The organism is Pseudomonas fluorescens, assembly GCF_001648775.1.
Classification (GTDB): Bacteria; Pseudomonadota; Gammaproteobacteria; order Pseudomonadales; family Pseudomonadaceae; genus Aquipseudomonas; species Aquipseudomonas fluorescens_M.
Genome location: NZ_LVEJ01000036.1, coordinates 113,367 through 155,972, shown reverse-complemented (window position 1 = coordinate 155,972; position 42,606 = coordinate 113,367). Strand labels below are relative to the sequence as shown.

41 protein-coding genes and 2 tRNA genes (1 of these 43 cut by a window edge) are annotated in these 42,606 nt (G+C 57.2%); 26 read left to right on the top strand and 17 right to left on the bottom strand.

The genetic code is table 11. From position 1 onward, the window contains the following. Positions 1 to 124: 124 nt before the first annotated feature. From A8O26_RS27995 to A8O26_RS27980, 4 genes are all read right to left on the bottom strand, one after another. Entirely contained in the window at positions 125 to 883 is a 759-nt protein-coding gene (locus A8O26_RS27995) for a collagen-like protein (RefSeq protein ID WP_064120835.1), read from the bottom strand. Beyond that, positions 876 to 1,157, bottom strand: coding sequence for a DUF1145 domain-containing protein (locus A8O26_RS27990; RefSeq protein ID WP_064120834.1), 282 nt, complete (start codon positions 1,155 to 1,157; stop codon positions 876 to 878). The genes A8O26_RS27995 and A8O26_RS27990 overlap by 8 nt, the downstream gene beginning before the upstream one ends. 163 nt (positions 1,158 to 1,320) lie before the next feature. After that, positions 1,321 to 2,043, bottom strand: a complete 723-nt coding sequence (locus A8O26_RS27985; protein WP_007918595.1) for an OmpA family protein — start codon at positions 2,041 to 2,043, stop codon at positions 1,321 to 1,323. An 89-nt stretch (positions 2,044 to 2,132) separates the two neighbouring features. Next, positions 2,133 to 2,828, bottom strand: a complete 696-nt coding sequence (locus A8O26_RS27980; protein ID WP_064120833.1) for an OmpA family protein — start codon at positions 2,826 to 2,828, stop codon at positions 2,133 to 2,135. A 199-nt stretch (positions 2,829 to 3,027) separates the two neighbouring features. On the opposite strand from A8O26_RS27980, the gene A8O26_RS27975 reads away from it, so the two are divergent. The 5 genes from A8O26_RS27975 to A8O26_RS27955 all read left to right on the top strand — a co-directional run bounded on the left by A8O26_RS27975 (position 3,028) and on the right by A8O26_RS27955 (position 6,886). Then, on the top strand, positions 3,028 to 3,525 hold the full coding sequence (locus tag A8O26_RS27975; protein WP_064120832.1) for a DUF6231 family protein: 498 nt from the start codon (positions 3,028 to 3,030) through the stop codon (positions 3,523 to 3,525). Between the two features lie 4 nt (positions 3,526 to 3,529). Beyond that, positions 3,530 to 4,009 carry a YchJ family protein gene (locus tag A8O26_RS27970; RefSeq protein ID WP_064120831.1) on the top strand — a complete coding sequence of 160 codons (480 nt, stop codon included), beginning with the start codon at positions 3,530 to 3,532 and terminating at the stop codon, positions 4,007 to 4,009. 16 nt (positions 4,010 to 4,025) lie between these two features. Further along, a complete protein-coding gene (locus A8O26_RS29610; RefSeq protein WP_081265270.1) occupies positions 4,026 to 5,690 on the top strand; it encodes a recombinase family protein in 1,665 nt (554 codons plus the stop codon). A 396-nt stretch (positions 5,691 to 6,086) separates the two neighbouring features. Further along, positions 6,087 to 6,392: a hypothetical protein gene (locus A8O26_RS27960; RefSeq protein ID WP_064120830.1), complete on the top strand. Its 306-nt coding sequence runs from the start codon at positions 6,087 to 6,089 to the stop codon at positions 6,390 to 6,392. 59 nt (positions 6,393 to 6,451) lie between these two features. Further along, positions 6,452 to 6,886, top strand: coding sequence for a response regulator (locus A8O26_RS27955; protein ID WP_064120829.1), 435 nt, complete (start codon positions 6,452 to 6,454; stop codon positions 6,884 to 6,886). Positions 6,887 to 8,087: 1,201 nt separating this feature from the next. Here A8O26_RS27955 and A8O26_RS27950 read toward each other — a convergent pair. The 8 genes from A8O26_RS27950 to A8O26_RS27915 form a co-directional block, all read right to left on the bottom strand. Continuing rightward, positions 8,088 to 8,642: a tyrosine-type recombinase/integrase gene (locus A8O26_RS27950; RefSeq protein WP_064120828.1), complete on the bottom strand. Its 555-nt coding sequence runs from the start codon at positions 8,640 to 8,642 to the stop codon at positions 8,088 to 8,090. Between the two features lie 127 nt (positions 8,643 to 8,769). Then, entirely contained in the window at positions 8,770 to 8,985 is a 216-nt protein-coding gene (locus A8O26_RS27945; RefSeq protein ID WP_064120827.1) for a hypothetical protein, read from the bottom strand. A 292-nt stretch (positions 8,986 to 9,277) separates the two neighbouring features. Then, the gene (locus A8O26_RS27940) at positions 9,278 to 9,601 is read right to left on the bottom strand and encodes a hypothetical protein (RefSeq protein ID WP_064120826.1); all 324 of its coding nucleotides are present in this window, start codon (positions 9,599 to 9,601) and stop codon (positions 9,278 to 9,280) included. A 473-nt stretch (positions 9,602 to 10,074) separates the two neighbouring features. Continuing rightward, complete coding sequence (locus A8O26_RS27935; protein WP_064120825.1) at positions 10,075 to 11,052, bottom strand: hypothetical protein; 978 nt, start codon at positions 11,050 to 11,052, stop codon at positions 10,075 to 10,077. Positions 11,053 to 11,528: 476 nt separating this feature from the next. Beyond that, on the bottom strand, positions 11,529 to 11,807 hold the full coding sequence (locus tag A8O26_RS27930) for a hypothetical protein (RefSeq protein WP_064120824.1): 279 nt from the start codon (positions 11,805 to 11,807) through the stop codon (positions 11,529 to 11,531). Further along, a complete protein-coding gene (locus A8O26_RS27925; RefSeq protein WP_064120823.1) occupies positions 11,807 to 14,074 on the bottom strand; it encodes a hypothetical protein in 2,268 nt (755 codons plus the stop codon). The genes A8O26_RS27930 and A8O26_RS27925 overlap by 1 nt, the downstream gene beginning before the upstream one ends. A gap of 370 nt (positions 14,075 to 14,444) precedes the next feature. Next, positions 14,445 to 14,813: a hypothetical protein gene (locus A8O26_RS27920; protein ID WP_064120822.1), complete on the bottom strand. Its 369-nt coding sequence runs from the start codon at positions 14,811 to 14,813 to the stop codon at positions 14,445 to 14,447. Continuing rightward, positions 14,810 to 15,529, bottom strand: a complete 720-nt coding sequence (locus A8O26_RS27915; RefSeq protein WP_155740695.1) for a hypothetical protein — start codon at positions 15,527 to 15,529, stop codon at positions 14,810 to 14,812. Before A8O26_RS27915 ends, A8O26_RS27920 begins: the two co-directional genes overlap by 4 nt. 782 nt (positions 15,530 to 16,311) lie before the next feature. Here A8O26_RS27915 and A8O26_RS27910 point away from each other — a divergent pair. Beyond that, entirely contained in the window at positions 16,312 to 16,806 is a 495-nt protein-coding gene (locus tag A8O26_RS27910) for an LEA type 2 family protein (RefSeq protein ID WP_064120820.1), read from the top strand. Continuing rightward, positions 16,803 to 17,012, top strand: a complete 210-nt coding sequence (locus tag A8O26_RS27905; protein WP_064120819.1) for an SEC-C metal-binding domain-containing protein — start codon at positions 16,803 to 16,805, stop codon at positions 17,010 to 17,012. The genes A8O26_RS27910 and A8O26_RS27905 overlap by 4 nt, the downstream gene beginning before the upstream one ends. Positions 17,013 to 17,269: 257 nt before the next feature. Here A8O26_RS27905 and A8O26_RS27900 read toward each other — a convergent pair whose 3' ends face one another. Further along, the gene (locus A8O26_RS27900; RefSeq protein WP_064120818.1) at positions 17,270 to 17,827 is read right to left on the bottom strand and encodes a cysteine hydrolase family protein; all 558 of its coding nucleotides are present in this window, start codon (positions 17,825 to 17,827) and stop codon (positions 17,270 to 17,272) included. Positions 17,828 to 17,973: 146 nt separating this feature from the next. Here A8O26_RS27900 and A8O26_RS27895 point away from each other — a divergent pair, with 146 nt between their 5' ends. The 11 genes from A8O26_RS27895 (at position 17,974) to pdeM (ending at position 32,242) form a co-directional block, all read left to right on the top strand. After that, complete coding sequence (locus A8O26_RS27895) at positions 17,974 to 18,618, top strand: glutathione binding-like protein (RefSeq protein WP_064120817.1); 645 nt, start codon at positions 17,974 to 17,976, stop codon at positions 18,616 to 18,618. Positions 18,619 to 18,809: 191 nt separating this feature from the next. Next, positions 18,810 to 21,260, top strand: coding sequence for a penicillin acylase family protein (locus tag A8O26_RS27890; RefSeq protein ID WP_064120816.1), 2,451 nt, complete (start codon positions 18,810 to 18,812; stop codon positions 21,258 to 21,260). Positions 21,261 to 21,626: 366 nt separating this feature from the next. After that, positions 21,627 to 22,661, top strand: coding sequence for a ligase-associated DNA damage response exonuclease (locus A8O26_RS27885; RefSeq protein WP_064120815.1), 1,035 nt, complete (start codon positions 21,627 to 21,629; stop codon positions 22,659 to 22,661). Further along, a complete protein-coding gene (locus A8O26_RS27880; RefSeq protein ID WP_064120814.1) occupies positions 22,658 to 24,346 on the top strand; it encodes an ATP-dependent DNA ligase in 1,689 nt (562 codons plus the stop codon). The genes A8O26_RS27885 and A8O26_RS27880 overlap by 4 nt, the downstream gene beginning before the upstream one ends. A gap of 376 nt (positions 24,347 to 24,722) precedes the next feature. After that, the gene (locus tag A8O26_RS27875) at positions 24,723 to 25,505 is read left to right on the top strand and encodes a transporter substrate-binding domain-containing protein (protein ID WP_008083900.1); all 783 of its coding nucleotides are present in this window, start codon (positions 24,723 to 24,725) and stop codon (positions 25,503 to 25,505) included. 56 nt (positions 25,506 to 25,561) lie between these two features. After that, the gene (locus A8O26_RS27870; RefSeq protein ID WP_064120813.1) at positions 25,562 to 26,290 is read left to right on the top strand and encodes an ABC transporter permease; all 729 of its coding nucleotides are present in this window, start codon (positions 25,562 to 25,564) and stop codon (positions 26,288 to 26,290) included. Continuing rightward, positions 26,287 to 26,997, top strand: coding sequence for an ABC transporter permease (locus tag A8O26_RS27865; protein ID WP_064120812.1), 711 nt, complete (start codon positions 26,287 to 26,289; stop codon positions 26,995 to 26,997). Before A8O26_RS27870 ends, A8O26_RS27865 begins: the two co-directional genes overlap by 4 nt. Positions 26,998 to 27,010: 13 nt before the next feature. Continuing rightward, positions 27,011 to 28,129, top strand: coding sequence for a succinylglutamate desuccinylase/aspartoacylase family protein (locus A8O26_RS27860; protein ID WP_064120811.1), 1,119 nt, complete (start codon positions 27,011 to 27,013; stop codon positions 28,127 to 28,129). Positions 28,130 to 28,142: 13 nt separating this feature from the next. Beyond that, positions 28,143 to 28,907 carry an ABC transporter ATP-binding protein gene (locus A8O26_RS27855; protein WP_064120810.1) on the top strand — a complete coding sequence of 255 codons (765 nt, stop codon included), beginning with the start codon at positions 28,143 to 28,145 and terminating at the stop codon, positions 28,905 to 28,907. Positions 28,908 to 29,099: 192 nt separating this feature from the next. Beyond that, positions 29,100 to 31,589 carry a ligase-associated DNA damage response DEXH box helicase gene (locus tag A8O26_RS27850; protein ID WP_064120809.1) on the top strand — a complete coding sequence of 830 codons (2,490 nt, stop codon included), beginning with the start codon at positions 29,100 to 29,102 and terminating at the stop codon, positions 31,587 to 31,589. Continuing rightward, complete coding sequence (pdeM, locus tag A8O26_RS27845; protein WP_064120808.1) at positions 31,586 to 32,242, top strand: ligase-associated DNA damage response endonuclease PdeM; 657 nt, start codon at positions 31,586 to 31,588, stop codon at positions 32,240 to 32,242. Before A8O26_RS27850 ends, pdeM begins: the two co-directional genes overlap by 4 nt. Positions 32,243 to 32,288: 46 nt before the next feature. Here the strand turns inward: pdeM and A8O26_RS27840 are convergent, their stop codons facing one another. Next, positions 32,289 to 32,498 (bottom strand): hypothetical protein, encoded by a 210-nt coding sequence (locus tag A8O26_RS27840; protein ID WP_007918615.1) that lies wholly within the window; start codon positions 32,496 to 32,498, stop codon positions 32,289 to 32,291. A 107-nt stretch (positions 32,499 to 32,605) separates the two neighbouring features. After that, entirely contained in the window at positions 32,606 to 33,172 is a 567-nt protein-coding gene (gene dcd / locus A8O26_RS27835; RefSeq protein ID WP_007918616.1) for a dCTP deaminase, read from the bottom strand. Positions 33,173 to 33,526: 354 nt separating this feature from the next. Here dcd and A8O26_RS27830 point away from each other — a divergent pair, with 354 nt between their 5' ends. Beyond that, entirely contained in the window at positions 33,527 to 33,736 is a 210-nt protein-coding gene (locus tag A8O26_RS27830) for a cold-shock protein (protein ID WP_002554837.1), read from the top strand. A 118-nt stretch (positions 33,737 to 33,854) separates the two neighbouring features. On the opposite strand, the gene A8O26_RS27825 is transcribed toward A8O26_RS27830, so the two are convergent. Beyond that, entirely contained in the window at positions 33,855 to 34,862 is a 1,008-nt protein-coding gene (locus A8O26_RS27825; RefSeq protein WP_064120807.1) for a DUF481 domain-containing protein, read from the bottom strand. Positions 34,863 to 35,027: 165 nt separating this feature from the next. Between A8O26_RS27825 and A8O26_RS27820 the strand changes: the two genes are divergently transcribed. The 4 genes from A8O26_RS27820 to A8O26_RS27805 all read left to right on the top strand — a co-directional run bounded on the left by A8O26_RS27820 (position 35,028) and on the right by A8O26_RS27805 (position 39,800). After that, the gene (locus tag A8O26_RS27820; RefSeq protein ID WP_016985281.1) at positions 35,028 to 35,381 is read left to right on the top strand and encodes an MGMT family protein; all 354 of its coding nucleotides are present in this window, start codon (positions 35,028 to 35,030) and stop codon (positions 35,379 to 35,381) included. A 43-nt stretch (positions 35,382 to 35,424) separates the two neighbouring features. Further along, positions 35,425 to 36,984, top strand: a complete 1,560-nt coding sequence (locus tag A8O26_RS27815) for an AmpG family muropeptide MFS transporter (RefSeq protein WP_064120806.1) — start codon at positions 35,425 to 35,427, stop codon at positions 36,982 to 36,984. A gap of 129 nt (positions 36,985 to 37,113) precedes the next feature. After that, positions 37,114 to 38,829: a proline--tRNA ligase gene (locus tag A8O26_RS27810; protein WP_064120805.1), complete on the top strand. Its 1,716-nt coding sequence runs from the start codon at positions 37,114 to 37,116 to the stop codon at positions 38,827 to 38,829. Positions 38,830 to 38,846: 17 nt separating this feature from the next. Continuing rightward, positions 38,847 to 39,800 (top strand): hypothetical protein, encoded by a 954-nt coding sequence (locus A8O26_RS27805; protein ID WP_034154950.1) that lies wholly within the window; start codon positions 38,847 to 38,849, stop codon positions 39,798 to 39,800. Between the two features lie 111 nt (positions 39,801 to 39,911). Here the strand turns inward: A8O26_RS27805 and dinB are convergent, their stop codons facing one another. Next, a complete protein-coding gene (dinB, locus tag A8O26_RS27800) occupies positions 39,912 to 40,973 on the bottom strand; it encodes a DNA polymerase IV (protein WP_064120804.1) in 1,062 nt (353 codons plus the stop codon). Between the two features lie 280 nt (positions 40,974 to 41,253). On the opposite strand from dinB, the gene A8O26_RS27795 reads away from it, so the two are divergent. From A8O26_RS27795 to mprF, 3 genes are all read left to right on the top strand, one after another. Further along, positions 41,254 to 41,330, top strand: a tRNA-Met gene (locus A8O26_RS27795). Between the two features lie 222 nt (positions 41,331 to 41,552). Next, positions 41,553 to 41,629 (top strand) — tRNA-Met (locus A8O26_RS27790). 279 nt (positions 41,630 to 41,908) lie between these two features. Continuing rightward, positions 41,909 to 42,606, top strand: partial view of a bifunctional lysylphosphatidylglycerol flippase/synthetase MprF gene (gene mprF, locus A8O26_RS27785; protein ID WP_064120803.1) — the beginning only. 1,942 nt of this gene lie beyond the right edge of the window; the window shows 698 of its 2,640 coding nt (coding positions 1-698); its start codon is at positions 41,909 to 41,911; its stop codon lies off the right edge, out of view.

Sequence of the window (42,606 nt, the reverse complement as noted above, 5' to 3'; positions counted from 1 at the left end):
ACGCCGACTTGAGATATCGGCTCTGAATCCATAATCGACTCGGTTTTTCAGGTCGATGGATAGCGTGAGTCACCTCGGTCGGCCCCCTCTCCCTCCGGGAGAGGGCTGGGGTGAGGGTCTGCTTTTACAAGCGCTGCACCGTCACAGCCCCCGCCGCCCCTACAGGCCCAGGCTGTCCATCCGCCCCGGCCTTGCCGTTCTTGCCGCCATCGGCGCGATATACCAGGCAGCCCTTGGACTTGCCGCCCTTCCCTGCTTTACCGCCAACACCCGCCGGGCCACCGTTGCCACCGGTCACATTGACCTTGATCAGCTCAGCCGGAAACTCGCGCGGCACTTCAAGGCGCACCAGCGCACCCGGTGCACCCGGTTGGCCGTCACTGCCATTACTGCCATCAAAACCGTGACCGGCCGAGCCATAGGTGCAGCCCGGGTCTTCACCGTTACCGCCATCCAGGCCAACAAAACCCGGCGCGCCGGTGCCGCCACGGGCATCGACCAACAGTTGCGGCGCGTTCAATGCCTTGAATTGCAGATTCAGATTACGCCCTGCACGGGCGGCTTTTTCATAAGTCCCCGGCGCCCCGCGCGCGGTGATCTGGCTGCCTTCGCTCAGTTCGGCGCGCGCCACTTTCATCTCCAGCGCCTGTTCGGCCGGAACGATGGCGATGCGCGCTTCATGACCCAAACGCAACTCGCCCACCGTCAATTCGGTCAGGTTGGCGGGAATCAGCAAGGTGCCGTAATCGGCCACGTCCAGGCGTTCAAGCTGCAAGGTACTGGTGGTATTGGGCAAACGCATCAGCGAGTTGGTTTCAACACTGACCACTTGGGCACAGGCCAGTGGGCTGATCAATGCAGCGAGCAAGCAAAGTTTACGCATGGGAAGAAGCCTCCGGAGCGGCCGGGGCCGGGATGGATTGCAGGTGGAAAACGCCAAACAAGAGGATGCGACCACGGTCACGCCAAGGGTGCGAGCGCCCCTTGAGGCTGCGATTGCACAGCAGCAATTCGAGCACATGGATCAGCAACAACAGACCGCCAGCCAGATTGACCAGCAGATGCAACGGATGTACGAACGGCACCAGTTGATTGGCCAGTACCACGCAGCAGAACAGCAGGGTCAACAACCGCCCCAGCCCCCAGAACACTTTCATACGCTCCCCCGTGTTGCGAATTATTCTTTGGACGCACAGTAACGGCTTCTGCGGGGGATAAGCCAGAGGGGTAAATGAAAAAACTTTGCTCGATCGCCAAATGGCTGCCGGGACGATGAGAATCATCGCCCGGCAGCTCTAGCCCGTGCACTACAGACACGTCCTAACGATTGATGTGTAACTCCACACGACGGTTTTGCGCGCGGCCTTCGTCGGTCGCGTTATCCGCCACCGGCTCGCTCTCGCCACGCCCTTCACTGGTGAGTTTGTTCGGCGCCAGGCCCTGACTCAGCAAGTACGCCGCGACACTGCTCGCCCGTCGTTCCGACAATGCCTGGTTGTAGGCATCGGAACCTTTGCTGTCGGTATGGCCGATGACCTTGATGCTGACCACATCGGCATTGCGCAATTTATCCATCAGCGTATCGAGCTGGGCTTTCGCCGCTGGCGTCAGGTCGGATTTGTCGAAGTCGAACAGCACGTTGCCGGCATCGCTCAAGGTGATGACTTCAGTTTGCGGCGCAGGCTCCGGCACTTTTTCGGTGACCGGGTATTGCGGCAACGGGCAACCACGGTGATCGACCGGGGTGTTTTCCGGGGTGTCCGGGCAACGGTCGCGGCGGTCGAACACGCCGTCGCCGTCTTCATCGCCGTCCTGGGCATAACAGATCAGTCCGCCGGTCAGAATTCCCAGCGCTGCGCCGCCACCGGCCCAGCCGCCACTTTCAATGGCGCCGAGACCGCCACCGACCAGCCCGCCGATAAGGCTGCAGATCGGCCACGTACGTTGATTGAGGGGTGCAGTGCCATCGCTGTGGGTGGCGCAACCGGTGAGCAAGCTGCCTAGCAGTAGCACCGGCAAGACGGACCTTGAGAAAACAGTCATTGTGAAAGCTCCTGTGTCACCGGCCCATACCGGTTACACAGGAGTAAAGACCCGCATCCGCGACTGCACAAGCCGCGGATGCGAGAGGTTTAGCGGACGATTTTGATTTCAGTACGGCGGTTTTGCGCGCGACCGTCAGCGGTTTTGTTGTCGGCAACAGGCTGGCTTTCACCCAGACCGGACACCGAAACGAAGCTGGCGCGTGGCACACCCTGCTGGATCAGGTATTCCACCACCGAGTGCGCACGACGATCCGACAGTTTTTTGTTGTAGGCATCGCTGCCCACGCTGTCGGTATGACCGGTCACGGTCAGTTGTGCAGTCGAGGATTCCTGTTTCAGGCGCGTGGCGACCTTGTCGAGAACCTGTTTATCAGGGCCGGTCAGCGTGGCTTTGTCGAACTGGAAGTGCACATCACGGATAACAATGGTTTCTTCCTTGACCACTACAGCTTCTTCGACCACGGGTGCAGGCGCTGGTGGTGGGCAACCGTCAGCGTCGACTTGCACGCCTTTAGGCGTGTGCGGGCACTTGTCGCGACTGTCCGGCACACCATCGCCGTCTTCGTCGCCATCACCGTGCACCCAGCAATAAGCCGCTGCCGTACCACCGACCAGCAACGCGCCATAGCCGGCCCATGCCGAACTTTCGGTGGCACCGAGACCGGCGCCGACCACGCCACCGACCGCCGCACAGGTCGGCCAGTCGGTTTTCTGCAAACCTGCGCAACCAGTCAACACACTGGTTAGCAGAATCAAAGGTAATGCTGTCCGAACTATGCTCATCTGGTTTTCTCCTGAGGGATCGGCTTAGAACCGATTCAGGGAGTAAAGACCGGAGTTTTAATCTCCGCCAGCAATAGGCCACCGCTGTTTGCGACCGTGTTCACAGGACTTTGGTGCTTTTGCCGCAAACCCGCGAGACAGCGCGCTAGGCTCCGGTGGTGGAGCGCGCTAGTCTTGGCGATCTGATTGAGGAGCTTCGATGAACGTCGCCATTTCTTCGCGCACGCCACAGCAGGCGTTGGCTGCTTTACTGGATCGTTATGCCCCCGCGCGCTTGCTGCTGATCGGCGCCAGCGAGTTTCCGGCGTTGAGTGCCTTTAAACAGGCGCATCCGGACACCGTCGTCGCGCATGCCGCACCGGGCGCGTTACCCGCCGAGCTGGCCGCGCGACGTTTCGACCTGGCGCTGGTGGTCGATTGTCTGGAACATTTGCCCAAGCGCGATGGCCTGAATCTGTTGGGCGGCATCCGCAATCTCAACGCCAGCCGCATCGCCGTGCTGGCGGATTTGGCGGCCAGCGGTTGGCAGGAAACCGACTTTTATTCGCTGGCATTGCAAGCCAGTGAGCGTTTCCAGCGCGATGATCAAGTGTTGACCCTGTTCACCTACGATCTGCTTGACTACAAACAAGTCCCCGACTGGCTCAACTCAAGGTTCTGGGCCAATCCGGAAAACTTCGGGAAATACTGGTGGTAATGCAATGAGTACAGCCATTTGCCCTTGCGGCAGCGGCAATCTGCTGGATGCCTGCTGCGGTCACTATCACGACGGCCATCCGGCACCGTGCGCCGAAGCCTTGATGCGTTCGCGCTACAGCGCGTATGTCTTGGGCCTGATCGACTATCTGGTGGCGACCACCCTGCCCGCCCAGCAAGCGGGTCTGGATCGGCAGTCGATCAGCAACTGGAGCGCGCAGAGCACCTGGCTCGGTCTTGAGGTGGAAAGCTCGGAAGTCTTCGGCGGTCAGCCGGAACACGCCTTCGTCACCTTCACCGCACGCTGGCACGACGATCAGGGCGAGCACAGCCATCGCGAGCGTTCTTCGTTCGTGCAGAACTCCGGCCGCTGGTACTTCATCGACCCGACAGTGCAATTGAAGCTGGGGCGCAATGACAGTTGCCCGTGCGCCAGCGGGCAGAAGTTCAAGAAATGCTGCTACAACTACCTACAAGGAAATTGAATCAGTAGGTAGCACGATGTCCAAGGTTTTCTCGTACATCAGATTTAGTAGCGCGAAGCAGTCAGCGGGAGATAGTGAAGCCCGCCAGATGAGAGCCGCGAAGGAGTTTGCTGTAGAGCGCGGACTTCAACTCGCAGACCCAACTGAATATCTGTTCTTCGACCGTGGTCGTTCCGCCTACAAGGGAAAACATCTAGACGACACAGGCGAGTTGGCGCGATTCCTCGCCTTCGTAGACGACGGCACCATTCCGCCCGGTAGCTTCTTGGTGGTTGAGTCACTGGATCGTCTTTCACGTGAAAAGGTGCGGGACGCCCTACCCCGCTTCCTCGATCTACTCGCCAAGGGAATCAACGTTTACACCAGCACGGACAAGCGTCTGTATACCCGTGAATACAACGAAATTGACCTGATCATTTCGATCATCAGCATGTCTAGGGCGCACGAAGAAAGCGCCACCAAAGGGAGCCGGGTCTCATCTGCGTGGCGGAAGAAACAGGCTGATGCTCGTGCCACAGGCAAGCCGCTAGGAAAGCTCAGGCCGCTTTGGCTGGATGTCACCCCGGAGGGTTACACCCTCAACCCTGACCACGCTCAAGTGGTGCGACGGATCTTCGATCTCTCAACGCAAGGACATGGATCACGCAACATTGCAGCCACGCTAAATCAGGAAGGCATACCGGCGTTCTCTGCGGGGCGAAAGAACTTCTCTGGCCTCTGGGGATTCAGCACCGTTCGCCACATCCTAGATAGCCGCACCACACTGGGCGAGTATCAGCCCCACATCTTCATCGACGGCGTCAGGACGCCAGACGGCGAACCCATCAAGGGCTTCTTCCCGGCTGCGGTCGATGAAGAAACCTTCTACCGGGCACAGGCTGCACGAGGCTCCCGGCGGCTGCACAAGATCACGAAACAGACGACCAACTTCAACGTAATGGCAGGCATCTTCTTTTGCTTCAATTGCGGGGCTGCCATGCACCTGCAAAGCCAGAGAGGCCATAAGTATTACAAGTGCAGCCATAGCATCCGTGGAATGTGCAGCGCGGGAGTTGTCAGCGCCACGCGCACCGAAACTGTATTCAGGGAAATCCTCGCAAAGCTGGATTCATTGAGCCTTGTTCAAGGCAGTTCAGGGGCCATACGTAAGAAGCTGGACGTTGCGGAGGGTCGTGGTGAAGAACTGCGAGCCAAGTTTGCAGCCGCTGAGGATGCACATAACGAATATCCAAGCAGGACAACGGCGAAACTGCTGCATGAGCTGGAAAGCCAACTCGCAGCCGTTGACGTAGAGAAAGACACACTTCGTCAGCAAATGGCGGTTGACCGAGTGGTGAGCAAATCCGACTTTTTCGAGAAGCTAGACGTAACATCATTCGAAGGACGTGCAGCAGCGAACAACCTGACTAAACGGCTAGGCACGAAAATCTTTGTTCGGAAGAACGGACGCTGTAATGAAACGTATTTGATCAGTGTGACTGCGGCTGATGGATCAGAGCCGTCAATCATTGGCGCTATCACCCACAGGAACAAGAAGATACGAATCGACAGTGCATCGGAAGCGTTTGACGAACTGCAAAAGCTGCACGGGGATTCGCCAAACTGGCAGCGGGCAGCGAAGCACTGGATAAAGGAAATCAAAGTACCAGCCGCACCAGAACTGAAACGTCAGCTCCGCTGACGGGGATCACCCTCGACCGTAGGTCATGACTTACTCAGCAGCGGGAACACCTCAACGGAAAGGGTTCACCTCGACCAGATACACCATCTACACAACTCAGCTTTTGCCCTTGATCTTATCTTGGGTGCAGAAACGACAGCGAACGCTGTCAGGGGTTACTCGTGACCGAAGGTCACAGGGGATTACACGTCAGCTCCCGCTGACAACGTGAAGGGCAAAATCAAGAGCTGGGCTTCGCCTTTTATAATGCGACTCTATTCCACCATAGCATTACAACTGTAATTCTAAGACGATTGAAGCATAAGCCACACCATCTGTCTTGCCCTCCTTGATGCTCTCGCACTCGAAACGATACTGTACGCACATACAGTATTTGATTTGGATCTGGTGTGTGCGATGGAAAACGATTTGATCGATGATTCTGGGTTTGAGCTGGGGATGCCCACCATTGAGGACATGCTCCGTCACGAGTGTGATTTGCTGAACTCAGAACTTGAGGTGACCCGGCGTGACCTACGCCGCGCCCATCAAACCATCGGCGGGATGATCGTCATGCACCAGACGCTGAGCAAGGAGCTGGCTGCACTCAAGGTTGAACACAAACGGATAAGCCTGCGCCTGAGCCAGTTCTACGAAGCTGACAGGAAAACGAAACCGACGCTGGGGTACAGCTACGGCGACCACCTCAATCGCAAGCCGTAGACCAAGCGCACCAAAGGTGAAAGACTCCGAAGATCACAACTGAGCCGAGCCGGTTACGCATGGAAGTTATTTTCGACGGCGTATTGCCCATCGATGGTGAAATCATAGTTGTCGAAGACGAGGTCACGCTGTGTGAACTCACGGCAGACATCCTGAGTGAAATCGGCGCCAAGTGCGTAGCGTTCACCAATGCAGACGACGCCCTTGTTTACCTTTTGCAGTCGCATGCCAAATGCGCTCTCGTAATTGTTGATCACGGGTTGCCGGGGCAGATTCAAGGAGCGGAGCTGGTAGACATGATTGGGGTCAAGTGGCCTGCGATCCCGGCAATCATCACTAGCGGCTGGACGGCTGAATTTCTCAATCTTCCTGCGGATACGCGATTTCTACAGAAGCCTTGGTCGATTGAAGGACTGGTAACCACCGTAGCCGAATTACTTCAACCGGGCGTCCCCGTCACCAAAGTCTCACCGCACTCAAGCGGGCAACATTGAAGGGCCAGGTTCAACGTGTGACGTGAAAGCCCCACATCCCGAAAAGAAGTGAGCATTTCCGCCCATCGAAACGAGCACTGATCGCGCCCTCTATATAGAAGGATTTTTGTGAAAGGGTTCGGTTGCGCAAAAAAAGATGTACGTCCAGAAATCAGTGACAAAGGACTAACGTCAGCGGATTGACTGCATTCTCACTTTCGTTACACCGAGTTATCCACAGGCAGTACATTGCAACACCCACCAAAAACACATTATCTTGTGGTCGCCTCCCTACGAAACCCTACATGCTGGGGTTTACGCCTCCTCTGACTCTCATTTTGTGAGAACGCTCTTTAATCGGAGAGGATCGCTTCGTCTCAAAAGAGCAACGGAGATCGTAATTAATGGCCCATTTAGGCCCCTAAGAGGCCCTCAGACGCGCTTTGACATAGTTATGAGGGGTCGGTGGGCGACTAATTACGAAAGATGCGTATAAAGCACCTCAGAAGCCTTGCGGTGCAATCGAAAATACGATTACAATTCAGCAGACGCAAAAAAGCCGCCCATTGGGGCAGCTCTGTTGAAAAAGTTCACGAGCAGCTATGTCACGTTTTCTCAGGACAGACACAACTGCTCGCCTCTTCGACCTGCGTTAGCACCGTCAAGAGAAGGACGCCATTTAACCGAATTGATGCCACTACGTCAATCGGTGTGTGATCGGTGGTCATTCCGGATCTTGATGTGTGCGATCAACCTGTACGCACATAGAGGAATGTCCATTATGGATAGCTTTGACCTTAGTAATGTAGGCAAGAAAACCGTCCCTGTCCGTCAATATCGCCGGTTTCGTTTCGGCGAGTGGGAGGACGTCTGTCACCACCACCGTAGTCCGCCTCGTTAAGGCGTAGCGTTAAGCCACCAAGCTTGCGCTGATTTGGTGGCCCTACCCGCGACATTTCCAGAACCAAGACCCCGCCAAAATTCACTGAGCACTCTCGCTCAGCTTCTGCGTTTCCGTCTGAAAAATAATGTTGGCTCAGTCTTGCCTGCGCTGTTAAGCGGTGTGCGATAGGGGCTTATCTAAACGCTGGAAAAGTAGAAATAACCTGACGCCCAGTAGCGCTCTCAGACGCCGTCTAAGGCACGCAATCCTAGAGACGATGCGAGCTGACATAGACAGCAAAGCCCGCTCAAGGCGGGCTTGGGTGCAGTCTTGCAATGGTTAGAACACGAACTCGTGGTAAGTGGCATCAACCTCGGCTTGAGTGATACCGATGTAGGCCATGGTGACAGCAGGACTGCTGTGATTCAGCACCCTACAAATCAGTTCGATTCCCTTACCTGCGCTGTACATGAGCCAGCCGCGTGTCTTCCGCATTGAGTGCGTGCCAAGCTGGATACTCATCTCATCACCTACAGCCTTGAACGCAGTGGCTACAGCTACCCGGCTTACGGCCTTGCCCTTGGCTCTGTTGCTGTTCACTTGAAACAGGAAAATGTGATCAGGGTAGGCCTGACGACGACGGGCAATGGTCGCCTTGGCGCCACTGTTCAAATCGATTTGGCGGGTCTTGCCTGTCTTCGCTTCCTTGATCACCAGCTTGTCACCTTGCACATCCTCAAAGGTGAGCGTGAGCAAATCGCTAATACGGAGTGCGGTGTTGATACCGAACTCCCAGATGTCCGCATACAGGGTGTTGCCCTTGGCGTTCAAGGTGAGCTTGCGGCTAACTGTCCTAGCCTCACCTTCTGTTTTTACCGCCTCAACGATATTCATTCTAGTTAACACCCTGCTCAGTGGATGGCGATGTGTTAATTAGAGCACGGTAGGCAGAGCCAAGGCAAGGATTTTAAAGGTCTGGCTAATTTACACAATTGTATTCTGTTAATTAGAGCGCAGGTTACTACCCTCCCCGCACCGTGTTGATTGCATCGGTCAGAGCCTTGGCGTGCAAATCCAATCCTTCGAGCGCCGCTAGGGCGTTGCCAGCGGCAAAGTGTCCTCCTTGGCTAATAACCCATTGGCTGATTTCTTCCAGTGCGGCGGCGAGAGCGTGTTGCTGGTTGAGGATCAGCGTCAGCGCGTCAGCCATTGCAACAGTCTGATTTTGGGAGGTCATTGGTGGTCGTCCTTGAGAGGTGGTGCAGGAATCGTAGCTCAGCCATTGGTAGGCTGAGATTGGAGAGCGTGCTTTTGCAGAAATCGGTGTTTCCGGCTCAAAACTGCCGTTTTGGCGTAGAAACCTCGGATTGAAGCGTTCTCACCGGAGCGAGCTTGACCACTTTCACCAGACCCCGCGTAAACACTGGCTTATAGCCTTGCCCTATCAATGCAATATTCCTGATAGGAACAGCTGCACGCAGGGTTTTAGGGGGGATTCGCCCCGGTTGTTTCGAGATATGGCCGAGGTTTTACGACATAAGACCAAGGCGCTCGCTGAGCGTCATTTTGAGCTTGGGATTTAGAAACGTTTTGCTCACCGGCTCTAAGTTGCCACATTGCACAACAAATGAAATTTCTTTGATGCGTGCGTGGAGTGCGGCTTCGTAGATCTCTACTAATGCAGCCACCTTAAGCTCTTCCACATCCCCACTCTTCAACACTTTGGTCTTGGTGCTGCTGACATCTGTGCAGTCCCTCCATCCGTGAGTCTCTAAGTGCTGATCGAATAGTTTGCGATGTTCTGTATCAGTGTTCTGTTTCAAGTCAAACGAAAGCAGCACGTGAGTTTGCATATCAATTATCTCTTGGTTGGGCGTTTTGGCGGTTTGAACAGACCTTATACCCAGTTCCGAAAGTCTGCAAACTTATTTTTCAAACAAGCTGCTCGGCTATAGTAACTATGTCAACACCCAAACCGTTACTTATGATCAACTGGTGACATAGTTGTGTTGATATAGTTATTATTGCCGAACTCGAATAATGATTATTCAGACGATGGGACTACCTGATACGCCGGGGTCAATCACTGGCCTCGCCAGATGGGGATAATCATTATAGCTACGCTATGGCGCAATCTCAGTGCTCTAGAACTAGCTTGGGGGCGGTGTTTCTTACCCACGAATTTGACCCGTTGCGAGCGTCTAACTCAACGGTTCTGGGTGAATGGGATCAACTTTTGACGACATGTAAAACTAGAGCAATGGGTGTGGTGTGCGGACTTTTCCCCGCGAAAAAGAAAGCCCCACCATCTCTGGCAGGGCTTGGGTTACGCAGCACGTTGAGACATTCTTTGACTACGAGCCTCAATCTGTTCTGGTGCAAACGGATCATAGACATCCACCTTGTCGAAGTTCTTCATCTTGGCTGTTGAGATTGTCAGTGCCTCAACAACGATATCCGCCAGCTCTACCAGCACCGTATCCGTTACTTCGATACCGTGCAGAATGTCAAAGAAGAACCCTTCGACATCGTCTATGACAAAGCTGTCATGGGTGAAGTACCGAGCTGTCTGTTCAATCTGTTCCAGCGCCTCTAACACCGGGGCAAGGTCTGGACGGTACTGCACGACACGGCCAAATTCCGAGAGCGTCAAGTCCATGGGTGACTTGTATCCACGATATCCAAACATGAACACTTTCTTCTCAGTCAGTGATTCAAGCACTGCACGTAGTTCATTCGCCGTTGAACGTGGCTCATCGAAGACTTTCAGGTACTGACGGTGCGCTGGGTCGTCGCGGCTCAGAAGAGGCGTCAACAGGTCTATGTAGGACTGCTTCGTACTCGGCTGTAGCTTGGCTACCTTGTTGAAGGCTTCCCACTCCTGCTGACCGATGCACTCAATCATGAGCTTTACGATCTCAGCGTCAGACATCCAGCTCTGCACATCGTAGCGATTCGTCTTGTGTGCCGGACTGATGAAGTCCCCACCACCGAAGTAACGGTTACCGTGCTTCCGGTTCAACGTGCCGTTGCCAAGGACAAGGTTCTGGGGCGTGAACTTGCCGATGTGGGGCATTCCGTGCGCTGGATAGACGTGACAGAAGTGATAGTCGGCGAACGGTCTAGACGCCGCACCGTTGGTAGTCATTTGCAGCTTGTGCATCCCCAGAAGTTCTAGCAATTCCTCAGCGGTAATGTATTGAACAATCTGCACCGTACCAGCTTGTTTGGCGTGACGGAGTAGAAGTTGAACGAATACGTTGCTGACGGGGAACGGTTTAGGCTTACGTTTCTTGCGGCTCACTACCCTGACAGACTTATTACGTCTTGCTCGTTTGCAGTCATCACTGCATGTCAGCGTGTTCCGGTGTACAGGGAGAAACTTTGCTCTACAAACGGTGCATGTCTTACGTGTGTCTCTTTTATTGGATGTTCTTACCGGTGCTGCTAGCGCCATCTAGGTACGCTCCTGCTTCTAGTCTGTTGGTGCCATGAATGGCAACGTATGAATGTCGGCAAGCCGAACCACAGAACGCTGTGGCTTTGAAAGTTAGAAAACCATTACCGCAGTTTCTGCAATGGCAAGTACGCTGGTTACGTAGTCCGCGACTCATGCTGTAAGCTCCTGTAGTGCGTGATGAGGATCGCTATCTAACGATACGACCCAGACTGTAGTTCCGCGCTTATCTACGCCCATATGGCGCCATACTGGACGCCTCAGTAGTTTGGACAGTTCGAAGGCAACTCTCATTGCCTCCGCTGCGTTAGTGAAGATTTGTTTCATTGTTTGTGTTCCTTGGGGAGTTGAGAAAGCTTCAAGTCGATCCGCTTATCAATCCATGTGTGAAGGCTTTCACGTTCTTGCGAGCGTTCCAACTGGAGTTGGTTATATCGCAAACGTAGTGCCTCATCGGTGTAAGCGTTGGCGTTACGCTCTGCCAATTGGGAATACTGTAACGCCATATCGTTGTTGTGATTGAAGAGCCAGACCGTTAAGCCTGTTGCAACAGCAATCTGTACTACGAAACCCAATGCAATAGTGCGAATGATTTTGTTCATTATTCGACCTCGGTCTGTGACGCTCGCGCCGTTCTCAGCATCTGGCTAAGTTTTTCATCAACCTTTTCAGACACAGCATCACCGATAGCGTTACCAAGCTCTCTGCCATTCGGATCAAGAGCATTGACGGTCACGTCCACTTTGATGTCTGTATGCATTGATTGATCAACGTTGCCAGTTGGCTTATTGATCACGCCGCTATTAGGGTCAGATGGCAACAACCAGTCACTTGGCAGCAACGTTTGTTTACGTTGTTGCTCAGACGCGACCATGATGTCTTTCGCAGTGAGCGGTTCGGGCATACGGAACTGGCGAAGTTTACCGTCAGCCACATTCTCAGAATCTTTGCCAATATCGGGAGAACCAATGCGGAATACATCGAAACTCTCGCGTTGAACTGGGTTGATATGTCCGCCAGCCCAACGCTCTCTATTGTCCTTCGCTGCTGATTGATCATCTGCAAGAGATGCACCAGTGAACAAACGCCGAAGACCATTCAACAATCCCGGTCTTGCACGATCATCCAAACTTGCTTGTTCATTTGGTGATTCTGGCTTCAATCTTGGGCCAAGTGCTGCACCAACTGTACCCGGTAGAGCATTTGGATCTTTCTGCATGGCAGTTGGAACAGCATTACCGTTTGCATCGTGTCCGATTAGCATGCGAATCAACGAGGTGTTGAACTTGGTCAATCCTTGGTCGAACTCCATTAGCGTGTTCTTCAAAGGCTGCATTGCCGTATTCAATTCATTCTCTGCTTTGATTCGATCCAGAATCACTGCCTTCAGCTCAGCATTAGTGTTGACTGTGTTGTCATTCAGATAGGCTTGGTTTTCTGAACGCTGTTGATTCGCTGCAATGGAGTTCATCTGTCTTGCGAGAAGATCCAAGTTCGATTGCAGGAAGTTGGTCATACCCTGATCAAAGTCAGCAGCTTTAATCTTTCCATCGGTTACAGATTTCTTGAACCATCCTGCTTGCTCTTCAACTTTGCCTTTGAAGTTGAGACGTGTTGCGGCAGCTTGACGAATAGAGGCAGCCACTACACCACCAACAGCATCGAACAAATCGTTTACATCGGAGCCTTCCGGCTTTCCTTTTGCACGGATCTGGTTGAGCTGGTAAGCAGCGCGCTTCTGAGCTTCCTTATCGAGAGCAGCGGCACGGAAAGTCGCAGACTGATCTTCGAACATTTTGGTGGCTTGAGTCAGAGTTTTACCAAGTGCCAATTGTCCTTGGATGAACAGTGCAAAGGACTTGGCAGTCTCTACTGACACTTCCTGACCGTACTTGTTAGAGATATCGACAAACTGATCACGAGCAAACTGTTGGTTGTGGATGTTCTTACCACCGGCACTTTGGAGCGCGGTATTGAACTGCTCCGCTCCACTTGCGGACTCTTGACGCTGCGCGATGCGCTCACCCAAGTAAGTCACACCGCGTACAACGCCGTATAGAGCGGCTGTGACCGCTGACAGCCCAACAGCCATACCACCGAGACTAAAGGGCTTAGGCTCACTTTGGCGGGCCTTCCAAGCCTCGTGGCGCTCAGCCGCAAAGGCGAATCGCTGGCTTGATTGGTCGTGCTTAACCGCTGCTCGGGCTTCACGTACAGCAGCCGCTGCTTTGGATGCCTGATATCTCTCTGCCTGCCTGATACCGCGCTCACGGGCAGAAGCAAGCCCCGCCTCAGCTCTTTGCAGTGTTGTCTGGTGTAGAGCCGCTTTCTGTTGGAGCTGCACAGTGCGGGCTTGTCTCTTTTGCAGAATGTCTTGCAAACGTGCTTGGCGAAGAGCTGACTGCTCAGCAGTTGCATTCAACTTCGCTTTGCCAAGTTCAACCTTTAGGGACTCTTGCTGCGCCTTATGTTGCTTACTAAGGAGAACTGCCGCCTGTTGCTGGGATCTTAGTGAGTTGGTTTGTAGCCAAGCCTCCTGTTTAGTGCCTGCTGCAATCAAACGTTGTTGAGCCAATCCCTCAGTAAACTGTTGACGGCGAAGCTTGGACAACTTAGTTTCAGTGGCGAGTTCTTTGTCCAATGATCTACGGATCTCGGCATTGAGCTTAATTCGCTCCGATCCCAGGCCCTTACCGGATACTCCGAAAGTCTTATTCAACTGAGCCTGTAGTTGCTGGGCTTCTTTTCCAACACGTGCCATAGCAGTTTCAGCGGTCTTGAGCATTCCGAGAAACTTAGTCAGCGGCGCGCTTGAGACTTCAAATACCAGCTTACCGGTTAGGCGTGCAATTTCGTCTTGAACACTCATGAGCGGCTACTCCCTCGTCCATGACGGCCATGAACAGGGTGAAACAGTAGCGCGACATCTCGTTCAAACTCAGAATGTCGATGTCCGTAATGCTCAACATGAAATACAACTCCCCGATGGTCGAGGTATGCTGCAAACGCACTCAAAACCGAGCGACTTCCGGTGATTGTAAAGAACAACGCCCCGCTCTCATGGCGAATCCATTTATATGTAACTTTTACTGTGTGCCCGTGCCAACGATTAGCGAAGTCGCTGAACTGTGACACGAAGTCTCTAGTGCTGATGACTGTGGCATCGTGTACTGCGAAAATTGCGTGGTACTGGTGGGAGGCTTTATTCAGCCGTGCAACGGTGTTACTTGTTTGATCCATTATTGTCCTTCTGGGTATTCGATAAACACCCAGCTTCCGGCTTGGATGCCCGCGTGGGTGCATGGGAGTTGGTAGCTGTTACTCATCTGCTCGGGATGCATTTTGTTAAACTCAGCGCAAGCCTTGGTGATCGTAGCGTCGTCATGCTTGGTTGAATCCAACACCACAGTCATCACCCCAGTGCAACCACTTGCAGACTTGTATGCGACCTCCTGAAAGGCTGTAGGAGACGCTTTGTTGGCTTGCTTGTGAGTATGTACCGACTCATCGCTAGAAGCACTTACAGGAGCTTGTAGAGGCTCTTGCAGAAGTGGATTAGTTGGATCGTAGCGCTCTAACAAAATGCGTGTTGTTCCGTCGATTGTCATTTTGCGTTACCTTCGGCAGTCAAGCGGCCAGACTGGATTAGTTGGTCACGAAGCTTTGCACGGGAAGAGGCGAGTTCATCACGAACTTCTTGCTCACGGCTCAAGCGTTGTTTTTGTTCGGCCTGCTGACGATCACGCTCATCCTTGGCAAGTGACAGCGCAACTTGACGATCAATCTCAGCATTCAATGCTGCTTCAAGTTCTGCCTCGTAATCCGCCCTCACTTGCTTACAGAGCTGGGCAAGGTCTCTCTCCTGATCTCGTTCGGGCTTTTTCAAATACAGCGTAACGAATGAAGCCAATGGACTTTCCATTAGCATTGCAGTCGGCAGTCCCGCCATTGAATCAAGTGGGAGCCAGCCAGCTTTACGGTACTCATGGTAAACCTCTAAAGCCTCCGTCAAAGTGCCGGGAGTGAACTCGACAATTGCACCGACGATACCGGCACTTGGTTTCTCGATTCGTGATTCGTAGAAGCCTTTTGCGTTTTGGCAGCGTGCTCGGTATTCCGTTTCGGAAAAGACAAACTGCATTGGTGTTGCACTCATGGTGTTACCTCTCATTATTGTGGTTTGTGTTTCTTCGGTTGGTTTTGCGGGTTGCTTTGTTGCTCGGTGGTGGATCGACTTACATGTCGATTTGCAGAATCTTGCTCGCATGTTCTTTGACGGAAACTCGGTTTCGCAGACAATGCATTTTCGTAGTACGACAGCCATGGGCGTGTCTCCTTTTTAAATAGGTGGTATGTAGGTGTGTATGCTTGGTTGTGAGTGCGACTGAAAAATAGTTCGGGTAAACGAATCGGGTGGGACGGTTTGCGTCGCACCCGATCAAAGTGTCACCTTGAGTGTGTAGCGAATTTGGGGCGAGGGGAATGCTAGGAACCCCTCTCAACTCTTTGGCCCACCGGAGTTGTCTCGGCGTTGACACTCCCAAGGGGAGGAAGCCAGTTTGACAAGGAGTTCGACCGACTGCCCTGTCAGCAGTCTTGAAAGGCCTCGGCGCCTTGGTCTACAAGTAGTTGGCCCAGACTTGTGACTGGAGTCAGAAGGCATTCTGAAAACCTTCGGCCACACGAAAACCAACCTCAGCGGACTGGGTCGGTCTCAATGTTTGAATTTGGGTTGTTGCTGGTGTTGCGGAGGGGTGAAAGGAGACGGTAAAAACCTGTACCTCTCATTACTGAGTATAGCACAAATCTGCCAGATGTCAAGAATTATCTTGAAAAGTCAATAGCCGTTCGTCATTCTTGTCGCATAGATGGCTGTGGATGTCGCACTGACGTACGTTATCTGAGACCGATCCGAGGACGCGAGCGGTGCCGGCTGCTCCTACACGGCTTCAACCGACTATGCTTGCAACCAGATCACCCGAACGGCGAAACATTATCCTAATTTCTGGTAGTGTTTTGTTGCAACACATCAAGAAGTGCTGTGCAGGCTATTTCGGCGCTTAGATTCGTCGGCGACTAGACTGGGGCCAAAGGGAGTTTTACTCGATGCTCAGTCAATGGCGCACATTTCAGGTTTTCACCCTGATGCTGATCCTGAACCTCGGCGGTTGCGCGTCGTGGTTCAGCGATGACAGCGTCGACCCCGCCGTGCACCTGGTGAAAGTCGAAGTGGTGCGCGCCAAACTGCTCGAACAGAAATTCATCCTGCACTTTCGCATCGACAATCCCAACGACAGTGACTTGACCGTGCGCGGCCTCGAATACCGTATTCATCTGGCAGACATGCAGTTGGCTGAAGGCGAGTATGAACACTGGATCACCGTCGGCCCGAACAGCAGCGCGTCGTACAAAGTGCCGATCCGCACCAACTTGTGGCCGCAGGTAAAAGAGGTGGTGAAACTGCTGAAAAGTCCGAACCAGCAGATTCCCTATCGTTTGCAGGGTGAAATGGAAACCGGTTTATTCATCGCCCACTACGTGCACCTTGAGCGCAATGGCGTGATAATCCCCGCCGATTTAATTCCGGAGCAACACCGATGACCCAGCAACCTCATGTCCATGGCCCTGACTGCAACCACGATCATGACCACGACCATCATCACGAGCATGACCACGGCCATGTTCACGGCCCGAACTGCGGCCACGCCCACCAGGAACCGGTGCGCAACGCCCTGAAAGACGTCGGCCGCAACGACCCTTGCCCATGCGGCAACGGCAAGAAATTCAAGAAGTGCCACGGGGCGTGATGCCTTGGGCGGAGATTTTCTTCGCCTGACCTGCCGCCTTCGCGAGCAAGCTCGCTCCCACATTGAACCGCGTTCCGTCAGTTGAAATGCAGTCCCTGTAGGAGTGAGCCTGCTCGCGATGAGGCCGCCACATGCAACATCGTTGTCGCCTGACAGACCGCTATCGCGAGCAGGCTCACTCCTACATTTGACCGGTTTCCTTCAGTTGCAATGCAATCCCCTGCTCGCGAAGGGGCCGGCACATACGGTGAGGTTTTTCAGTCAGCCACCAGAATCTGTGCAGAGCTGACCACCGTCGCATACTCCCCGTGCAAATTCCCCAGCGACATCCCGTGCACCTCTTCGGCCGTACGCAACGTGCCGAAATAATCGGCCTTGTCGAAGGTGAAACAGGCATCCTCCGCCACCCAAGTATCGAACCCCAGGTTACCCGCCGTACGCGCCGTCGATTCCACTGAGTTGTTGGTCGCCACACCCACGATGATCAACTGCCCGATCCCCGCCTCACGCAACCGCGCCTCCAACCCAGTGGCACAAAACGCATCCGGCACCTGCTTCTGAATCAGCCATTCGCCATCCTGCGGCAAAAACCGCTCCTGAAACTCCACCCCTGCCTGCTCCGGCCAAAACACCGAATCCGGCTCACGCGACAGGTGCTGCACATGAATCACCGGCCTTGCGCTACGTCGCCACAGCCCCAGCAGATCAAGGATTCGCTCTTGCGCCTGAGGATTATTCCTGCGCCCCAAATGCGGCTGCAGGATGCCTTTTTGCTGGTCGATGATGATCAGTGCAGCGTTGGCCTGTAGCTCCATGGCGATTTTTCTCACGCGGGGTCATTGAATTCTGCGCAGTTCAGCATCACCTCTTCATGTTAAGCAAGCTATCGAACGCACACGGGACGACCTGACGCCGGCGTTTGCTGCCCGCACGCAAGTCCATTTCTGCTTTGGAGTTTTCCATGATCGACCTGTATTACTGGACCACCCCCAACGGCCACAAGATCTCCCTGTTCCTTGAAGAAGCCGGCCTGCCGTACAACGTCCATCCGATCAACATCAGCCAGGGCGAGCAGTTCCAGCCGCATTTTCTGAAAATCGCGCCGAACAACCGCATTCCGGCCATCGTCGACCATGAACCGGTCGATGGCGGCGAGCCGTTGTCGCTGTTCGAATCCGGGGCGATCCTTTTGTATCTGGCAGAGAAGACCGGGAAGTTTCTGCCCAAAGACCTGCGCGGTCGGCAAACGGCGCTGCAATGGCTGTTCTGGCAAATGGGCGGACTGGGACCGATGGCCGGGCAGAATCATCACTTCAGCCAGTTCGCACCGGAGAAAATTCCTTACGCGATCAAACGCTACATTGACGAGACGGCGCGCTTGTATGGCGTGCTGAACAAGCAATTGGCCAATCACGAATTCGTCGCCGGCAGCGAATACAGCATTGCCGACATGGCGATTTATCCGTGGATCGTCTCGCACAAGTGGCAAAGCCAGAACCTTGAAGACTTCCCGCATGTGTTGCGCTGGTTCAACCACATCAAGGATCGCCCCGCGACCGTTAAGGCCTACGCGCTGGTGCAAAAGATCAATCCACCGAAGGCTTGATTGAACGGCAAAAGATCGCAGCCTTCGGCAGCCCCTACAGGGGAATGCATGCCTATGTAGGAGCTGCCGCAGGCTGCAATCTTTTCCATTCGACAGAAATACGCAAATAACCCCCGCCCCCGCTTGCGCGGCCACCTCCTGCTCACTAACGTAGCGCCTTTACTGACGCTACCCCCCGCAGGAGCTTTGCCATGGCCTCGCCAGCCCTCACACATTTTCTTCCCCGGTTCGGCGTTGCCGCAGCAGTGGCCGGTGTTTTGGGCCTGTCCGGTTGCCAGACCTGGAACGCTCAGGACACCCTCCCACCGACCTCCGGCGTGCAACCGCTCAAGGGTCTGGCGCAGAACGTGTCGGTACGTCGCAATGCCATGGGCATGCCATTGATCGAAAGCAACACCTTCCACGACGCCCTGTTCAGCCTCGGCTACGTCCACGCCAGCGACCGCATCAACCAGATGGTCACTTTGCGCCTGTTGGCGCAGGGCCGTATGGCGGAAATGTCCGGTGCGTCGATGCTCGATGCCGACCGCTACATGCGCGCGGTCAATCTGAAGAAAAGCGCCGGCGAACTCTATAAAGCCTCGTCGCCACGCCTCAAGCGTTTCTTCGAAGTCTACGCACGGGGCGTCAACGCCTACCTGTTCCGCTACGCCGACAAGTTGCCGGGCGACCTCGCCTCCAGCGGCTACAAGCCGGAATACTGGAAGCCGGAAGACTCGGCGCTGATTTTCGCCCTGCTGAATTTCAGCCAGTCGGCCAACCTGCCGGAAGAAATTTCCTCGCTGGTGCTCGCACAAACCGTGACCAGCGACAAACTTGCCTGGCTGACGCCGTCCGCCCCCGACGAAAACCTGCCGCTGGCCGAAGCCGACAAGCTACAAGGCCTCAAGCTCAACGGGCAGATTCCCGGCCTGACTGAATTGAGCAGCGCCAGCCAGCAACTGTCGACGCTGAACCTGCTCGGCGCGACATCTTCGAACAACTGGGCAATCGCTCCGCAACGCAGCCGCAGCGGCAAGAGCCTGCTGGCCAGCGACGCCCATGGCCCACTGGCCGCACCGTCGCTGTGGAGCTTCGTGCAGATTCGCGCACCGAAATATCAGGCCGCCGGCGTCACCGTTGCCGGTTTGCCGCTGGTCCTCGGGGGCTTCAACGGCAAAGTGGCGTGGAGCATGACCAGCGTGCTCGGCGATAACCAGGACCTGTTCCTGGAAAAAATCCGCCGTCAGGGCAACAGCCTGACCTATGAGGTCAACGGCAAATGGCAGCCGCTGGGCGTGCGCAACGAAACCTACTTCGTCAAAGGCCAGCGACCGATTCGTGAGGCGGTGTACGAAACCCGCCACGGCGCGTTGCTCAACAGCGCCCAAGCGGCGGCGCAAGGCAGCGGTTTCGGTCTGGCCTTGCAGACCCCGAGCTTCACCGACGACAAATCGCTGGATGCATTTTTTGACCTGACACGCGCGCAAACCGTCGAGCGCGCTTCCGACGCGAGCCGTGAAATTCGTGCCATCGCGCTGAATCTGGTGTTCGCCGATGCGAGCAACATTGGCTGGCAGGTCACCGGGCGTTTCCCCAACCGTCGTGAAGGCGAAGGCCTGCTGCCATCGCCGGGCTGGGAAGGTCGCTATGACTGGGACGGTTACGCCGACCCAATGCTGCACCCATACGATCAGGACCCGGCGCAAGGCTGGCTCGGCACCGCCAACCAGCGCGTGATTCCTCACGGTTACGGCATGCAACTGTCCAATTCCTGGGCAGCGCCGGAGCGCGGTGAACGTCTGGCCGAACTGGCCGGCAGCGGCAAACACGACAGCCGCAGCGTGATCGCCATGCAATACGACCAGACCACTACCTTCGCCGCCAAGTTGAAGAAAGTCTTCGAAGCGCCGGGCATGAAACAACCGCTGAAGCAGGCGATCGATGCCCTGCCGGAAGCGGATCGCAGCAAGGCGCGTGAAGCGTTGACACGGTTGATGGCGTTCGACGGCAAGCTCAGCCCGACCTCGGCGGACGCAGCGATCTATGAGCTGTTCCTGCAGGAAAGCATGAAGCAGATTTTCCTCGACGAACTCGGTCCGGAATCCAGCCCGGCGTGGAAAGCGTTTATCGCCAATGGCGATTTGTCTTACGCGGCACAGGCCGATCATCTGTTGGGACGCGAAGACAGCCCGTTCTGGGATGACATTCGCACACCGCAGAAAGAGGACAAAGCGCTGATTCTGGCGCGCAGCCTCGCGGCAGCGATCAGCGCGGGCGACAGTCAGTTGGGTGGCGATCACCGCGCCTGGCAATGGGGCAAATTGCACAGCTACGCCTGGAAGAACAACAATGGCCAGACGGTGCGCGGCCCACTGGCGGCCGGTGGCGATCACACCACGCTGAACACTTCGGCGTTCGCCTGGGGTCAGGATTTCGCTACCACCCGCGCGCCGTCGATGCGCTTCATCGTCGACTTCAGCCAGACTGAACCGCTGATGGGGCAGAACGGTACGGGGCAGTCGGGGAATCCGGTCAGCCCGAATTACCTCAATGGCATCGATGCGTGGTTGAAGGGGCAGTACATCGGTTTGCCGATGCAACAGCAGAACTTCGACCGGGTGTACGGCAAAACCCGCCTGACCCTTACCCCTGGCAAATAAGCCCGACAATCAAAAGCCCCTCACCCTAACCCTCTCCCGGAGGGAGAGGGGACTGATTGGGGGTGGCTGGAGTCTTACGCCGACCTGAACCGGCACGGCTGAATCCAGAATTAACTCGGTTCGTGTTTTTCCACATCCGGGATTTGCTTGGCCCTCGCTGTGCCAAATCCATAATCGACTCGGTTCATGCTTTGCCAAATCCATAATCGACTCGGTTTTTCAGGTCGATGTCACTCGCCAGACAACTCGGTCGGCCCCCTCTCCCTCCGGGAGAGGGCTGGGGTGAGGGTTGCTCTTCAAAGCCGATAGAACTTCCAAGCGCGCACCAGCCTCATAGCTAACAAGCCCCCCATTTCTGGTAACGACATGGACCTTGTTATCGCCCGCCCCGAAGGTCTCTATTGCCCTGCCGGGGATTTCTACATTGATCCGTGGCGCCCCGTCGAGCGCTCGGTCATCACCCATGCCCACGGCGATCACGCGCGTACCGGCAACCAGCATTACCTCGCCAGCAGCGCCAGCGAAGGCATTCTGCGTGCGCGACTCGGGCAAGACATCAACCTGCAGACCCTCGCCTATGGCCAACGCCTGACGCATCACGGCGTCACGTTGAGTTTTCACCCGGCCGGCCACGTGCTCGGTTCGGCGCAGGTGCGTCTGGAATACGGCGGCGAAGTCTGGGTCGCGTCCGGCGACTACAAGATCGAACCGGATGGCACCTGTGCGCCGTTCGAACCGGTGCGCTGCCACACGTTCATCACCGAATCGACCTTCGGCCTGCCGATCTACCGCTGGCAGCCGCAGGCGCAGGTGTTCGCCGAGATCAATCAGTGGTGGGCAACCAATATCGCCGCCGGCAAGGCCAGCGTGTTGTTCTGCTATTCATTCGGCAAGGCGCAGCGAATTCTTCACGGCATTGATGAAAACCTCGGGCCGATCCTCAGCCACGGTGCGGTCGAGCCACTCAACCGCGTCTACCGTGAGGCGGGCGTGTACCTGCCGCCGACGATCTACGCCGGCGACGTCGCCAAGAACGACCCGCGAATGCGTGAAGCGCTGGTCATCGCCCCTCCATCGGCCGGCGGCAGCAGCTGGATGCGCCGTTTCGGTGATTTCAGCGATGCCTTCGCCAGCGGCTGGATGCGTCTGCGCGGCACCCGCCGGCGGCGCGGCGTGGACCGTGGTTTTGTGCTCTCCGATCACGCCGACTGGCCCGGCCTGCTCTGGGCGATTAACCAGACCGGCGCCGAACGGGTGATGGTCACCCACGGTTCAATCGGCGTGCTCGTGCGCCATCTGCGCGAGCAAGGCCTCGACGCGCAGGGCTTTAACACCGAATACGGCGATGACGAAGAGGACAACATCGCCGCCGCCCCCACCGTCGCCGAGACACCCGCATGAAAGCCTTTGCCGAGCTGTACGCCGAACTCGACGCGACCACCTCCAGCAACGCCAAACTGGCGGCGATGCAGGCTTACTTTGCTCAGGCTGAACCGCATGACGCGGCGTGGGCGGTGTACTTCCTGTCCGGTGGTCGCCCCCGGCAACTGGTGCCCGTGCGGATTCTGCGTGAACTGGCGGTGCAAGTGTCCGGGCTGGAACCGTGGTTGTTCGAGGAGAGTTACCAGGCGGTCGGTGATCTGGCGGAAACCATTTCGCTGGTGCTCGCGGAAAACCCGCACAGTTCCGACGCCGGCCTCGCCGAATGGATCGAAGACAAACTGCTGCCATTGCGCGGCGAATCCCCGGAATACCTGTCACGGCAACTGCCTGAACTGTGGGCGCAACTGGATCGACCGAGCCTGATGCTGTGCATCAAATTGATCACCGGCAGTTTCCGCGTTGGCGTATCGAAATTGCTGGTGACCCGCGCACTGGCGTCGATGGCCGGCCTCGACAGCAAACGCGTGGCGCAACGGCTGGTGGGTTACACCGATTTATCCAATCGGCCGAATGCCGCCAGCTATCTGAAACTGATCGCCCCGGAATCGGCTGACGAGCACGCTCAACGCGGTGGCCAGCCGTACCCGTTTTTTCTCGCGCATGCCTTGTCGCAACCGGTTGAGGAGTTTGAAGCGCTGATCGGTCCAGCCGATCACTGGCAAATCGAATGGAAATGGGATGGCATTCGCGCGCAGGTAGTCAAGCGCGATGGCAAATTGTGGGTGTGGTCGCGCGGTGAAGAGCTGGTCACCGAGCGCTTTCCCGAGCTCGACGTATTGGTCCACGGTTTACCCGACGGCACGGTGATCGACGGCGAAATCGTCGTGTGGAAAAGCAGCCATCCAACTACCGAAGACGCTTTCGACCCGCAATCGAGCGAACCGCCGGCCGTGCAGCCGTTCGCCCTGCTGCAACAACGCATCGGCCGCAAAACCCTCGATAAGAAAATTCTCGAAGAAGTCCCGGTCGTGGTGCTCGCCTACGACATGCTGGAATGGCAGGGCGAAGACTGGCGCAACCAACCGCAGGCCAAACGCCGTGCGCAACTGGAAGACGTCATCGCCCGCTGCAACAGCCCGGTGTTGCTGCCCTCGCCCGTGCTCACCGGCAGCGACTGGTTCGACCTCGCTCGCCAGCGCGAGGCCTCACGGCGCCTGGGTGTTGAAGGCATGATGCTCAAGGCGCGGGATTCGCTGTACGGCGTCGGGCGGACCAAGGACATGGGCGTGTGGTGGAAGTGGAAGGTCGACCCGTTCAGCGTTGATGCCGTGTTGATTTACGCGCAGCGCGGGCATGGTCGCCGGGCCAGTCTCTACAGCGACTACACCTTCGCGGTGTGGGACGGCCCGCCGGAGTCGAGTCAACGCGCGCTGGTGCCGTTCGCCAAGGCTTATTCGGGGCTGACCGATGAGGAAATGCGTCAGGTCGACAGCATCGTGCGCAAGACAACGGTGGAGAAGTTCGGTCCCGTGAGCAGCGTTAAACCCAGCCTGGTGTTTGAACTGGGCTTCGAAGGCATCGCCCTGTCGCGGCGGCATAAAAGCGGAATCGCCGTGCGCTTTCCGAGAATGCTGCGCTGGCGTCAGGACAAGACCGTCGACGAAGCGGATAGCCTCGCCACCCTGCAAGACCTGCTGGCCTGACCCCCTTTCCCGGGACACTGATCAGCCATGGCCAAATACCGTAACTGTGGCGAGGGAGCTTGCTCCCGCTCGGCTGCGCAGCAGTCGCAAAACCTGCACTTCAGGTCTGTCGGGAGCAATGCCGGGGAGTGCTTCGCCCTCCAGCGCAAGCAAGCTCCCTCGCCACAGGAAATCAGCCAAACGAACTAACTTGGTGCGCGTTCATCTCCACGCCCATTTCCGGGCACTCAATCGACCTTCTCTGTCCCCGCCCAACCTTTTAAAACACTTGTTCGGGACTCTGGTTCGGAAATTGCTACTTTCTATAGGTCGTACGCGTTCCAGTAACAATAATTCTGCGCCACAAGCGCTCATATTGGTTCTTAGGGATTGAATAATGAAAAAAGCATTGCTGACCCTTTCTGCACTGGCGTTGTGCATGGCCGCTGGCTCCGCGCTGGCCAAGGAATACAAAGAGCTGCGCTTTGGCGTTGACCCTTCGTACGCACCGTTCGAGTCGAAAGCGGCCGACGGCAGCCTGGTGGGCTTCGACATCGACCTGGGCAACGCCATCTGCGCCGAACTGAAGGTCAAGTGCAAGTGGGTCGAAAGTGACTTCGACGGCATGATTCCGGGCCTCAAGGCCAACAAATTCGACGGTGTGATCTCGTCGATGACCGTGACCCCGGCCCGCGAAAAAGTCATCGACTTCTCCAGCGAGTTGTTCTCCGGCCCGACCGCCTACGTGTCGAAAAAAGGCTCGGGCATCACCGCAGACGTGGCGTCGCTGAAGGGTAAAACCGTTGGCTACGAGCAAGGCACCATTCAGGAAGCCTACGCCAAAGCCGTACTGGACAAGGCTGGCGTGAAAACCCAGGCCTATCAGAACCAGGATCAGGTGTATTCCGACCTGACCTCCGGCCGTCTCGATGCGGGCATTCAGGACATGCTGCAGGCCGAACTGGGCTTTTTGAAGTCGCCACAGGGCGCCGACTATGACGTCAGCAAGCCAGTCGACAACGAATTGCTGCCAGCCAAAACCGCTGTCGGTATTAAGAAAGGTAACACTGAGCTGAAGGCGCTTTTAGATAAAGGTATCAAAGCGTTACACGACGACGGCAAATACGCCGAGATTCAAAAGAAACACTTTGGCGATCTGAATCTGTACAGCGGCAAATAATGCCCCGGCGCCCATCCTTGATGGGCGCCTTTTCAATCCGCTCAGGTTGCTGATTTATGTTCGAAAACCTCTTACAAAATCTGGGGCTCGCAGCCTTCAGCCTCAAGGGTTTTGGCCCTTTGCTGTTGGAAGGCACCTGGATGACCATCAAATTATCGGCGTTGTCGCTGCTGGTGGCCGTGTTGCTCGGCCTGCTCGGCGCCAGTGCCAAACTGTCAAAAATCAAACTGGTGCGCCTGCCCGCCCAGCTCTACACCACGCTGATTCGCGGGGTGCCGGACCTGGTGCTGATGCTGCTGATTTTCTACAGTCTGCAAACCTGGCTGACGACCCTGACCGATTACATGGAATGGGAATACATCGAGATCGACCCGTTCAGCGCCGGGGTGCTGACCCTGGGCTTCATTTATGGCGCGTATTTCACCGAAACCTTCCGTGGCGCGATCCTCGCGGTACCGCGCGGTCAGGTCGAAGCCGCTACCGCCTACGGCCTCAAACGCGGCCAGCGCTTTCGCTTTGTGGTGTTCCCGCAAATGATGCGCTTCGCCCTGCCGGGCATCGGTAACAACTGGATGGTGATGCTCAAAGCCACCGCGCTGGTGTCGATCATCGGCCTGGCCGATCTGGTCAAAGCTGCCCAGGACGCCGGTAAAAGCACCTATCAACTGTTCTACTTTCTGGTTCTTGCCGCGTTGATTTATCTGCTGATCACCAGTGCCTCGAACTTCATCCTGCGCTGGCTCGAACGCCGCTACGCCGCCGGTGCCCGGGAGGCCGTACGATGATCGAACTCTTGCAGGAATACTGGCGCGCTTTCCTTTATACCGACGGCCAGAACATCACCGGACTGGCGATGACGATGTGGCTGCTCAGCGCGTCGATCTTCATTGGTTTCCTGGTATCGATTCCGTTGTCGATCGCGCGGGTTTCGCCGCACTTGTACATTCGCTGGCCGGTGCAGTTCTACACCTACCTGTTCCGTGGCACGCCGCTGTATATCCAGTTGTTGATTTGCTACACGGGGATCTACAGCCTCGCCGCCGTGCGGGCGCAGCCGTTGCTCGACAGTTTCTTTCGCGATGCGATGAACTGCACGATCCTCGCCTTTGCCCTCAACACCTGCGCTTACACCACGGAGATTTTTGCCGGGGCAATCCGCAGCATGAACCACGGCGAAGTCGAAGCCGCCAAGGCCTACGGCCTCACCGGCTGGAAGCTGTATGCCTACGTGATCATGCCGTCAGCGCTGCGCCGTTCGTTGCCGTATTACAGCAACGAAGTGATTCTGATGCTGCACTCGACCACCGTGGCCTTCACCGCGACCATCCCCGACATCCTGAAAGTCGCCCGGGACGCCAACTCGGCGACCTTCCTGACCTTTCAGTCGTTCGGCATCGCCGCGCTGATCTACCTGACCATTACCTTTGCGCTGGTCGGCCTGTTCCGTCTTGCCGAACGCCGATGGCTGGCCTTCCTTGGGCCGACTCACTAGGACAACTCTGCAAATGCGCCACCTGATCCATGACTTGCTGGCCCCGCTGCCGGGGACCGCACGACAGATCCACAGCTTCCACTTCGGCCCGGAACAGGCCAAGGGCAAGGTTTACATTCAGTCTTCGCTGCATGCCGACGAACTGCCGGGCATGCTCGTGTCCTGGCACCTCAAGCAACGTCTGGCCGAGCTCGAAGCGGCCGGGCGCCTGCGCAGTGAAATCGTGCTGGTGCCAGTGGCCAACCCGATCGGCCTCGAACAAGTGCTGATGGACGTGCCACTGGGCCGCTACGAACTGGAGAGCGGGCAGAACTTCAATCGCTGGTTCGTCGACCTCAGTGAAGAGATCGGCAACGCCATCGAGGGCAAACTCAATGATGACCCGCAGCACAACCTCGAACTGATTCGCGCGCATCTGCGCGACGCCCTCGCCCGCCAGACCGCGACGACCCAACTGCAATCCCAGCGCCTGACCCTGCAACGGCTGGCCTGCGATGCGGACATGGTGCTCGACCTGCATTGCGATTTCGAATCGGTGGTTCACCTCTACACCACACCCGAAGCGTGGCCGCAGGTCGAACCACTGGCGCGTTACATCGAAGCCCAGGCGAGTCTTTTGGCCACCGACTCCGGCGGTCAGTCGTTCGACGAATGCTTCACTTTGCTGTGGTGGCAATTGAAGGAGCGCTTCGGCGAACACTTCGAAATTCCGCTCGGCAGTTTCTCGGTGACCGTCGAGTTGCGCGGCCAGGGCGATGTCACCCACCCACTCGCCAGCCGCGACTGCCAGGCGCTGATCGACTACTTGATCCAGTCCGATGCGATTGTCGGCGAGACCAAACCGCAGCCGCCATTGCCGTTCCCGGCCACGCCTCTCGCGGGAGTCGAACCGGTGACCACCCCGGTCGGCGGCCTGCTGGTGTACACCGCCACGGCCGGGCAGGTCCTGGAGGCCGGACAGCAGATCGCCGAAATCATCGACCCGATCAACGACCGGATCACCCCTATTCATTGCACCAGCGCCGGCGTGATGTACGCCCGCTCGCTGCGACGCATGGCCACTGCCGGCATGGTCATCGCCCACGTCGCGGGCGCTGAAGCCTATCGCAGCGGCTACCTACTTTCGCCTTGAGGATGTCTGTCCCATGTACAAACTGACCGTTGAAGGCCTGCACAAAAGCTATGGCGACCATCAGGTGCTCAAAGGCGTTTCGCTCAAGGCCAAGACCGGCGACGTGATCAGCCTGATCGGCGCCAGTGGCTCGGGCAAAAGTACTTTTTTGCGCTGCATCAACTTTCTCGAACAACCCAACGACGGCGCCATGAGCCTCGATGGCCAGGCGATCCGCATGGTCACCGACCGTCACGGCATGCACGTCGCCGACGCCGATGAACTGCAACGCCTGCGCACGCGATTGGCAATGGTGTTCCAGCATTTCAACCTGTGGAGCCACATGACCGTGCTGGAAAACATCACCATGGCCCCGCGCCGGGTGCTCGGTTGCAGCAAACAGGAAGCCGACGATCGCGCCCGGCGTTATCTGGACAAGGTGGGCTTGCCGGCGCGGGTGGCGGATCAATACCCGGCGTTTCTTTCTGGCGGCCAGCAACAGCGCGTGGCGATTGCCCGGGCGTTGGCGATGGAGCCAGAGGTGATGCTGTTTGATGAGCCGACTTCGGCGCTGGATCCGGAATTGGTCGGTGAAGTGTTGAAGGTGATTCAAGGGCTGGCCGAGGAAGGCCGGACCATGATCATGGTGACCCATGAGATGAGCTTCGCCCGTAAGGTTTCCAGCCAGGTGCTGTTCCTGCATCAAGGTCTGGTGGAAGAAGAAGGCTCGCCTGAAGAAGTCCTCGGCAACCCGAAGAGCGAACGCCTGAAGCAATTCCTCAGCGGCAACCTCAAATAACCAGTAGCGCACAACCCTGTGGGAGCGAGCTTGCTCGCGAAAGCATTCTGTCAGTGACATTGATTTTGAATGTTCCTACGCCTTCGCGAGCAAGCTCGCTCCCACAGGGGACCTCTATAGCCTACAAAAATCAAACTTGTCCGCCCGCGCCGCGGTCACTGGAAGAACACCTCCAGAGCGCGCGCAGCCCGCATGGCGAAATCCCTCGACCTCGCAAAAACCTGGTTCAGCGCTCGCAGCTGGAAGCCGTTCGCCTTTCAGAAACAGGTGTGGACCGCAGTGAAAAACGGCGAGTCCGGTCTGCTCCACGCCAGCACCGGCGCCGGTAAAACTTATGCGGTGTGGTTCGCGGCACTCAACCGCTTCGCTCGCTCGCAAACTCCTGTTGAAACACCGCGCAAACGCAAACCACCGGCCGAACCGCTGACCGTGCTGTGGATCACCCCCATGCGTGCCCTCGCCGCCGATACCGCGCGCGCCTTGCAAACGCCGGTCGATGACCTGCAACTGCCGTGGAGCATCGGCCTGCGCACTGGCGACACCAGCAGCAGTGAACGTGCCCGGCAGAGCCGGCGCCTGCCGACTACGTTGATCACCACGCCGGAAAGCCTGACCCTGCTGCTCGCCCGCGCCGATGCGCAGGTGGCGCTGGCGAGTCTGCGCATGATCGTCGTCGATGAATGGCACGAATTGCTCGGTAACAAACGCGGCGTGCAACTGCAACTGGCCCTCGCCCGCCTGCGGCATTGGCAGCCCGGGCTGATCGTCTGGGGCGTGTCCGCCACCCTCGGTAATCAATCCCACGCCGAACAGGTGCTGATCCCACAGGGCGGCGGCATCAGTATTCAGGGGCAGAGTGAAAAATCGCTGAAGGTCGACACCCTCCTCCCACCGGCCATCGAGCGTTTTCCGTGGGCCGGGCACATCGGTCTGAAGATGTTGCCGCAGGTCGTTGCTGAACTGGAGGCCTGCGCCAGCAGCCTGGTGTTCACCAACACTCGGGCGCAATCGGAAATCTGGTATCAGGCGTTGCTCGAGGCCCGGCCGGACTGGGCGGGGCTGATCGCCTTGCATCACAGTTCACTGTCTCGCGAGACCCGCGACTGGGTAGAACAAGCCTTGAAGAACGGGCAACTGAAAGCCGTGGTCTGCACGTCAAGCCTGGACTTGGGTGTGGATTTCCTGCCGGTCGAGCGCGTGCTGCAAATCGGCTCGGCCAAAGGCGTCGCACGGCTGATGCAACGCGCCGGTCGTTCAGGCCACGCGCCGGGACGCACCTCGCGGGTAACGCTGGTACCCACGCACAGTCTTGAATTGATCGAAGCAGCCGCCGCCCGTGATGCCGTCGAGCAACGGCACATCGAACCGCGTCTGTCGCCGCACAAACCGCTGGACGTGCTGGTGCAACACTTGGTCAGCATGGCCCTTGGCGGTGGCTTTGTTCCTGAGGATTTGTACAAAGAAGTCCGTGGTGCCTGGGCCTATCGCGACCTGACACCGGCGGATTGGGCGTGGGCGCTGGCTTTCGTACGCCACGGCGGGATGTCTCTGACAGCCTATCCGGATTACCGCCGGGTCGAACCAGACGAGCACGGCGTCTGGCGAGTGCCGGACGCGCGTTTGGCGCGGCGTCACCGTATGAGCATCGGCACTATCGTCAGCGACGCCAGCATTCACTTGAAGTTCTGGAGCAAGGGTGGCGGCGGCAAGCAGTTGGGCAGTGTCGAGGAAGGCTTTATCGCGCGGCTTAAACCCGGCGACGGCTTTCTTTTCGCTGGGCGTCTACTGGAGCTGGTGCGAGTGGAAAACATGACCGCTTACGTCAAACGCAGCACCGTGAAAAAAGCCGCGGTACCACGCTGGAATGGCGGGCGGATGCCGCTTTCCAACGAACTCGCCGCCGCCGTCGTCAGGCGTTTCAGCGCCGCCGCGCAGGGTGAGTTCTTCGGCCCGGAAATGCAGGCGCTGCAACCCTTGCTGCAAACCCAGGCACGCTGGTCTGGCTTGCCGACTGTTAATAGCCTACTGGCCGAAGTGCTGAAATCCCGCGAAGGCTGGCACCTTTTCCTCTATCCGTTCGCCGGACGGCAGGTGCATTTGGGACTGGCGAGCCTGCTGGCCTGGCGCGTCACTCAGCGCCAAGCCGTAACGTTCTCGATCGCGGTGAATGACTATGGCCTGGAGTTGCTCAGCGCCACGCCCGTGGACTGGACCGAGCATTTGAATGCTGAACTGTTCAATGCCGATCACCTGTTGCTGGATGTTCTGGCCAGTTTGAATGCTGGCGAACTGGCCCTACGGCGCTTTCGTGAAATCGCGCGGATTGCCGGGCTGGTCTTCGCCGGTTACCCCGGTGCGCCGAAAAGTACCCGACAGGTGCAGGCGTCCAGCGGTCTGTTTTTTGAAGTGTTCAAGCAGTACGACGCTGACAATCTGTTGCTGGAGCAGGCAGGGGAAGAAGTCCTACGGGAGGAACTGGATATTCGTCGCCTGGAACAGACATTGGAGCGGATCAACGGGATGAAACTGGACGTGCATCAGATCAAACGCCCTACGCCGCTAGGGTTTCCACTGCTGGTGGAACGGATGCGCGAAAGCATGAGTTCGGAAAAGCTCGCGGACCGCATCAGACGGATGGTCGGTGATCTGGAAAACAGCGCTGACAAGGACAAATCCCGATGAGTGCGGCCTACCCGGTGCGTCTGGCCGGCGAAGAGCTTTGGTTGCTGCCGGAAAAAGCCATGTATTGGCCCGCACAACAGGTTCTGCTGATTGCCGATGTGCATTTCGGCAAAGCCGCCGCTTATCGCAGTCTTGGGCAACCCGTTCCGCATGGCACCACGGCGAGCAATATCGCGGTACTTGATCGGCTGCTGGCAAAGCTGCCCTGCCGCTTGTTGATCTTCCTCGGCGATTTCCTCCACGGACCTGGCTCCCACGCGACGGGAACACTGGACGCGTTGGCACAATGGCGCGCGCGCCACGTCGATCTGCCGATGACGCTGATTCGCGGCAACCACGACAAACGCGCCGGCGATCCGCCTGAATCACTGAATATCCGCGTGGTGCCGGAACCGCTGCTGCTCGGGCCATTCGCCTTGCAGCATGAACCTGACCCGCACCCTGAAAGGCATGTGCTGGCAGGTCACGTACACCCGGTCTATCGGCTGCACGGCAAGGGTCGGCAGAGCTTGCGCCTGGCGTGTTTCAGGCTCGGCGAACGCATCAGCCTGCTCCCGGCATTCGGCGCCTTTACCGGCGGATACGCGGTGGAGCGAGAAGACAGTTGCAGGATTTTCGTCGTCGGCGATGACGAAATATGGCCAGTCAGTTGAAGTCTTCACAGACCTCATCTGACTGGCCATTCATTTTCAATGCAGATCAGGCAACCGGAGCCGGTGGTGGTTCGTCCGGAAGCGTCGGTTCGCCCGGCTCGGTCGGTTGCTCGTTAGGGGTATCGGGATCAGGCTGACCGGGAATTCCGCCGGCCATGCTCAGCGGCGGGTGCGCCAACAGTGACCAGGCCAATACGCCAATCTGATTGGGCTCGAGCCTTGCCAGTTCGGCAGTGATTTGCGGATCGATCTTCATAGGGCACTCCTCGGCGAAGGCCCGTTTTGCCGAAAGCAAAAACGGGCAGTACACCCCATAGAGTGTCTGCCCGCCAAAGAATTCCCGCGATCTGTCGGATGGACCGATCAGGTCCGCGGCAAGGTCACGCCACGCTGGCCCTGGTACTTGCCGCCACGGTCCTTGTAGGACACTTCGCATTCCTCATCGGATTCCAGGAAAAGCATCTGTGCCACGCCTTCATTGGCGTAGATTTTCGCCGGCAGGTTGGTGGTGTTGGAGAATTCCAGGGTCACGTGACCTTCCCACTCAGGCTCGAGCGGGGTGACGTTGACGATAATGCCGCAGCGCGCGTAGGTGCTTTTACCCAGGCAGATGGTCAATACATTGCGCGGAATGCGGAAGTATTCAACAGTGCTGGCTAGGGCGAACGAGTTCGGTGGAATGATGCAGACGTCGCTGTGGACGTCGACGAAGCTGCCCGGGTCGAAGTTTTTCGGGTCGACGATGGACGAGTTGATGTTGGTGAACACCTTGAAGTGGTTGGTGCAACGCACGTCGTAGCCGTAGCTCGACACACCGTAGGAGATCACGCGGCTGTCGTCGCTGCCACGCATCTGGCGCTCGACGAACGGCTCGATCATGCCGTGTTCCTGCGCCATGCGGCGAATCCACTTGTCCGATTTGATGCTCATGGCGGGGTGTCCTGAATAGCGAGGTGGAAAAATTCTGTCCGGCATCTTACCGGGCACGCCGCCCGGTTCAAAGTGCGGGTTGTAATTCTCGCCGATCCCCCATGATTTACGCGGTCTGGCGACGAACCGTCACACCGCCGATCCCGAAAACAGAGAAACCTTCGCAAGAAGCATTGGCACTTCTCGGAAACTGGGTTAAGGTGACGTCACTGTGTTGCTTGTGTCACTGAGAATCTCTACACGATATGTTGAATTTCGATCCAACCATCTACAAGAATTTTTCCTGCTCTTTGCACTCAGTCTCGGCCAGGGTTCTTCCTGCGTCGCAGTTATCTTTGTTCAAGGAGTTACACCATGTCTAATCGCCAAACCGGTACCGTTAAGTGGTTCAACGATGAAAAAGGCTTCGGCTTCATCACCCCACAATCCGGTGACGACCTGTTCGTTCACTTCAAAGCTATCCAATCCGACGGCTTCAAAAGCCTGAAAGAAGGCCAACAGGTTTCTTTCATCGCTACCCGCGGTCAGAAAGGCATGCAAGCTGAAGAAGTACAAGTTATCTAACTTGTAGCTTCTTTAGAAAAGAGCCCCGCCCTTAAAAGCGGGGCTTTTTTGTGGGCGTCTGTTTTGTACAGGCAAAAAAAATCGCAGCCCGGCAAGGCTGCGATTTTTTCCGGGTGGTTTACCAGGCCACGCCAAACCCTGCGGTGTAACGGGTCTTGTTCAAGTCTGCATCGTTGGTGCCGCTGATGATGTCGCGCTCGGCCTTGAGGTTGAGCGAGGCCCAGTCGGTGACTTTGTAGCGCAGGCCCATTTCCGCATCCAGCGCGTAGTTGGCCACGTCGGACAGTGGCTTGCCGATTTCACCGTTGGTGAAGAACTCGACTTTCTTGCCGATCAGGTAGCGGTTGTAATCCCACTTCATGGCGACGGAGTAGAAGTTGTCCTTGCTGCCATCGCGATACTCGTAATCGGTGCGGTTGAACAGCGAGCCCAGCGAGAATGCGCCCAACTCGTCATCCCAGAACTGGTAGCCGGGGCCGGTACCGACCACACGCTGACGCGACAGCTCTTCGATATGATCGCGCTTGTAGTTCAGACGGCCCTGCCAAAACCACTTATCGGTCAGGAAGCGGTCAAGTGCGTATTCAGCGCGCCAGTTGTCGGTAGTAGTTTCGTCGTCCTGCACTTCGCGGTTGTACTCGCCTTCGGCGGTGTGGCGCCAGCGCCCATGACGTGCCGTGGTCTTGAAGCCGACATCGTAGTCGTCGGTGTCTTTCTCGGCGCGCTGATAGTCCAGTGCCAGGTCGACATTGCCCTTCCAGACCAGATCCTCGACCACCGGTTTCGGCTTGAGAATCTGCTGAATGCTCGCCAGCTCAACGGTTTTCGGCGCCTCACCGTTGGCGAGGGTGACCTTGCCGTCTTCCGCCGCCGTCAGCGACTTGGACACTTCACCGGTGTAGGCATCTTGCTTGACCAGCAAGTGCTGATCGCTGTCCAGAGTCTTGACCTCTTTCCAGTCGATGGTGACCGCACCGGCATATTTGGTCTGGATCAACAGCTTGCCGCCATCGAACACGGTGATGGTGCCGCTCAACTTGTCACCGTTCTTCAACCAGACGGTGTCGGCAAGCAGGGGCGTGGACGCACTGAAAACAGCAAGGCACAACAGGGATCTGGACAACATAAGCGAATCGAAGGCTCAAGTTTGCGGAAAAAGGTCGGCATTATCCGTAGGAATAAGACCCTGACAAGGACTGACCGGACTATTTCTGATGAGTTCATTTCTCAACGGCGCGATCACCGATTACTCTGAAAGCCATCAAACTGTTCATGTTCAGGAACCGCGTACGTGAAAGACCCGCTCGACAGCGTTGAAAACGATGCGCAAATCCGACGCACGGCGCTCTACTCGACGCTCGCCCAAGTCCCCGAAGGCAAAGTCGTCAGCTATGGTCAGTTAGCTGAACTGGCCGGGTTGGGGCGCGCCGCCCGCTGGGTCGGCCGCACCTTGAGTCAGTTGCCCGGCGATACCAAGTTGCCTTGGCATCGTGTGCTGGGCGCCGGCGGTCGGATCAGCCTGCCGGTGGGCAGCCCCTCGGGCGATGAACAGCGCGCACGATTACGCATGGAAGGCATCACCGTCCTGAACAATCGTGTGGATATTCAGCGCCATGGCTGGCGTCCGGTAGAGCACAGCGGTTAGAGTGCGCGCTTTGTTTTCGCAATCTTGAGGCAGACTTCAGCCCATGCCCCGTAAAACCTGGCGCGCCGCGCTAGCCGCTTATGCCAGTCCTTCGACGCTCGTGCTGTTGTTGCTGGGTTTCGCCGCCGGCCTGCCGTACATGCTGGTATTTTCAACGCTTTCCGTCTGGCTGCGTGAAGCCGGTGTGGCCCGTGAAACCATCGGCTATGCCAGCCTGATCGGCCTGGCCTATGCGTTCAAATGGGTCTGGTCACCGCTGCTCGACCAATGGCGCCTGCCATTGCTGGGCAAGCTTGGCCGTCGCCGTTCGTGGCTGGTGCTCTCGCAAGCGCTGGTGATCCTCGGCCTGATCGGCATGGGTTTCTGCGATCCACAAAAGCACTTGTCCTGGTTGATCGCCATCGCCGTCGTCGTGGCTTTTGCCTCCGCCACCCAAGACATTGCGGTGGATGCCTATCGCCTGGAAATCGCCGAGGACAATCGCCAGGCCGCCCTCGCCGCCAGTTATATGTCCGGGTATCGCGTGGCTGCCCTGCTGGCGACTGCCGGAGCGCTGTTCTTCGCCGAAGGCTTTGGCTCCACGGGCTTCAACTATCAGCATTCGGCCTGGGCCGGCACTTACGCGCTGTTCGGCGCATTGATGATTCCAGCACTGCTGACCACGCTGTTCATGCGCGAACCGCCGGTGCCGTTGCGCACGCAGTTGCAGGCCGGGCGCTACACCTTTATGCATCAACTGATGTCGGTGTTTGTCCTGATCGTCTTGCTGGTCTCGGTACCGGCGATGTTCACTCAGCTCTACAACACCGATTTCGCCAGCGTGCTGTTCGGCGACATGAGCCCGCTCGACCTGCTGCTCGAAGACCGCGCCTTCCTGCGCGCGATTCTCTATACGCTGCTCACCGGTCTGTGTCTGTCGACCATGGGCCGTCGCGGCCTGGCGCCGGTGCTGACGCCGGTCAACGACTTCATCTTGCGCTATCGCTGGCAGGCACTGCTGTTGCTCGGCCTGATCGCCACGTATCGGATGTCGGACACGGTGATGGGCGTCATGGCCAACGTGTTTTACATCGACCAGGGTTTTACCAAGGATCAGATCGCCAGTGTCAGCAAGATCTTCGGCCTGATCATGACCCTCGTCGGCGCCGGCATGGGCGGATTGCTGATCGTGCGTTTCGGCATCCTGCCGATTCTGTTTATCGGTGGTGTCGCTTCGGCAGCTACCAACCTGCTGTTCGTGATGCTCGCCGACATGGGCCCGAACCTGCAGATGCTGGTGGTGACCATTTCTCTCGACAACTTCAGTTCCGGCCTGGCCACATCGGCGTTCGTCGCCTACTTGTCGAGCCTGACAAACCTGAAGTTCTCGGCCACGCAATACGCCCTGCTCAGCTCGATCATGCTGCTGCTGCCGCGCCTGATGGGTGGCTATTCCGGGGTGATGGTCGAGAAATTCGGCTATCACAGCTTCTTCCTGATCACCGCCCTGCTTGGCGTGCCGACGCTGCTGCTGATCGCCCTGCACTGGTTTCAGGAAAGCCGCCGCGAAGGCCCGACGCCAACACCCGAGCCCGTACCGACGCCGGCGACAGAAGAGTCGTAAGACGTTTCACCAACGGCAGGAGGAATCCTGCCGTTGGACCTCACCACCGGCCGCACGCCTGTACGTCAGCAAAACTCGCCGGTACACTGCTCCGTCATTTCCAGTCATAGCAACCGACAACGGCCAACCATGCGCACCAGTCAATTTTTGCTCGCTACACAGAAAGAAACGCCTTCCGATGCGGTCGTCATCAGCCACCAGCTGATGCTGCGCGCCGGCATGATCCGCAAACTCGCCTCGGGCCTGTACACCTGGCTGCCGATGGGCCTGCGGGTAATGCGCAAGGTAGAAGCCATCGTTCGTGAAGAAATGAACGCTGCCGGTTCTCTGGAAGTGTTGATGCCGAGCACCCAACCGGCCGAGCTGTGGCAGGAATCGGGGCGCTGGGAAGAATACGGCCCTGAGCTGTTGCGCATCAAAGACCGCCACGGTCGCGATTTCTGCGCGGGCCCGACCCACGAAGAAGTGATCACCGATCTGATGCGCAATGAATTGAGCAGCTACAAACAGCTGCCAATCAACCTGTACCAGATCCAGACCAAATTCCGTGACGAAATCCGTCCACGCTTCGGTTTGATGCGTGGCCGCGAATTCATCATGAAGGACTCGTACTCCTTCCACGCGGATCAGGCGTCGCTGCAGATCACCTATGACCGCATGCATGAAGCCTACTGCAACATCTTCACGCGTCTGGGTCTGAAATTCCGTCCAGTGGAAGCCGACAACGGTTCGATCGGTGGCGCTGGTTCGCACGAGTTCCACGTACTGGCCGAGTCCGGCGAAGACGACATCGTCTTCAGCAACGGTTCCGACTACGCGGCGAACATCGAAAAAGCCGAAGCGGTGCCACGCGAAACCTCGCGCGCTGCTGCGACTGAAGAGCTGCGCCTGGTCGACACGCCAGACACCAAAACCATCGCGGCGCTGGTGGAAAAATTCAATCTGCCGATTGAAAAGACCATCAAGACCCTGATCGTGCGCGCCGAAGAAGAAGGCAAGCTGATCGCGCTGGTCATCCGTGGCGACCACGAACTCAACGAAATCAAGGCTGCCCAGCAACCTGGCGTGGCCAGCCCGCTGGTCATGGCCACCGATGCCGAACTGCGTGACGCCATCGGCGCTGGCGCAGGCTCGCTCGGCCCGCTGAACCTGCCGCTGCCAATCATCATCGACCGTTCGGTGGAGCTGATGAGCGACTTCGGTATCGGCGCGAACATCGACGACAAGCACTACTTCGGCGTGAACTGGGAGCGTGATCTGCCGCTTCCAACCGTCGCTGACCTGCGTAACGTCGTCGCCGGTGATCCAAGCCCGGACGGCAAAGGCACCCTGGAAATCAAGCGCGGCATCGAAGTCGGGCACATCTTCCAGCTGGGCAACAAGTACAGCAAGGCGATGAAGTGCGAAGTGCTGGGCGAGAACGGCAAGCCGGTGACCCTGGAAATGGGTTGCTACGGCATCGGCGTATCCCGCGTGGTGGCTGCGGCCATCGAGCAGAACAACGACGCCAACGGCATCATCTGGAGCGACACTCTGGCGCCGTTCCAGATCGCTCTGGTACCGCTGCGTTATGAAACCGAGCAGGTGCGCGAAGCCACCGACAAGCTGTACGCCGAACTGACGGCCGCCGGCTTCGAAGTGCTGCTGGATGATCGCGACAAGAAAACCAGCCCGGGCATCAAGTTCGCGGACATGGAGCTGATCGGCATTCCTCACCGGATCGTGGTCAGCGACCGCGGCCTCGCCGAAGGCAACCTGGAATACAAGAGCCGTACCGAGCCGGAAGCGCAAGCGCTGCCGGTCGCCGATGTGGTGTCCTTCCTTCAGGCCCGTATCCGCCGCTGATTCCAGATAGAGACGTCATGTTCAAGCGAAACACCTTAGGCCTCGGTGGCACCGCCCTGTGCGGTGCCCTGCTGGTCAGCGGCTGTGCCAATCACATGTCACAACGCAGCGAGCACGAAGAGCGGGTCGAGCGAAAGTTGCTCGACCATAGCCTGCAGATCGATGTCGGTGAGCCTAAGGCGCTTGAGCTGCCGCAGCGACGCGTGAAGATCAACGAGCAGAAGACTTTCGAAGTCACCGAGTTCGAGGTCACCCGTCGTTACGACCGTTACACGCCCTACCAGCCCTGGCGGGAGATCTACGAGATCCCGCTGGGCGCGGTGGCCGTGGTCGGTGGCGTCGGCGCCAACGTGGTCAACGTATTTGCCCTCGGCAACCTGCCCGACAGTGTGACCAAGGACTGGCTGAGCTACGGTTTTGCCGGGCTCAACCCGTTCATGAACGTGCAGTCCAACGGTCGTGCGCAACAGAATCTCGCCGGTATCGATGAAGTCCAGCGCGACAAGCGCACGGAGTATTCGAGCCTGCCGTGGAGCGAGCGGCCGGTGCAGGTCAAGGCTGGTAAACAGACCTTTGACATGACCACCGATCGCAACGGTGTATTGCGCCTGAACCTGCTCGACAGTCCGTTTGCCGAAAATGACCTCAATCATGTCGGCAAATTGCAGATCAGCGTCGAAGACGCCAAGGATGACGTGCACTCTGACTCATCGCTGATGATCAGCAGTCATCTGCGTGGCAAGTTGCTGGAAGCGCACGGGCTGATTTACGACGATCTGGAAGACGACGAAGTGAGCCAGTGGGTGCACCGGGTCAAACGTCTTTCGGAATTGGGTCTGGAAGAAGAAGCCAGCGAACTGGAACAAAGCCTGATCGAACTGACGCGCAACGATCCTGAGTTGCAGACTGAGTTTCTCAAGTCGCTGACCAAGGATGCCGGGCGTCTGGTTGCGGATCCAGGACCAAACTAAAAGCTAAAAGCTTCGCGAGCAGGCTCGCTCCCACATTGGATCTGTGTCGTTCACAAATCCAATGTGGGAGCGAGCTTGCTCGCGAAGACACTCTAAGCATCACCCTCGCAATTACCGCTCAAACAACTCCATCTGCTCAAACCCGCCGCGCAAATCCTCAAGCCGCACCCCAACCCCCAACAACCGCACCGGTTTGCCGCCGCGATTGAACGCCTGCGTCAGCATTAACTGATAACTGCCCAAATCCCGCCCTGCCCCGGCCTGCTCCAGCGTCGTCTGGGTAAAGTCATGAAACTTCACTTTGACGAACGGCTTGCCCGGTCGATAGCTGCTGTCGATCCGTGCCATGCGGGTTTTCAGGGTTTCCAGCAGTTCGGGCAACTTGTCCAGGCAACTGCGCAGGTCCGGCAGATCAACGTCGTAGGTATTTTCCACGCTGATCGACTGACGTCGACTGTCGTTGTGCACCAACCGATCATCGATCCCACGGGCCAGGCTCCACAGTCGCTCGCCAAAACTGCCGAATTCGCGCACCAGCGCCAGTTTGTCCCACTCGCGCAATTGCGAGCAGTCAACGATGCCAAGCTTGCCGAGCTTATCGGCGGTGACCTTGCCGACACCGTGTAATTTGCTCACCGGCAAACCGCTGACAAAGTCTTCGACCTGATCCGGCGTAATCACGAACAAGCCATTGGGTTTTTTCCAGTCGCTGGCGATCTTGGCCAGAAACTTGTTCGGCGCTACGCCCGCAGACACAGTGATGTGCAATTGATTGGAGACCCGGCGGCGAATGTCCTGGGCAATGCGCGTGGCGCTGCCGCCGAAATGCGCGCTGTCCGAAACGTCCAGATAGGCTTCATCCAGCGAAAGCGGCTCAATGAGGTCGGTGTAATCGGCAAAGATCGTGTGAATCTCTTTCGAAGCTTCGCGATAGGCGTCCATGCGCGGCTTGACGATGGTCAGGTCCGGGCACAGCTTCAAGGCATGCCCCGAGGCCATCGCCGAACGCACGCCGTAGGCCCGCGCTTCGTAATTGCAGGTAGCAATCACCCCACGCCGGTCCGCCGAACCACCCACCGCCAACGGTTTGCCGGCCAGACGCGGGTCATCGCGCATCTCGATGGCGGCGTAAAAACAGTCGCAGTCAATGTGGATGATTTTTCGCTGAGTCATGTCAGAAAAGGAAACGTGGCAAGCCGGATCGTCAGTATCTCACTGACAACTGTATATAGCACCAGTGGTATGAATGTTCTTTGCAAGCGGTAGGAAATCTCCTTTGAATTTATTTTTTCAATCGACGAGAGGCTCCCAATAGAGCTGAAAGCCTTGCCCCGCCTGCCCTGCAGCATGAAAAACACCCTAGAAAAAGCGCTAACCGATTGAACCTCAACAGATTTTATCCAGATTGCGGGTTGACACCCCAGCGTTCCTCTGTAGAATGCCGACACACAGACGCGGGATGGAGCAGTCTGGTAGCTCGTCGGGCTCATAACCCGAAGGTCGTCGGTTCAAATCCGGCTCCCGCAACCAAACATCAAAAAAGGCTACTCGAAAGAGTGGCCTTTTTTGTGCGCGTCTGTTTTGTGGTTTTCTTCCTCTTATAGAGAAGCGATCGCCAAACAGGAACTCTTTGCATTTCCGAAACTTAACGCGCCACCTGCGACCGTTTGACGCGATATCACACTTATTTGACCCTTTACGGGATTAGCGGTTGACACCTCGCCGTTCGCCTGTAGAATGCCGCCACACAGACGCGGGATGGAGCAGTCTGGTAGCTCGTCGGGCTCATAACCCGAAGGTCGTCGGTTCAAATCCGGCTCCCGCAACCAAACATCAAAAAAGGCTACTCGAAAGAGTGGCCTTTTTTGTATCTGTTGAAAAAGTCCTTTCGCAACAATGATCTGTCACTGTGCAGTGAACCGCTTGGGATCTTCAGAAGTCCTGACTTGCGACTATGCTTGAGTCGCAGGCAAGGCATCTGCAATCCAGGAACTGCCCTCGCCGATACCCGGCGAGAGGCGTAGTATTTTGTGATTATTTTTTTCTACAGGGATTGGTAACTTGGCTGGATACCTCCATCCTGTCGCGCACAATCCAAGAGGTGATTGATGCGCGCCAACTCGTCTGATCCACAAGACACCGTCACAGCGGAACATCCGATCAAACCCGAGCGTCTGCGCTTGCTGGATCGGTTGAGCAAATACCGGCAACCCATCGGGCTGGCGGTCACTCTGCTGTTGTTTGCCATTGCGCTGATTGCCTGTCGTCATCTGCTTGCCGAACTCGATCTCGATGCATTGCACGACTCGATTCTCGACGTGCCGAAACCCGCCCTGCTCGGCGCTTTCGGTGCAACCGTGGTCGGCTTCATTATTCTGCTCGGCTACGAATGGTCGGCCAGCCGCTATGCCGGCGTAACCTTGCCACCGCGCACATTGGCGCTCGGCGGCTTCACCGCGTTTGCAATTGGCAATGCGATCGGTCTGTCGCTGCTGTCCGGCGGCTCGGTGCGCTACCGTTTATATGCACGACTGGGTCTGGGGGCGTCGGAAGTCGCGCACATGACCTTGTTCGCCAGTTTGTCGCTGGGCTGCGCCTTGCCGCCGCTGGCAGCGCTCGCGACGCTGAGTGACCTGCCTGCTGCCTCTCAGGCGCTGGGCTTGTCCGAAGGCCTGCTCGGTACAGTCGCCGCTGTCGTGCTGTTGCTCGGCGCAGTACTGGCTATCGGCATCTACCGTCGGCGCCTGCCGGAACAACCGTTGCGCGACAACCTGCTGGTCAGGGTGGGTCGCCGCACGCTGCGCTT

Excerpts from the sequence above, each read along its gene's own strand:
- A8O26_RS27995 (WP_064120835.1), bottom strand. The coding sequence starts at position 883 with ATGCGTAAACTTTGCTTGCTCGCTGCATTGATCAGCCCACTGGCCTGT.
- A8O26_RS27990 (WP_064120834.1), bottom strand. The coding sequence starts at position 1,157 with ATGAAAGTGTTCTGGGGGCTGGGGCGGTTGTTGACCCTGCTGTTCTGC.
- A8O26_RS27985 (WP_007918595.1), bottom strand. The coding sequence starts at position 2,043 with ATGACTGTTTTCTCAAGGTCCGTCTTGCCGGTGCTACTGCTAGGCAGC.
- A8O26_RS27980 (WP_064120833.1), bottom strand. The coding sequence starts at position 2,828 with ATGAGCATAGTTCGGACAGCATTACCTTTGATTCTGCTAACCAGTGTG.
- A8O26_RS27975 (WP_064120832.1), top strand. The coding sequence starts at position 3,028 with ATGAACGTCGCCATTTCTTCGCGCACGCCACAGCAGGCGTTGGCTGCT.
- A8O26_RS27970 (WP_064120831.1), top strand. The coding sequence starts at position 3,530 with ATGAGTACAGCCATTTGCCCTTGCGGCAGCGGCAATCTGCTGGATGCC.
- A8O26_RS29610 (WP_081265270.1), top strand. The coding sequence starts at position 4,026 with ATGTCCAAGGTTTTCTCGTACATCAGATTTAGTAGCGCGAAGCAGTCA.
- A8O26_RS27960 (WP_064120830.1), top strand. The coding sequence starts at position 6,087 with ATGGAAAACGATTTGATCGATGATTCTGGGTTTGAGCTGGGGATGCCC.
- A8O26_RS27955 (WP_064120829.1), top strand. The coding sequence starts at position 6,452 with ATGGAAGTTATTTTCGACGGCGTATTGCCCATCGATGGTGAAATCATA.
- A8O26_RS27950 (WP_064120828.1), bottom strand. The coding sequence starts at position 8,642 with ATGAATATCGTTGAGGCGGTAAAAACAGAAGGTGAGGCTAGGACAGTT.
- A8O26_RS27945 (WP_064120827.1), bottom strand. The coding sequence starts at position 8,985 with ATGACCTCCCAAAATCAGACTGTTGCAATGGCTGACGCGCTGACGCTG.
- A8O26_RS27940 (WP_064120826.1), bottom strand. The coding sequence starts at position 9,601 with ATGCAAACTCACGTGCTGCTTTCGTTTGACTTGAAACAGAACACTGAT.
- A8O26_RS27930 (WP_064120824.1), bottom strand. The coding sequence starts at position 11,807 with ATGAACAAAATCATTCGCACTATTGCATTGGGTTTCGTAGTACAGATT.
- A8O26_RS27925 (WP_064120823.1), bottom strand. The coding sequence starts at position 14,074 with ATGAGTGTTCAAGACGAAATTGCACGCCTAACCGGTAAGCTGGTATTT.
- A8O26_RS27920 (WP_064120822.1), bottom strand. The coding sequence starts at position 14,813 with ATGACAATCGACGGAACAACACGCATTTTGTTAGAGCGCTACGATCCA.
- A8O26_RS27915 (WP_155740695.1), bottom strand. The coding sequence starts at position 15,529 with ATGGCTGTCGTACTACGAAAATGCATTGTCTGCGAAACCGAGTTTCCG.
- A8O26_RS27910 (WP_064120820.1), top strand. The coding sequence starts at position 16,312 with ATGCTCAGTCAATGGCGCACATTTCAGGTTTTCACCCTGATGCTGATC.
- A8O26_RS27905 (WP_064120819.1), top strand. The coding sequence starts at position 16,803 with ATGACCCAGCAACCTCATGTCCATGGCCCTGACTGCAACCACGATCAT.
- A8O26_RS27900 (WP_064120818.1), bottom strand. The coding sequence starts at position 17,827 with ATGGAGCTACAGGCCAACGCTGCACTGATCATCATCGACCAGCAAAAA.
- A8O26_RS27895 (WP_064120817.1), top strand. The coding sequence starts at position 17,974 with ATGATCGACCTGTATTACTGGACCACCCCCAACGGCCACAAGATCTCC.
- A8O26_RS27890 (WP_064120816.1), top strand. The coding sequence starts at position 18,810 with ATGGCCTCGCCAGCCCTCACACATTTTCTTCCCCGGTTCGGCGTTGCC.
- A8O26_RS27885 (WP_064120815.1), top strand. The coding sequence starts at position 21,627 with ATGGACCTTGTTATCGCCCGCCCCGAAGGTCTCTATTGCCCTGCCGGG.
- A8O26_RS27880 (WP_064120814.1), top strand. The coding sequence starts at position 22,658 with ATGAAAGCCTTTGCCGAGCTGTACGCCGAACTCGACGCGACCACCTCC.
- A8O26_RS27875 (WP_008083900.1), top strand. The coding sequence starts at position 24,723 with ATGAAAAAAGCATTGCTGACCCTTTCTGCACTGGCGTTGTGCATGGCC.
- A8O26_RS27870 (WP_064120813.1), top strand. The coding sequence starts at position 25,562 with ATGTTCGAAAACCTCTTACAAAATCTGGGGCTCGCAGCCTTCAGCCTC.
- A8O26_RS27865 (WP_064120812.1), top strand. The coding sequence starts at position 26,287 with ATGATCGAACTCTTGCAGGAATACTGGCGCGCTTTCCTTTATACCGAC.
- A8O26_RS27860 (WP_064120811.1), top strand. The coding sequence starts at position 27,011 with ATGCGCCACCTGATCCATGACTTGCTGGCCCCGCTGCCGGGGACCGCA.
- A8O26_RS27855 (WP_064120810.1), top strand. The coding sequence starts at position 28,143 with ATGTACAAACTGACCGTTGAAGGCCTGCACAAAAGCTATGGCGACCAT.
- A8O26_RS27850 (WP_064120809.1), top strand. The coding sequence starts at position 29,100 with ATGGCGAAATCCCTCGACCTCGCAAAAACCTGGTTCAGCGCTCGCAGC.
- pdeM (WP_064120808.1), top strand. The coding sequence starts at position 31,586 with ATGAGTGCGGCCTACCCGGTGCGTCTGGCCGGCGAAGAGCTTTGGTTG.
- A8O26_RS27840 (WP_007918615.1), bottom strand. The coding sequence starts at position 32,498 with ATGAAGATCGATCCGCAAATCACTGCCGAACTGGCAAGGCTCGAGCCC.
- dcd (WP_007918616.1), bottom strand. The coding sequence starts at position 33,172 with ATGAGCATCAAATCGGACAAGTGGATTCGCCGCATGGCGCAGGAACAC.
- A8O26_RS27830 (WP_002554837.1), top strand. The coding sequence starts at position 33,527 with ATGTCTAATCGCCAAACCGGTACCGTTAAGTGGTTCAACGATGAAAAA.
- A8O26_RS27825 (WP_064120807.1), bottom strand. The coding sequence starts at position 34,862 with ATGTTGTCCAGATCCCTGTTGTGCCTTGCTGTTTTCAGTGCGTCCACG.
- A8O26_RS27815 (WP_064120806.1), top strand. The coding sequence starts at position 35,425 with ATGCCCCGTAAAACCTGGCGCGCCGCGCTAGCCGCTTATGCCAGTCCT.
- A8O26_RS27810 (WP_064120805.1), top strand. The coding sequence starts at position 37,114 with ATGCGCACCAGTCAATTTTTGCTCGCTACACAGAAAGAAACGCCTTCC.
- A8O26_RS27805 (WP_034154950.1), top strand. The coding sequence starts at position 38,847 with ATGTTCAAGCGAAACACCTTAGGCCTCGGTGGCACCGCCCTGTGCGGT.
- dinB (WP_064120804.1), bottom strand. The coding sequence starts at position 40,973 with ATGACTCAGCGAAAAATCATCCACATTGACTGCGACTGTTTTTACGCC.